Source organism: Streptomyces sp. 351MFTsu5.1 (assembly GCF_000383655.1).
Classification (GTDB): Bacteria; Actinomycetota; Actinomycetes; order Streptomycetales; family Streptomycetaceae; genus Streptomyces; species Streptomyces griseorubiginosus.
In genome coordinates this window covers 1-57671 of record NZ_KB911801.1, presented here as the reverse complement: position 1 = coordinate 57671, position 57671 = coordinate 1, and the positions used below count along the sequence as shown (strand labels likewise).

45 protein-coding genes are annotated in these 57671 nt (G+C 71.6%); 24 read left to right on the top strand and 21 right to left on the bottom strand.

Annotated features, from left to right (window positions below; translation table 11 throughout):
* Nucleotides 1-201: 201 nt before the first annotated feature.
* The 3 genes from H295_RS0139380 to H295_RS46260 form a co-directional block, all read right to left on the bottom strand.
* On the bottom strand, nucleotides 202-1137 hold the full coding sequence (locus H295_RS0139380) for a bifunctional helix-turn-helix transcriptional regulator/GNAT family N-acetyltransferase (protein WP_020140862.1): 936 nt from the start codon (nucleotides 1135-1137) through the stop codon (nucleotides 202-204).
* A 77-nt stretch (nucleotides 1138-1214) separates the two neighbouring features.
* Nucleotides 1215-1811 carry a dihydrofolate reductase family protein gene (locus tag H295_RS0139375; protein WP_020140861.1) on the bottom strand — a complete coding sequence of 199 codons (597 nt, stop codon included), beginning with the start codon at nucleotides 1809-1811 and terminating at the stop codon, nucleotides 1215-1217.
* A gap of 846 nt (nucleotides 1812-2657) precedes the next feature.
* A complete protein-coding gene (locus tag H295_RS46260; protein ID WP_020140860.1) occupies nucleotides 2658-3449 on the bottom strand; it encodes a DUF4253 domain-containing protein in 792 nt (263 codons plus the stop codon).
* 355 nt (nucleotides 3450-3804) lie between these two features.
* Between H295_RS46260 and H295_RS0139365 the strand changes: the two genes are divergently transcribed.
* Together H295_RS0139365 and H295_RS0139360 are read left to right on the top strand one after the other, a co-directional pair.
* On the top strand, nucleotides 3805-4986 hold the full coding sequence (locus H295_RS0139365; RefSeq protein ID WP_020140859.1) for a 4-hydroxybenzoate 3-monooxygenase: 1182 nt from the start codon (nucleotides 3805-3807) through the stop codon (nucleotides 4984-4986).
* A gap of 174 nt (nucleotides 4987-5160) precedes the next feature.
* On the top strand, nucleotides 5161-6876 hold the full coding sequence (locus H295_RS0139360; protein ID WP_020140858.1) for a methyltransferase: 1716 nt from the start codon (nucleotides 5161-5163) through the stop codon (nucleotides 6874-6876).
* A gap of 115 nt (nucleotides 6877-6991) precedes the next feature.
* On the opposite strand, the gene H295_RS0139355 is transcribed toward H295_RS0139360, so the two are convergent.
* The gene (locus tag H295_RS0139355) at nucleotides 6992-8038 is read right to left on the bottom strand and encodes a LacI family DNA-binding transcriptional regulator (RefSeq protein ID WP_020140857.1); all 1047 of its coding nucleotides are present in this window, start codon (nucleotides 8036-8038) and stop codon (nucleotides 6992-6994) included.
* A gap of 298 nt (nucleotides 8039-8336) precedes the next feature.
* Between H295_RS0139355 and H295_RS0139350 the strand changes: the two genes are divergently transcribed.
* From H295_RS0139350 to H295_RS0139340, 3 genes are read left to right on the top strand one after another with little or no spacing between them, the layout of a single operon-like run.
* On the top strand, nucleotides 8337-9494 hold the full coding sequence (locus H295_RS0139350) for a Gfo/Idh/MocA family protein (protein WP_020140856.1): 1158 nt from the start codon (nucleotides 8337-8339) through the stop codon (nucleotides 9492-9494).
* Nucleotides 9491-10645 carry a dihydrodipicolinate synthase family protein gene (locus H295_RS0139345; protein ID WP_020140855.1) on the top strand — a complete coding sequence of 385 codons (1155 nt, stop codon included), beginning with the start codon at nucleotides 9491-9493 and terminating at the stop codon, nucleotides 10643-10645. Before H295_RS0139350 ends, H295_RS0139345 begins: the two co-directional genes overlap by 4 nt.
* Complete coding sequence (locus H295_RS0139340; protein WP_020140854.1) at nucleotides 10642-11472, top strand: sugar phosphate isomerase/epimerase family protein; 831 nt, start codon at nucleotides 10642-10644, stop codon at nucleotides 11470-11472. Before H295_RS0139345 ends, H295_RS0139340 begins: the two co-directional genes overlap by 4 nt.
* A gap of 190 nt (nucleotides 11473-11662) precedes the next feature.
* Here the strand turns inward: H295_RS0139340 and rbsD are convergent, their stop codons facing one another.
* From rbsD to H295_RS0139310, 6 genes are all read right to left on the bottom strand, one after another.
* The gene (gene rbsD, locus H295_RS0139335; protein ID WP_020140853.1) at nucleotides 11663-12052 is read right to left on the bottom strand and encodes a D-ribose pyranase; all 390 of its coding nucleotides are present in this window, start codon (nucleotides 12050-12052) and stop codon (nucleotides 11663-11665) included.
* A complete protein-coding gene (locus H295_RS0139330) occupies nucleotides 12049-12954 on the bottom strand; it encodes a ribokinase (protein ID WP_020140852.1) in 906 nt (301 codons plus the stop codon). Before H295_RS0139330 ends, rbsD begins: the two co-directional genes overlap by 4 nt.
* 65 nt (nucleotides 12955-13019) lie before the next feature.
* On the bottom strand, nucleotides 13020-14963 hold the full coding sequence (locus tag H295_RS0139325) for a substrate-binding domain-containing protein (RefSeq protein ID WP_020140851.1): 1944 nt from the start codon (nucleotides 14961-14963) through the stop codon (nucleotides 13020-13022).
* Nucleotides 14953-16479 carry a sugar ABC transporter ATP-binding protein gene (locus H295_RS0139320; protein ID WP_106961060.1) on the bottom strand — a complete coding sequence of 509 codons (1527 nt, stop codon included), beginning with the start codon at nucleotides 16477-16479 and terminating at the stop codon, nucleotides 14953-14955. The genes H295_RS0139325 and H295_RS0139320 overlap by 11 nt, the downstream gene beginning before the upstream one ends.
* Before the next feature lie 17 nt (nucleotides 16480-16496).
* Nucleotides 16497-17516 carry a LacI family DNA-binding transcriptional regulator gene (locus H295_RS0139315; RefSeq protein ID WP_020140849.1) on the bottom strand — a complete coding sequence of 340 codons (1020 nt, stop codon included), beginning with the start codon at nucleotides 17514-17516 and terminating at the stop codon, nucleotides 16497-16499.
* 152 nt (nucleotides 17517-17668) lie between these two features.
* Complete coding sequence (locus H295_RS0139310; protein ID WP_106961058.1) at nucleotides 17669-21274, bottom strand: BTAD domain-containing putative transcriptional regulator; 3606 nt, start codon at nucleotides 21272-21274, stop codon at nucleotides 17669-17671.
* A gap of 165 nt (nucleotides 21275-21439) precedes the next feature.
* Between H295_RS0139310 and H295_RS0139305 the strand changes: the two genes are divergently transcribed.
* The 4 genes from H295_RS0139305 to H295_RS0139290 all read left to right on the top strand — a co-directional run bounded on the left by H295_RS0139305 (nucleotide 21440) and on the right by H295_RS0139290 (nucleotide 26879).
* A complete protein-coding gene (locus tag H295_RS0139305) occupies nucleotides 21440-22141 on the top strand; it encodes a hemerythrin domain-containing protein (RefSeq protein ID WP_043218735.1) in 702 nt (233 codons plus the stop codon).
* Nucleotides 22138-23076, top strand: coding sequence for a pyridoxamine 5'-phosphate oxidase family protein (locus tag H295_RS0139300; RefSeq protein ID WP_020140846.1), 939 nt, complete (start codon nucleotides 22138-22140; stop codon nucleotides 23074-23076). Before H295_RS0139305 ends, H295_RS0139300 begins: the two co-directional genes overlap by 4 nt.
* A gap of 41 nt (nucleotides 23077-23117) precedes the next feature.
* On the top strand, nucleotides 23118-25337 hold the full coding sequence (locus H295_RS0139295) for an ATP-dependent RecD-like DNA helicase (RefSeq protein ID WP_020140845.1): 2220 nt from the start codon (nucleotides 23118-23120) through the stop codon (nucleotides 25335-25337).
* A 252-nt stretch (nucleotides 25338-25589) separates the two neighbouring features.
* Entirely contained in the window at nucleotides 25590-26879 is a 1290-nt protein-coding gene (locus H295_RS0139290; protein ID WP_028810168.1) for a citrate synthase, read from the top strand.
* Nucleotides 26880-27529: 650 nt separating this feature from the next.
* Here H295_RS0139290 and H295_RS0139285 read toward each other — a convergent pair.
* The 4 genes from H295_RS0139285 to H295_RS0139270 form a co-directional block, all read right to left on the bottom strand.
* The gene (locus H295_RS0139285; protein WP_020140843.1) at nucleotides 27530-29752 is read right to left on the bottom strand and encodes a heavy metal translocating P-type ATPase; all 2223 of its coding nucleotides are present in this window, start codon (nucleotides 29750-29752) and stop codon (nucleotides 27530-27532) included.
* 94 nt (nucleotides 29753-29846) lie between these two features.
* Nucleotides 29847-30086, bottom strand: coding sequence for a heavy-metal-associated domain-containing protein (locus H295_RS0139280; protein ID WP_020140842.1), 240 nt, complete (start codon nucleotides 30084-30086; stop codon nucleotides 29847-29849).
* 60 nt (nucleotides 30087-30146) lie between these two features.
* Complete coding sequence (locus tag H295_RS0139275) at nucleotides 30147-31097, bottom strand: PrsW family intramembrane metalloprotease (RefSeq protein ID WP_028810167.1); 951 nt, start codon at nucleotides 31095-31097, stop codon at nucleotides 30147-30149.
* Nucleotides 31098-31209: 112 nt separating this feature from the next.
* The gene (locus tag H295_RS0139270; protein WP_020140840.1) at nucleotides 31210-31875 is read right to left on the bottom strand and encodes a TetR/AcrR family transcriptional regulator; all 666 of its coding nucleotides are present in this window, start codon (nucleotides 31873-31875) and stop codon (nucleotides 31210-31212) included.
* 122 nt (nucleotides 31876-31997) lie between these two features.
* Between H295_RS0139270 and H295_RS0139265 the strand changes: the two genes are divergently transcribed.
* Nucleotides 31998-34253 carry an MMPL family transporter gene (locus tag H295_RS0139265; protein WP_020140839.1) on the top strand — a complete coding sequence of 752 codons (2256 nt, stop codon included), beginning with the start codon at nucleotides 31998-32000 and terminating at the stop codon, nucleotides 34251-34253.
* Entirely contained in the window at nucleotides 34222-35265 is a 1044-nt protein-coding gene (locus tag H295_RS0139260; RefSeq protein ID WP_020140838.1) for a zinc-dependent alcohol dehydrogenase family protein, read from the top strand. The genes H295_RS0139265 and H295_RS0139260 overlap by 32 nt, the downstream gene beginning before the upstream one ends.
* Here the strand turns inward: H295_RS0139260 and H295_RS0139255 are convergent.
* The 3 genes from H295_RS0139255 to H295_RS0139245 form a co-directional block, all read right to left on the bottom strand.
* Entirely contained in the window at nucleotides 35246-35812 is a 567-nt protein-coding gene (locus H295_RS0139255) for a GNAT family N-acetyltransferase (protein WP_020140837.1), read from the bottom strand. The two genes, H295_RS0139260 and H295_RS0139255, sit on opposite strands and share 20 nt — an antisense overlap.
* A gap of 440 nt (nucleotides 35813-36252) precedes the next feature.
* Nucleotides 36253-36453 (bottom strand): helix-turn-helix transcriptional regulator, encoded by a 201-nt coding sequence (locus tag H295_RS0139250; RefSeq protein ID WP_020140836.1) that lies wholly within the window; start codon nucleotides 36451-36453, stop codon nucleotides 36253-36255.
* Nucleotides 36454-36738: 285 nt separating this feature from the next.
* On the bottom strand, nucleotides 36739-37656 hold the full coding sequence (locus tag H295_RS0139245; protein ID WP_028810166.1) for a sugar phosphate isomerase/epimerase family protein: 918 nt from the start codon (nucleotides 37654-37656) through the stop codon (nucleotides 36739-36741).
* Between the two features lie 131 nt (nucleotides 37657-37787).
* Between H295_RS0139245 and iolC the strand changes: the two genes are divergently transcribed.
* Genes iolC through mmsA form a run of 5 tightly spaced genes read left to right on the top strand, consistent with a single transcriptional unit; the run spans nucleotide 37788 to nucleotide 43833 of the window.
* A complete protein-coding gene (gene iolC / locus H295_RS0139240) occupies nucleotides 37788-38738 on the top strand; it encodes a 5-dehydro-2-deoxygluconokinase (RefSeq protein WP_020140834.1) in 951 nt (316 codons plus the stop codon).
* On the top strand, nucleotides 38735-39616 hold the full coding sequence (locus H295_RS0139235) for a Cgl0159 family (beta/alpha)8-fold protein (protein WP_020140833.1): 882 nt from the start codon (nucleotides 38735-38737) through the stop codon (nucleotides 39614-39616). Before iolC ends, H295_RS0139235 begins: the two co-directional genes overlap by 4 nt.
* A 10-nt stretch (nucleotides 39617-39626) precedes the next feature.
* Nucleotides 39627-40442, top strand: a complete 816-nt coding sequence (iolB, locus tag H295_RS0139230; RefSeq protein WP_020140832.1) for a 5-deoxy-glucuronate isomerase — start codon at nucleotides 39627-39629, stop codon at nucleotides 40440-40442.
* A complete protein-coding gene (gene iolD, locus H295_RS0139225) occupies nucleotides 40439-42316 on the top strand; it encodes a 3D-(3,5/4)-trihydroxycyclohexane-1,2-dione acylhydrolase (decyclizing) (RefSeq protein ID WP_020140831.1) in 1878 nt (625 codons plus the stop codon). Before iolB ends, iolD begins: the two co-directional genes overlap by 4 nt.
* A gap of 14 nt (nucleotides 42317-42330) precedes the next feature.
* Complete coding sequence (mmsA, locus tag H295_RS0139220; protein WP_020140830.1) at nucleotides 42331-43833, top strand: CoA-acylating methylmalonate-semialdehyde dehydrogenase; 1503 nt, start codon at nucleotides 42331-42333, stop codon at nucleotides 43831-43833.
* Between the two features lie 51 nt (nucleotides 43834-43884).
* Here the strand turns inward: mmsA and H295_RS0139215 are convergent, their stop codons facing one another.
* Nucleotides 43885-44724: a hypothetical protein gene (locus H295_RS0139215; RefSeq protein ID WP_020140829.1), complete on the bottom strand. Its 840-nt coding sequence runs from the start codon at nucleotides 44722-44724 to the stop codon at nucleotides 43885-43887.
* 200 nt (nucleotides 44725-44924) lie between these two features.
* Between H295_RS0139215 and H295_RS0139210 the strand changes: the two genes are divergently transcribed.
* The 5 genes from H295_RS0139210 to H295_RS0139190 all read left to right on the top strand — a co-directional run bounded on the left by H295_RS0139210 (nucleotide 44925) and on the right by H295_RS0139190 (nucleotide 53616).
* Nucleotides 44925-46316: an APC family permease gene (locus H295_RS0139210; RefSeq protein ID WP_020140828.1), complete on the top strand. Its 1392-nt coding sequence runs from the start codon at nucleotides 44925-44927 to the stop codon at nucleotides 46314-46316.
* A gap of 143 nt (nucleotides 46317-46459) precedes the next feature.
* Entirely contained in the window at nucleotides 46460-49093 is a 2634-nt protein-coding gene (locus tag H295_RS0139205) for an alpha/beta fold hydrolase (protein ID WP_020140827.1), read from the top strand.
* Entirely contained in the window at nucleotides 49090-49956 is an 867-nt protein-coding gene (locus H295_RS0139200) for an ABC transporter permease (protein WP_020140826.1), read from the top strand. The genes H295_RS0139205 and H295_RS0139200 overlap by 4 nt, the downstream gene beginning before the upstream one ends.
* A 147-nt stretch (nucleotides 49957-50103) precedes the next feature.
* Nucleotides 50104-51633 (top strand): vWA domain-containing protein, encoded by a 1530-nt coding sequence (locus H295_RS0139195; protein ID WP_028810165.1) that lies wholly within the window; start codon nucleotides 50104-50106, stop codon nucleotides 51631-51633.
* Nucleotides 51634-51705: 72 nt separating this feature from the next.
* The gene (locus H295_RS0139190; RefSeq protein WP_020140824.1) at nucleotides 51706-53616 is read left to right on the top strand and encodes an AMP-dependent synthetase/ligase; all 1911 of its coding nucleotides are present in this window, start codon (nucleotides 51706-51708) and stop codon (nucleotides 53614-53616) included.
* Between the two features lie 102 nt (nucleotides 53617-53718).
* Here H295_RS0139190 and H295_RS0139185 read toward each other — a convergent pair whose 3' ends face one another.
* The 3 genes from H295_RS0139185 to H295_RS0139175 form a co-directional block, all read right to left on the bottom strand.
* A complete protein-coding gene (locus H295_RS0139185; RefSeq protein ID WP_028810164.1) occupies nucleotides 53719-54129 on the bottom strand; it encodes a rodlin in 411 nt (136 codons plus the stop codon).
* 125 nt (nucleotides 54130-54254) lie between these two features.
* The gene (locus H295_RS0139180; protein WP_043218733.1) at nucleotides 54255-55280 is read right to left on the bottom strand and encodes an LCP family protein; all 1026 of its coding nucleotides are present in this window, start codon (nucleotides 55278-55280) and stop codon (nucleotides 54255-54257) included.
* Nucleotides 55281-55387: 107 nt separating this feature from the next.
* Nucleotides 55388-55789 carry a rodlin gene (locus tag H295_RS0139175; RefSeq protein ID WP_020140821.1) on the bottom strand — a complete coding sequence of 134 codons (402 nt, stop codon included), beginning with the start codon at nucleotides 55787-55789 and terminating at the stop codon, nucleotides 55388-55390.
* 250 nt (nucleotides 55790-56039) lie between these two features.
* Here H295_RS0139175 and H295_RS0139170 point away from each other — a divergent pair, with 250 nt between their 5' ends.
* The 3 genes from H295_RS0139170 to H295_RS48650 form a co-directional block, all read left to right on the top strand.
* Nucleotides 56040-56456: a rodlin gene (locus tag H295_RS0139170; protein WP_020140820.1), complete on the top strand. Its 417-nt coding sequence runs from the start codon at nucleotides 56040-56042 to the stop codon at nucleotides 56454-56456.
* 235 nt (nucleotides 56457-56691) lie between these two features.
* A complete protein-coding gene (locus H295_RS0139165; RefSeq protein WP_199788677.1) occupies nucleotides 56692-56943 on the top strand; it encodes a chaplin in 252 nt (83 codons plus the stop codon).
* A 105-nt stretch (nucleotides 56944-57048) separates the two neighbouring features.
* On the top strand, nucleotides 57049-57671 hold a 623-nt coding region (locus H295_RS48650), incomplete at its 3' end, for a chaplin (RefSeq protein ID WP_158691116.1).

Here is a 57671-nt window from a genome sequence, read left to right as displayed (position 1 = left end):
ACCTACCGGTGCCCCACGCCGGTCAGGACCGACCCGAGGTCGCCGTGTGCCGCGGCGCGGGTCGGTGTCGTTCGCCTCGCCCGTCCATGTCGGCCGGGCTCCGCCCACGGCGCCACCGAGCCCGGCCGGCAGGCCCCCGCGCTGGTCCTCGCCGACATCCACACTCGTCCCCTCAACCCCGCCTGCTGCCGTCGCCACCCCTCACTCGCCCTCCCCCGTCAACCCCAGCCGCCAGTCCTGGCCGTTCAGGTCCTGGCCGAAGGAGCGGTGGGTTTTCTCGGCGGTCAGGACGAAGCCGTGGCGCTGGTAGAGGCGGCGGGCGGACGTGAGGACGTCGTTGGTCCACAGGACGAGGTCCCGGTATCCGGCGCCGCGGGCGAAGTCGACGACGGCCGACACCAGCCGGTCCCCGATGCCCAGTCCGCGCGCGTCGGGCTCGACAAGGAGCAGCCGCAGCCGCGCGGTCGCGGGCGTGTCGTCCCGCACGCACATCACGCACCCCACCGGCCGCCCGTCCAGCTCGGCGATCCACACCCGCTCAAGATGCGGATCGTGGTCCTCGGCGAAGTCGGCGACGATCCTGGCGACCAGCCCCTCGTAGGAGGCGTCGAAGCCGTACTCGGCGGCGTACACGGCCGCGTTCCGCGCCACGATCCAGCCGAGGTCACCCGGGCCGGGCTCACGCAGCAGGACGTCCTCGCTGCGACGGGGAGGGCGGCCGTCGGAGAGCAGGGTGCGGACAGTGCGCATCGCCTCGGACAGCCGGGGCCGGTCCGCGGCCGGCACGGTGGCGAGAAGCGCGCCCACGGATTCGTCGGCCCGTTCGGCGAGCAGCGCCGCCGTCTCCCGGCCGCGCGGGGTGAGCGTCACCCGCACCCGGCGCGGGTCCTGGCGGGAGGGCGTCCGCTCGATCAGCCCGTCCTGCTCGAACTTGTTCAGGATCCGGCTCAAGTACCCCGCGTCCAGCGAGAGTTCCCCGCGCAGATCGGCCGCGTCGGTGCGCGGCGAGTGCGCGAGCTCGTACAGGACGCGGGACTCGGTGAGTGTGTACGGGGCGTACAGATGGCGGCTGTAGTCGAGGGCGCCGATGACGTTCGTGTAGAAGCGGTTGAAGGCGCGGACGTCCTGGACGGTCATGGCCGGTCGACCCCCGGATCTTTGACTCAGTCAGAGATAGTGTCGGACCGAGCGTATGACGTCCGCGCCTCGCGCCGCTAGCCCTCGGTGGCGGGCCGGTACACGCACAGCTGGACGCCGGTCTTCCCGGTGACCGTGGACACCAGCTCGAAAGGCCGCTTCGCCCCGTCCTCCGGGAAGATCGACTTGCCGCCGCCGAGCAGCACCGGCATCACGATGAGCTGGAGCTCGTCGACGAGCCCCTCGCCGATGAGGGTCCGCACGAGCGTGGGGCTGCCCATCATCGCCAGCTCGCCCCCCTCGGTCTCCCGCAGTGCGCGGATCCGCGCCACGGCGTCCGAACCCGGGATGCGCTCGGTGTTGTTCCAGGTCAGCTCGTCATCGCCGAGGGTGTCCGTCACGACGTACTTCTTCAGGGAGTTCAGCCGGTCGGCGAACGGGTCCCCGGCCCGCTCGGGCCAGGCCCCCGCCATGGTCAGATACGTCCGCCGCCCGTACAGCAGCGCCTCCGCGCGCTCCATCCCCTCGCCGAACGCGGGACCGAGCACCTCCTCGTCGAAGTAGGGGTGCGACCAGCCCCCGTGCGCGAACCCGCCGTCGGTGTCCTCCTGGGGGCCACCGGGCGCCTGCACGACCCCGTCCAGACTGATGAACTCACTGACGACGACACGCATGCCACTCACTCCAGTTCCTTGCTGTTTCCCGCTCGGGTGACTACGGCAGTACAGACCGGGGCGGGACGAAAAAGTCATCGGCACGGCCGAGCCGATGCGGGCCGTGGCGAGCCGAGTCGGCCGGTGCCGGGCCCCTGAGACAGGGCGCGTCCCGGGCCGGGCGCCAGGGGTGGCGCGTTTCGTGCCGGGGCCTCTAAGGCAGGGCGCGTCCCGTGCCGGGTCCCTGAGGCGGCGAGCGCCCTGTGCCGGGGTCCCTGCGGCAGCGTGCCCCGTGTCGGGGCTGAGAGGTGGCGCGTTGCGTGCCAGGGCCCCTGAGGCAGGGCGTGTTCCGTGCCAGGGCTGAGGTGGTGCGCGCCCTGTGCCGGGGCTCCTGCGGCAGCGTGCCCCGTGTCGGGGCCGAGAGGTGGCGCGTTTCGTGCCGGGGCCTCTAAGGCAGGGCGCGTCCCGTGCCGGGTCCCTGAGGTGGTGCGCGCCCTGTGCCGGGGCCGAGAAGTGGCGCGTTCCGTGCCAGGGCCCCTGAGGCAGGGCGTGTTCCGTGCCAGGGCTGAGGTGGTGCGCGCCCTGTGCCGGGGCTCCTGCGGCAGCGTGCCCCGTGCCGGGGCCGAGAAGTGGCGCATTCCATGCCAGGGCCCCTAAGACGGAGCGCGCCCCGTGCCGGGCCCCAGCGGCGGCGCGTCCCGTGCTGGGCCCCTGAGGCAGGGCGCGTCCCGTGCCAGGCCCCTGAGGTGCCGCGCGCCCATACCGGCGCCCCTAGGGCGGCAGGGCGCGCCCCGTGCCGGAGCCCCGTGGTGGCGCGCCCCGTACCGCGCCCCCCCAGTCCGCTCGCACCCCCATGCCGCCCCCGCCTCAGTCCCACCAGAACCGCCACTCCCCCCGTCCCACGAGCCCGCGCGCGTACTCCGGGAAAGGTGTCGGCGGGTCGTCCACGATGTTGTCCGCGGTGGACAGCACATGCTCCAGCGCCAGCCGCTCCGCATCGGCCGCGTCGAGGGGCGGCCGGGCGACGGACACCAGGACCTCCCCGCCGTACGCGGCGACGACCCGAGCCCCGAACCGCTCCTCCCAGCTCCGCAGCAGGGCGGTCAGCAGTGGAACGTCCGCCTCGTGGTCCCAGCCGACCAGCGCCGGGACGTCGGCCGAGCGGCGGGCGGGGACCAGCGCGAGGGCGAGGCCGGGGGCGTACGGCTCGGCGCACAGGTCGGCGGCGGCTCGAGCCGCGGCCTCCTCGGGGCCCGGACCGGTGCTGCTCTCCGGCCCCGCGGGCGCGAGCCCGGGCCAGCTGTCGAACGGCGGCCCCGGATCGTGCGGCCAGGGAGCGATGCCCTCCGGAGTGCCCTCCGGCAGCTCCAGGGAGGGCGGGGCGGTCCAGAACGGCAGGCGCTTCTCCCGGTACGCGGCGAAGTCGGCCGCGAGGACCTCTTCAAGGCGTACGGCGTCGACGGCGGCCGGGGTCTCGGGCGTGCCGTGATCACCCGGCCAGCACAGGTGCGGTTGCAAGCCGGTTACCGGAGCCTGCCGGAGCAATTCGGCCCACAACTCCTCCAGTCCGTCGGGCAGTTCGTCGGAGATCCAGATCTCCGAGGATCCTCGCCGCTCGAACCGTCCCGAAGTCAGTCCGGCGGGCAGATGAAAGACCATGCGGGGACGATAGGGCCGGCCACTGACAACGGCCCGCGGCCCGTCGCCTCCGACGCCCCCACGGCGGACCGGAACCGCTCGATGAGCCGTCGTGAGCCGTCGTGCGCCGGTGGAACAAGCGGCCGGAACATCTTCGGTACGCGCGCGCCCGTATTCCTCGAACGAGTGAAACGGCGTCCCCGCGCCGCGACGGCGGCATCGGAACCGTCCCAGGTCATGAGCGGTCGGCCACGTCAACTCCGCGCCATGCCCGCTCATTTGGACCAATGCCTCGTATCCACCCGTTCTCCACAACTTGCTTGAATCCTCCTGGATCTTCAAAGAGGCGGGGAGCACGGTGGAAAAACGGTCCTCCATGGGTGGGGCGACAGTACTGATCGTCGGCGCCGGGCCCGCCGGGCTCGTGCTCGGAAACCTCCTGCTGGCAGCCGGCGTCGACTGCCTGATCGTGGAGCGGAGCAGCCGCGTGCACGTCGAGCGGCGCGCCCGGGCGGGGTTCCTGGCGGAGGCCACGGTCCGTGTCCTCGTCGACAACGGCCTCGGCACCGGCCTCCTGGCCCGCGGCACCCGGCACGACACCTGCGTCTTCCGCAGCGAGCAGGGAGAGTTCGCCCTCCGCTACGGCGCTCTCGGCCGGGAAGAGGCCCACACCGTCTACCCCCAGCAGCACCTCGTGGCCGATCTGGTCGCCGAGTTCCTGCGCCGCGGCGGCGACCTGCGGTTCGGGACCCCGGTGAGCGAGGTGGGCGGACTGGACGGCGAACGGCCCTGGCTCCTCGCGCACCGGGAGGACGGAACGCCGTACCGGCTGACGGGCCGGTACGTCGCGGGGTGCGACGGCCGTCACGGGGTCTGCCGCCGCCGGGTTCCGGCCGGCGCGGCCCGCCCGCACCGGCGACGGCACGGCGTCTCCTGGCTCGCCCTGCTCGTCGGGACACCCCCCGCGCTGCCCGCGGTCACCTACGCCGTCCACGACCGCGGTTTCGCCGGTCACATGGCCCGCACCCCCTCCGTCACCCGGTACTACCTCCAGTGCGAGCCCGGCACGGACCCGGCCTCCTGGAGCGAGGCGGCCATCTGGGAGGAACTCGACCTGCGCATGCGGGCGGAACGATTCGGCCCACTGCGCCGGGGACCCGTCCTGGAGCGGGCCGTGGTCGACCTGGAGTCCGACGTGCTGGACCCGATGCAGTACGGGCGGCTGTTCCTCGCCGGTGACGCGGCGGGCCTCATCAGCCCCTCGGCGGCCAAGGGCGCCAACCTCGCCGTCATGGCGGCCGAGACCCTGGCCCGGGCGTTCGCCGTCGCCGTCCACGCGGGCGACGAGGAGCCGCTGGCCGGCTACTCGGCCACCTGCCTGCCCAGGATCTGGCGGGCCCAGGAGTTCTCCCACTGGATGATCGGCCTCCTGCACGCCCCTGCCGGCGACGACGAGGAGTCCCGTTTCCTCCGCGCCCTGCGCGACTCCCGCCTGGAGAACCTGCGCACGTCCAGGGCCCAGCAGCACTCCTTCGCCGACAACTACGTCGGCGTGTGAGGCACTTGCTCGCGGGCGGGTGAGGCACTCCGCGACCGACCCGGCTCCTCGTCCCCGCAGAGCCCCCGGCACCCACCGCCCGAAACAGAAACAGCACCTCCCCTCACCCTCATCGACACCCACACCCACACCCACACCCACCCCGTCATCGACACCCACACCCAGAGGACACCCATGCCCTTCGTGTCGGCACCGGAGCGCTCGCTCCCCCCGGCGGACCTCGACCGCATCGAGCAGGCGGCCGCGTTCGTGCGCAGCAACGACACGGCGAGCGCCCTCGACGTCCTGCTGCCGGACCTGACCGCCGAGGAGCGGCAGGCGCTCGGCGGGACGCTGCGGCTGGCCCACACCGCCCTGCTCGTCTTTCCCCGGACCCTCGCCGGCCTGCGCGCGGAACTCGCCGAACGGGGCCTGCGCGCCGGAGAGATGACCCCGAGCGTGGTCGTCCGCGGCCGGCTCGCCCGGCGTCACGGCCGACCCGCGGGCACCCTGCCGGTCGGCATCCTCAGGGCGTCGGTGCCCGACACCCCCGGCGGGCGCGGCGAGATCGAGGTCTTCGCCCTGGAGGTGCCGGACGGCTCGGACCTCGTGCCCCTCGCGGCGGCCGAACGCGCGACCGGCGACGAGGCCCACATCGCGTTCGAGGTCGTGGCGCCCACGCCGGTGGTCCTGCACGGTCTGACGGCCCTGCTGCTCGACCGGGCCGGCGCCCACGCCGACAGCGGCGGTCACAACCCGCACGAGAACGCCACCGTGCTCTACTTCCGCGCGGGCGGGCACCGCATCGAGCTCTACGTCCCCGGCCGGCACCCGGAACTCCTCGCCGCGCACCTGCGCCGCTCGGCGGACCGGCGGTCACCCGGCGCCCTCGGGTACGCGCCCGCTGCCGGGGACCGCCCCCGGGACCGGCTGCTGCACCTGATGACGGGTGCCTGGACCACCCAGGCGATCGCCGTGGCCGCCGAACTCCGGCTCGCCGACCACCTGGACGCCCACCCCGGCGCCGGCCCGGCCCTCCTCGCCGAACTGACCGGCTGCCACGCCGACAGCCTCGGCCGGCTGCTGCGCCACCTCGCCGGTCTGGGCCTGGTGGCGGCGGACCCCGACGGTTCCCACCACCTCACGGAGCTCGGCGAGCCGCTGCGCACCGGCGCCGCCGACTCCTTCCAGCCCCTCGCCCTGCTCTACGGCGGCCCGTTCTACCGCTCCTTCGGTGAGCTCGCGCACTCGGTGCGGACCGGGGAGGAGGCGTTCGCGAAGGTCTTCGGCGAACACCACTTCCCCCACTTCGCGCGCCACCCCGAACTCGCCGACCTGTTCGACCGGGCCATGGCGGCGAGCGCGCCCATGTTCGCCCCCGTGGCCGGCCTCGTGGACCTCTCCGCCCACCGGGTCGTGGTGGACGTCGCCGGCGGCAACGGCGAGCTCCTCGGGCGGCTGCTGCGCGCGGCTCCCCACCTCCGCGGCGTCCTGCTGGAGCGGCCGCACGCCGTCGAGGCCGCGGAGAAGGCCTTCGCGGAGGCGGGCCTGGCCGACCGCTGCCGGTTCGTGGCGGGGGACTTCACGTCCGAGGTCCCCGGCGGCGGCGACCTGTACGTGCTGTCCCGGGTCCTCCACGACTGGGACGACGAGCGCTGCCTGACGATCCTGCGCCGCTGCGCGCGGGCCATGGCCCCGGGCAGCGAACTCCTGCTGGTCGAGCGCCTGTTGCCGGCGGACGCCCGGCTCTCCCTCGCCGTCGCCTGGGACCTGCACATGCTGTGCAACGTGGGAGGCCGCGAGCGCACGGAGGACCACTACCGCCGACTGCTCGACGAGGCGGGCTTCGACTTCGCGTCGTGCCACGAACTCCCTCTGCAGGCAGCGCTGTTGCGCTTCAGGAGGCGCTGACCGACCCCGACTCCCGCCCCCGGCCCGCCCGCCCCCGATCCGTGAACACCGTCAGCCCGTCAGCCCGTCAGCCCGTCAGCCCGTCAGCCCAGCAATCCATCAACCCGGCAGCCCCTCAACCCCGGGGAACCCCGGTGGACCCCCGCACCATCAACTCCCCCCGAACCGTCGCGATCCCCCCGGGCGGCGGCTCCTCGCGCCCCATCGCGATCCGGCCCGCCCGTGCCCCCGCCTCCGCGAGCGGCAACCGCACCGTCGTCAGAGCGGGCACCGCGTCGATGCTGAACGGCAGGTCGTCGAACCCGGCGACGGAGACGTCGTCCGGGATCCGCAGCCCGGAGTCCCGCAGCGCGGCGCACGCCCCCAGTGCGACGGAGTCGTTCGCCGCCACCACGGCCGTCAGCGACGGGTCCCGCCGCAGCAGCTCCAGCGTGGCCTCGTACCCGGACCGCCGGTCGTAGCGGCCGTGGACCGTCCAGCGGGGGTCCTCCTCGATCCCGTGCGCCGCGAGGGCCGCCCGGTGCCCCTCCAGCCGGTGCCGGGTGGTCGTCCGCTCCTCGGGCCCGGCGATGTAGCCGAGCCTGCGGTGCCCGAGCCCGATGAGGTGCTCGGTGAGTTCCTTGCCGCCGCCCCGGTTGTCGAAGGTGAGCGCGATCGCGCCCGTCTCCGGCGACGGCGGCCGCCCGCACAGCACGATCCGGGTGCCCGCGTCCGCCAGCTTCCGCAGCTTCGCGGCCATCGCGGCCTGGTGCGGGGCGTCCTCGACCGCACCGCCGGTGAGCACGACGGCCGCCGCCCGCTGCCGCTGGAGCAGGGTCAGATAGGTCAGCTCCCGTTCCGGGGACCCGCCTGTGTTGCAGACCACACCCAGCCGTTCACCGCCCGCGCGCCCGCCCGGGCCGCCGATCTCGGACTGGATGGCCCCGGCCATGATCCCGAAGAAGGGGTCGGCGATGTCGTTCACGAGGATTCCGACGAGGTCCGAGGTGGCGGCGGCGAGCGCGCTCGCCGGACCGTTCAGCACGTAGTCCAGCTCGTCCACGGCCCGCAGCACCCGCTCGCGGGTGGACGCGGCCACGGGATAGTTGCCGTTCAGTACGCGCGACACCGTCGCGGGGGAGACCTGGGCGCGGGCCGCCACGTCCGCCAGGGTCACCGTCATCTCGTCGTCCTCCGGTCGCGCGCCTCCGCGAGTCCTGGCGTGGTGCCCGGACCCGCCTCGGCGCATCTCAGTCGTACTCCGTCGTACACGCGGGCCCTCGGAGCCCGGTTCCGAGCCGACCTTAAGCCCCCTGACCCCTGTTGTTCGCCCCCTCGAACAACTCGCCCCTCCCGCGGTCTTGTCCGGACCACTGCCGAGAGGCTAGCTTCTTCTTGGATAGAAAGCGCTTGCTGTAACGCTCGTCAGAGGAGCGTGCGCGGCGCGGACAACCGCGTACGACTCCTACGAAGGGAATGACGTGACACGCAAGACGGTGCGTATCGCCATGAACGGTGTGACGGGGCGCATGGGCTACCGCCAGCACCTGGTCCGCTCCATCCTCGCCATCCGCGAGCAGGGCGGCCTGGACCTCGGCGACGGCACGGTGCTGTGGCCCGAGCCGGTCCTGGTCGGCCGCCGCGAGCACGCCCTGAAGGCCCTCGCCGAGCAGCACGGCCTGCGCCTGGACAACATCTCCACCGACGTGGACGCGGTCCTGGCCGACCCGACCGTCGACATCTACTTCGACGCCCAGGTCACCTCCGCGCGCGAGGAGTCGATCAAGAAGGCGATCGCCGCCGGCAAGCACATCTACACCGAGAAGCCCACCGCCACCGGCCTGGAGGGCGCCCTGGAGCTGGCCCGCCTCGCGAACGCGGCCGGCATCAAGCACGGCGTCGTCCAGGACAAGCTGTTCCTGCCGGGCCTGCTCAAGCTCAAGCGCCTCATCGACGGCGGCTTCTTCGGCCGGATCCTCTCCATCCGCGGCGAGTTCGGCTACTGGGTCTTCGAGGGCGACTGGCAGCAGGCCCAGCGCCCGAGCTGGAACTACCGGGCCGAGGACGGCGGCGGCATCGTCGTCGACATGTTCCCGCACTGGGAGTACGTGCTCCACGAGCTGTTCGGCCGGGTGAAGTCCGTCCAGGCTCTCACCGCCACCCACATCCCCGAGCGCTGGGACGAGAACGACAAGCCCTACGACGCCACCGCCGACGACGCCGCCTACGGCATCTTCGAGCTGGACGGCGGCGCGATCGCCCAGATCAACTCCTCCTGGGCCGTCCGCGTCAACCGCGACGAGCTCGTGGAGTTCCAGGTCGACGGCACCGAGGGCTCCGCCGTCGCCGGTCTGCGCAACTGCCGTGTCCAGCACCGCAGCGCCACCCCCAAGCCGGTCTGGAACCCCGACATCCCGGCCACCGAGGTCTTCCGCGACCAGTGGCAGGAGGTCCCGGACAACGCCGACTTCGACAACGGCTTCAAGGCCCAGTGGGAGCTCTTCCTCAAGCACGTCTACGCGGACGCCCCCTACCAGTGGGACCTCCTCGCCGGCGCCCGCGGTGTCCAGCTCGCCGAACTGGGCCTGAAGTCCTCGGCGGAGGGCCGCCGTCTCGACGTACCGGAGATCTCGCTGTGACGATCCAACTCCCCACCGGCAACGGGGAATTCAAGGCGTACGAGCCCCGCAAGGAGCCCTTCGCCGCCACCCCGGGCACCCCCTTCACCTCCCGTACGGTCTTCTCGGCGGCGCACGTCGTCGCCGACCCGTTCGCGGACGTGTCGCCGGACTCCCCGGCCGCCGTCGACTGGGACGCCACCCTCGCCTTCCGCCGCCACCTGTGGTCGCACGGGCTCGGGGTCGCCGAGGCGATGGACACCGCCCAGCGCGGGATGGGCCTGGACTGGGCGGGCGCGGCCGAGCTGATCCGCCGCAGCGCCGCCGAGGCCAAGTCGGTCGGCGGGCTCGTCGCCTGCGGTGTCGGCACCGACCAGCTCACTGGACCGGCGACCCTCGCGGAGGTCCGGGCCGCCTACGAGGAGCAGCTCGCCCTCGTCGAGGAGTCCGGCGCCCAGGCCATCCTGATGGCCTCCCGGGCCCTCGCGGCTGCGGCCCAGGGCCCCGAGGACTACCTGGAGGTCTACGGCCACCTGCTGCGCCAGGCCGCCGAGCCGGTGATCCTGCACTGGCTGGGCCCGATGTTCGACCCGGCGCTGGAGGGCTACTGGGGCTCGTCCGACCTGGACGCGGCGACCGACACCTTCCTGGAGGTCATCGCCGCGCACCCGGACAAGGTCGACGGCATCAAGGTCTCCCTCCTGGAGGCCCAGCGCGAGATCGACATCCGCCGCCGCCTCCCGCAGGGCGTCCGCTGCTACACCGGCGACGACTTCAACTACCCCGAGCTGATCGCGGGCGACGACCAGGGCTTCTCGCACGCGCTGCTCGGCATCTTCGACCCGCTGGGCCCGCTCGCGGCCGAGGCGGTCCGGGTCCTGGACACCGGGGACGCCAAGGGCTTCCGTGAACTCCTCGACCCCACCGTCGAGTTGTCCCGGCACCTCTTCCAGGCGCCGACCCGCTTCTACAAGACGGGCGTGGTCTTCCTCGCCTGGCTGGCCGGCCACCAGTCGCACTTCACGATGGTCGGCGGCCTCCAGTCGGCCCGCTCCCTGCCACACTTCGCGCGCGCCTACGAACTCGCCGACAGACTGGGCCTGTTCCCGGACCCGAAGCTCGCCGAGGAGCGCATGAAGAACCTGCTGTCCCTGTACGGGGTGAACCAGTGACCGACCTGTCCCGCTTCTCCATCAACCAGATGACGGTCAAGCAGCTGTCGATCCCGGAACTGGTCGAGGGCTGCCTGGAGTTGGGCATCCCCGGCGTGGGCCTGTGGCGCGAGCCCGTCCAGTCGTACGGCGTCGAGGAGACGGCCAAGCTGGTCCGCGACGCGGGCCTCACGGTCACCACCCTCTGCCGGGGCGGCTTCTTCACGGCGATCGACCCGGACGAGCGGGCCGCCGCCCTGGACGACAACCGGCGCGCGGTCGACGAGGCCGCCACCCTCGGCACCGACACCCTGGTCCTGGTCTCCGGCGGTCTCCCGGCCGGCTCCAAGGACCTGCACGGCGCCCGTGAGCGCATCGCGGACGCCCTGGCGGTCCTCGGCCCCTACGCCGAGGAGCACGGGGTGAAGCTGGCCATCGAGCCCCTGCACCCCATGTACGCATCCGACCGCTGCGTGGTCTCCACGCTCACCCAGGCCCTCGACCTCGCGGAGCGCTTCCCCGCCCACCAGGTCGGCGTCACGGTGGACACGTACCACATCTGGTGGGACGACAACGCGCCCGCGCAGATCGCCCGCGCCGGCGCCGGCGGCCGTATCCACACCTTCCAGCTCGCCGACTGGACGACCCCGCTGCCGGAGGGCGTCCTCAACGGCCGCGGGCAGATCGGCGACGGCGCGATCGACATGCGCGAGTGGCAGCGGTACGTCGAGGCGGCCGGTTACACGGGCGCCATCGAGGTCGAACTGTTCAACGACACCCTGTGGGCCCGGGACGGCCGCGAGGTCCTCGCGGAGACCGCCGAGAGGTTCGTCTCCCACACCCTGTGAGGGCCGCGGGCCGCCACCGGAAAAAAATCCGGAATCCCGTACAACCCTTCTCCCACCTCGCCTGTCGTACTCGGTGTCAGGACACCCGGGGGGAGATCTGGGGGGATCGCGGGGTTCTGACATGGGAGGGGAAAACCCGAAGGGGCCCGGTCTGTGACCGGGCCCCTTCGAAGTGCGACCAGAAAAACAGTCAGAAGAACACCCCGCACCGCAGCAGCACGTTCGCGTACGGCCGTGCCTCGCCCGTGCGGACGATCAGACGGGCGCCCGCCGACAGCTCCTTCAGCTTCTCGTGCGAGACCAGGACGAGGTCGGGGAACTCCGTCTGGAGCAGCGCGGCCGCCGCCGGGTTCGCCTCGCGCACCTCCTCCGCCGCCGTCGCGCCCTCCACGACCAGCTCGGCGAGGAGCCCGTCCAGGACCACGGCGAAGGACGGCACCCCGGCCCGGAAGGCCAGGTCCACCACCCGCGGCCCGTCCGGGATCGGCATCCCGGCGTCACACACCAGCACCCCGTCCCCGTGGCCCAGCTCGGCCAGCGCGCCGGAGAGATGGCGGTTCAGTATCCCGGCCCTCTTCACAGCGCCTCGACCTCCTGCGCGGTCGGGAAGGAGTCCTGCGCACCCTGCCGGGTCACCGCGACCGCTCCGACCCGGGAGGCGTAGGAGGCCGCGTCCGCCAGGGACGCCCCGGCACCGAGCCGGAACGCCAGCGCCGCCGTGAAGGCGTCCCCCGCTCCGGTCGTGTCCACCGCGTCCACCTTCACCGACGCCACCCGGGTCACGTCCTTCGGCGAGGAGGCCACCAGCGAGCCCTCCGCGCCCAGGGTCACCACCACCGAGCGCGGTCCCTTGGCGAGCAGCAGCCCCGCCCAGTCCTCCGGCCGGTCGCTCACGCACGCCTCGCCCAGGATCACCTGCGCCTCGTGCTCGTTGACGATCAGCGGATCGCAGGCGGCCAGCACCTCCGTGGGCAGCGGCCGCGGCGGCGAGGGGTTCAGCACGAACCGGCTGCCCGGCGCCAGATTCCGTACGACCTCCACGACCGTCTCCAGCGGGATCTCCAGCTGGGTCGACACCACCCGGGAGGCGTGGAACAGACTGGTCGCCGCCCGCACGTCACCCGGCGTGAGACGGCCGTTGGCGCCCGGCGACACCACGATGCTGTTGTCCCCGGACGGGTCGACGGTGATCAGCGCGACCCCCGTCGGCGCCCCGCCGACCAGCACCCCCACGGTGTCGACCCCGGCCGCCCGCTGCGACTCCAGCAGCAGCCGGCCGTGCCCGTCGTCGCCGACCCGGGCCAGCAACGCCGTACGCGCCCCCAACCGGGCGGCCGCGACCGCCTGGTTGGCGCCCTTGCCCCCCGGGTGCACGGCCAGGTCCGAGCCGAGCACCGTCTCGCCGGCCCCCGGCCGCCGCTCTACGCCGATTACCAGGTCGGCGTTGGCCGACCCTACGACCAGTAGGTCGTAGTCGTACATGAAGTGACTCCCCTAGTCGTGACGCGGGGCGGGCGGTCGCTCGACCGCCCGCCGGTACGCCGTCGTCAGCCCGTGAAACCGGCCACGTTCTCCTTGGTGACCACCTTCACCGGCACCTTGATCATCTCCTCGACCTTCTTGCCGTCGATGGCCTTCAGCGCGTTGTCCACCGCGATTTTGCCGAGTTGCGAGGGCTGTTGTGCCACGGACGCGTACAACGTGCCGTCCTTGACCGCGTTCAGGCCGTCCGGAGTGCCGTCGAAGCCGACCACCGAGACCGACTTCCCGGCCTTGGAGCCGAGCGCCTTGATCGCGCCGAGCGCCATCTCGTCGTTGGCGGCGATGACGCCCTGGACGTCCGGGTGCGCCTGGAGCAGGTTCGACATCACGTCGAGGCCCTTGGTGCGGTCGAAGTCGGCCGGCTGCTGGGCGACGACCTGGATGCCCGGGTAGGCCTTGAGGCCGTTGGCGAAGCCCTCCGCGCGCTCCCGGGCGGCCGACGTGCCCGCCTGGCCCTGGAGGATGACGATCTTGCCCTTGCCGCCGAGCTTCTCGCCGATGGTCTTGGCGGCGAGTTCACCGCCGGCCACGTTGTCGGAGGCCACGAGAGCGTCCGTCCTGGCGTTGTTGACACCGCGGTCCACCGTGATGACCGGGATCTTCGCCTTGTCGGCGGCCTTCACCGAGTTGCTCGCCGCGTCCGAGTCCACCGGGTTGACGATGATCGCGCCCAGGCTTGAACTGGTGAAGTTCTGGAGCTGGTTGGCTTGCTGGGAGGCGTCGTTCTGGGCGTCCGTGACGGTCAGGTCCACGCCCAGCTTCTTCGCCTCGGCCTCGGCACCCGAGCGGATCTGCACGAAGAAGGGGTTGTTGAGGGTCGACAGCGACAGGCCCACCTTCGGGTTCGCCGTCGAGGACGAGTCGTTGTGCAGGAAGGAGGTCGCGCCGACGATCGCCACGGTCACCACGGCCGCGAGACCGTACGTCGCCGCCTGGCGCCCCTTGCCGCCCGGCCCACCGGCACCCGCGGCCACCGGGGTCGCCCCGGCCTTGCGGCGGACGGTGTCCAGGAGCACCGCCAGCGCGATGACGACACCGATCACGACCTGCTGCCAGAACGCGGAGACGTTCAGCAGGTTGAGGCCGTTCCTGAGCACCGCGAGGATCAGGGCGCCGATCAGCGTCCCGGACGCCTTGCCGGTGCCGCCCGCGAGCGAGGCACCGCCGATGACGACCGCGGCGATCGCGTCCAGCTCGTAGCCGTCGGCGGCCTGCGGCTGTGCCGAGGAGAGCCGGGCGGCCAGCACGACACCCGCGACGGCGGCGAAGACACCGGACAGCGCGTAGATGGCGAGCTTCTGCTTCTGCACCCGCAGCCCGGACAGGCGGGCCGCCTCCTCGTTGCCGCCGATCGCGTACATGGAGCGGCCGATGTACGTCCGGCCCAGCACGAAGGCCGCGATCAGCCCCATGACGACCATGACGAGCACGGGCACCGGCAGCCAGCCGCCGAGCGTGTCACCGAGGTGCGAGACCGAGTCGGGGAACGCGATCGGGGAGCCCTCGGAGATCACCAGCGACAGACCGCGCGCCACCGACAGCATCGCCAGCGTGGCGATGAACGGCGGCAGTTTGCCGTACGCGATGAGGAAACCGTTGACGAGCCCGGCCGCGATGCCGGTGACGACGGCGAGCACCACCGCTATGAAGACCGGCACGCCGTGCGACGTGGCGCTCCAGGCAAGGACGGTGGCCGACAGGGCCGCCACCGAGCCGACCGACAGGTCGATGCCCGCCGAGACGATCACGAAGGTGACACCGAAGGCGAGGATGGCGGTCACGGCCGCCTGCACGCCGACGTTGAGCAGGTTGTCGGTGGTCAGGAAGTCGCCCGACAGCGCCGACATGGCGATGACCAGGACGATCAGCGCGGTGAGCGCGCCGTTGTCGAGCAGGAGACGGCGCAGGCCACCCGCGCTCGCTCCGCTCCTGAGCGTGTCAGTGGCCACGAGGGGCCTCCTTCTCGGTGTTGACGGTGTTCGTGCTGACGGCGAGTGCCATCACGGAGTCCTGCGTGGCCTCGTCGGCGTCGAGTTCGCCGGCGATCCGGCCCTGGGCCATCACCAGCACCCGGTCGCTCATGCCGAGCACCTCGGGCAGATCGCTGGAGATCATGAGGACGGCGGCCCCTTGCGCCGTCAGCTCGTTGACGAGCTGGTAGATCTCGACCTTGGCGCCGACGTCGATGCCGCGCGTGGGCTCGTCGAGGATCAGCACCCTGGTGTCGGCGAGCAGCCACTTGCCGATGACGACCTTCTGCTGGTTGCCGCCGGAGAGCGTGCGCACCTGCTGGTGCAGGCCCGCCATCCGCACCCCGAGCTGCTCGGCGATCCGGGCGGCGGCCGCCCGCTGCCCCTTGAGGTCGACGAGGCCGCCGCGGGTCGCGGACCGCATGGTCACCAGGCCCAGGTTCTCCTCGACCGACTGGTCCAGGACCAGCCCCTGTCCCTTGCGGTCCTCGGGGACGAGCCCGATCCCGGCCGCCATCGCCGCGCCCACGTCATGGCCCCTGAGGGCGGCCCCGGCGACCTGCACGGTCCCCTTGTCGTAGGGGTCCGCGCCGAACACGGCCCGCACCACCTCGGTACGGCCCGCTCCGACCAGTCCGGCGATGCCGACGACCTCGCCCGCGTGCACCTCGAAGCTGACGTCGTGGAAGACGCCGTCGCGGGTGAGGCCCTCGACCTTCAGCAGGGCAGGCCCGGTGTCGCCGCGCTCCCGCGGGTACTGCTGCTCGATCGACCGCCCCACCATCAGGCGGACCAGCTCGTCCTCGGGGGTGGTGGCGGGCACCTGCCCGACCGACTTCCCGTCCCGGATGACGGTGACGCGGTCGCCGAGGGCCGCGATCTCCTCCAGGTGATGGGTGATGAAGACGATCCCCACGCCGTCCTCGCGCAGGCTGCGCACGATCGCGAAGAGCTTGTCGACCTCCTCGGAGGTGAGCACGGCGGTCGGCTCGTCCATGATCAGCACGCGCGCGTTCAGGCTCAGCGCCTTGGCGATCTCGACCATCTGGAGCCGGGCGATGCCCAGTTCACGCACCCGCGCGCGGGGCGACACACTGACCCCGACGCGCTTGAGCAGCACCTCGGCGTCCGCCTCCATGGTCTTCCGGTCGATCATCCCGAGGCGGCGGGGCTGCCGGCCCAGGAAGATGTTCTCGGCGACCGTCAGGTCGGGGACGAGGTTGAACTCCTGGTAGATGGTGGCGATGCCCAGCCGCTCGGCGTCCTGCGCCCCGCGGATGTGCACCTCCTCGCCGTCCACCAGGACCCGGCCCCCGTCGGGGTGGTAGGCGCCCGAGAGCATCTTGATCAGCGTGCTCTTGCCGGCGCCGTTCTCGCCGAGCAGCACATGCACCTCACCCCGGCGCAGGTTGAAGTCGACGCCGTCGAGCGCGACCACGCCGGGGAAGGTCTTGCGGATGCCCTCGATGCGCAGCAACTCGTCCTCGGCGGGCAGCAACTCGTCCTCGTTGCTCACGACGTGCTCCTTTGCACAGGGTTGGGGTTCTCGCCGCAGGAGCGGCGGACGACCAGACGGGCGGAGAGGGTGACCGACTCGGGCGGCCGCCCCTCGATGCGGTCGACGAGCGCGCGCACCGCGGCCCGTCCCAGCTCGCCCGTGGGCTGGGCGATCGCGGTGATCGGCGGATCGGTGTGCACGAACCACGGGATGTCGTCGAACGCGGCCAGGGCGAGGTCCTCGGGAACCCGCAGCCCCCGCGCGCGTACGGCGTCCAGGGCGCCCAGCGCCATCAGGTTGTCGGCCGCGAAGACGACCTCGGGCGGTTCGGGCAGGTCGAGGAAGCCCTCGGTGACCCGGCGCCCGCTCTCGGCCTGGAAGTCGCCCTGCCCTATGTAGGCCTCGGGCAGTTCGAGGCCGTACGCCTCGAGGGCCTCCCGGAAGGCCACCACGCGCTCCTGGCCGGTCGTGGTCGCGGCGGGCCCGGCGATGATGGCGAGCCTGCGGTGCCCCAGCGCGTGCAGATGCGCGACCAGCTCGCGCACCGCGGCCCGCCCGTCGGCCCGGACCACCGGCACGGCCACGCCCGGGATCCACCGGTCCACGAACACCATCGGCGTGCCCGCCCGCACGGCGTCCAGCATCAGCGGGGAGCCGCCGTCGGTGGGGGAGACCAGGAGCCCGTCGATACGGCGGTCGATGAGGGACCGTACGTGGTGGTCCTGGAGGTCGGGCCGCTCGTCGGCGTTCCCGATGATCACGCTGTAGCCGAGTGTCCGGGCCTCTTCCTCGACGGAGCGGGCCAGCTCGCCGAAGTACGGGTTCAGCACGTCGCTGATGACCAGGCCGAGGGTGTGGGTCTGGTCGGTGCGCAGGGAGCGGGCGACGGCGTTCGGGCGGTAGCCCAGCGTCTTGACGGCGGCCAGCACACGCGTGCGTGCGTCCGCGCTGACCGACGGATGGTCGTTCAGGACCCGGGACACCGTGGCGACGGAGACCCCCGCCTCGGCAGCGACGTCCTTGATGCTCGCCATCGCCGCTCCACCTCCTTGTGGAATCGATTACACGACCTCGTGTACCGAGGATTGGAATCGATTACACGGGGGGTTGGCAAGCCCCTGAGACGGGATCGTGATGTTCGGTCACGATGGGCTCCCGCCGCTCGGCCTCCGGTGACCGCTGCCGATCAGCTCCGGCCGAGATCCGCGAGCGCCCGGCCGGCGGCGGTCGTGTGGTGCGGTGAGCCCCAGGCCCGGGCGACCCGCTCGGCCAGCGCGTAGGCCTCGGCCGCGAGCCCCCGCTCCCCGCCCAGCCGGTACAGATCCCCGAGGGCGTGCGCGAGCGGCCGGGTGGCGTAGGCCCCGCCCGCGACACCTGCGAACTGCTCCTTCAGCGGCAGCAGCGCCCCGATCAGCGACTCCGCCGTGTCCCGGTCGTCCAGCAGCACCGCGAGCTCGGCGCGGTAGTCGAGCTCCATGCCGTACAGGTGGTCGGTCACCGGCCGGGCGGGGAACGGCACGGCCGCGGCCTCGTCCAGGCGCCCCAGCCGGGCCAGGACGAGGGCGTGCGCCACCGCGACCGGGGTGCCGACCGACTCGTACACCTCGCGGACCGCCGGTTCCAGCTCGGCCTCCCGGCGCTGGGCGAGCCGGACGGTCCACAGGCCGAGCGTCCGCGGGGCGGTGGCATGGTGCGCCCCGACCCGCTGGAACAGCCCGTCCGCCTCGGTGTAGCGGGCCTCCGCCTCCGCGAAGCGCCCGGCGACCGCCGCCAGCATGGCCGACGTGACGGTGTTGATGCCCCGCGCCCACCGCATCCGGTAGCGGTGCGCCAGCTCCAGGCCCGCGGCGGTGTGCCGGCGCACCCCGTCCGGATCGTTGCGGGTGGCGGCGGTCAGGGCATCGAGGTGCTCGCACACCCAGAGGTGCGCGGGCAGGTCGTGGTCCCGGGCCAGGACGCGCAGTTCGTCGACGAGCGGGGTGCGGACGGCACCCTGCGTCTCGTGCGGCAGCAGTCCGGCCGACGTCATCAACGCCGAGGCCAGCAGCCGCGGTTCGCCGTCGGAGCGCGCCAGCTCCAGCTGGGTGCGGGACGCGTCCAGGGCCCGCCGGGCGTCCTCGCCCGCCACCGCGTCCGCCAGCACCTGGAGCACGCGCGCGCGGGTCGGACCGTCCAGCGTGCGGTCCTCGGCGAGCCGCTCCAGGTGGGCCAGCGAGGTCCGGTCCAGGAAGCCCTCCAGACGGCTGCGCCAGGGCGAGGGCTCGGTCCAGGCGCCGTAGACGGCCGCGGCCAGGTCGTCCCGGCCGGCCCGCACGGCCAGGTCCACCGCCTGCCGCCGGGTGAGCCGGGCGGCTCCGGTGGCACCGGCCCGCACCTGCGCGCCCAGCAGCCGCACCAGCAGGGCGACCGTGCCGTCGGGCCGGTCCTCGGGGCCGGCGGTCACCGCGGTGTGCGCCTCCAGCGCCTGCCGGACGAGCCCTACGGCCACGTCGTGGGCGTACCGCCGCTCGGCGAGCTCGGCCGCCCGCAGCGCGTAGTCGACGGCCAGCGGGGCGTTCGCCGTCCGGCCCGAGCGGGCGAAGTGGTGGGCCAGGGCCGCCAGATCGTCGGGGCGGTGCGTGCGCAGCCGCTGCGCGATGCGGTCGTGCAGCCGGGCCCGGCGGATCCCCGACAGGTCGGTGTAGACGGTGTCACGGACCAGCGCGTGCACGAAACGGACCCGTCCCGGCGCCGGGTCGGTCAGCAGATCCGCGGCCACGGCTTGGTCCAGGCCCGCCAGCACGGTCTCCTCGTCCGCCTCGGCCGCGTCCACCAGCAGCGCCACGTCGGACTCGGGGCCGGCGACCGCCGCGAGCTGTACGGCGGCACGCGCGTCGGCGGACAGCAGGGCGAGGCGCCTGCGCAGCACGTCCCGGACACCCTGGGGGACCTCCGACACGGCCACCAGGGCGCCCTCGTCGGCCAGCAGGCGCGCGCTCTCGCGGACGTAGAACGGATTGCCGCCGGTGCGTTCGGCGAGCGTCGCCACCGTGGCCTCGTCGACGGGGCCACCGCAGACCGCGTCGACGACGGTGGCCACGTCCCGTGGCGACAGACCGGCCAGGGCGATGCGGTGCGGCAGCCGGGGAGCGAGCTGGGCGAGTGTCTTGGCCAGCGGTTCGCCGACCTCGGCCGGGCGGTAGCAGGCGACGGTCAGCAAAGGCACACCGGTGACCGCGGCCGCGGCCTCCAGCAGGGCGAGGGTCTGCCCGTCGGCCCGGTGCAGATCCTCCAGGAACACAGCGACGGGCCCACTCGCGGCGGCCTCACGCAGCCAGGCGGCGAAGCCCCGGTGCAGCCGGAACCGTCCCGCGGTCGCCTCGTCCCGGGTTGTGGCGGTGGTGCGGTCGGGCTCGTGCGGCAGGGCTGACACGGTTGCCGTGTTCTGAGGTGCGGAGGTGGTGCCGTCGGGTTGGTGCGGCAGCGCCGAGACCGTCGCCGTGTTCCGGGTGGTGCCGTCGGGTTCGTGCAGCCGCGCTGCTACAGCCACCTCGTCCCGGGCCGTGCTGGTGGTGTTGGCGGGTTCGTGCAGCCCCGCTGCCACCCCCTCCCCGTCCCGGGCCGTGCCGGTCGTGCCCTCCGGTTCGTGGAGCAGTGCCGCCACCTCGGTGGGTCGGGCCGGGGGGACCTGTCGGGCGAGGGCACCGAGCGCCTCCGCCCAGGCCCAGGCCGGCGGGGCCCCCTCGTGCTCCGGGCACCGACCGACGACGACCGTCCACCCTTCCTCCCGCAGCCGCCCGGCGAACCGACCGAGCAGAGCGGACTTGCCGGCCCCGGCCTCCCCGGTGACCAGCACGAGCCCTCCACCCCAACGGGCGGCCCGGGCGGCGGAGCCCAGCGCACGGAGTTCGTCGGCACGGCCCACGAAAAGGTCCTGGCTGACAGGCCGTTGCAACGCCCCCGGAACCAACTCGTCCGACACACCGCAGTCTTCGGACACGGCAGAGGTCGACTCACCCGCACCCCAGACCCGTTCCGTTCCGGCAGGTACCGCCGCCCGCAGCACCTCCACCCGCTGGGTCAGGATCGCCCGCTCCAACTCGGCCAGCGCCGGGGACAGATCGCAGCCGAGCTCGTCGAGGAGGGTCCTGCGGGCCTGGCGCAGTGCCGTGAGGGCGTCGCTGCGGCGGTCGGCGGCCCAGTGGGCCAGAGCCAGGAGCCGCCAGCCCTCCTCCCGCAGTGGCCGTTCCCGCACCATGGCCTCGGCGGCCTGCGCGACCTCGGCGACGTGCCCGGTGAACAGACCGGCGGCGACGGCCAGTTCCCGGGCCTCGGCGCGCAACGAGTTCAGCCGGGCCACCTCGGGCACCGCCCAGACCTCGTCCGCGTGCTCCTGGAACGCGGGCCCGTGCCACCACCCCAGCGCCTCCGTCAGCGACTCCCTGACCTGCGCCGCCGGTGCGCGCCGGGCACGCTCGACCCGGGCCCCGAACCGCCAGGCGTCCACCGCGTCCTCGGGCAGCCGCAGGGCGTACCCCGGAGGCGAGGAGACCAGGACGGCGGCCGGGGCCCGCGGCGGCCGCTCCGGTTCGAGCAGCCGCCGCAGGTTCGAGACATACGTCTGGAGGGACACCGTCGCGCGGGCCGGAGGCATGCCGCGCCACAGCTGGTCCGCCATCCGGTCCACGGAGACCACCGCGCCACGAGCCGCGACCAGCAACGCGAGAACGGCACGCTGTCGCGGGGTGCCCAGTTCCACCGGTGCACCCGCGACCTCGGCGCCCAACGGCCCCAGCACTCTGATACGCAACACGCCGCCGGAATCTATCCGAGCAGTGCCCGCATCCCCTCAACGGGCGGTAAACGACCTGGTCATCGCGGTCCAAGGGTCGTCGCTAAGCGCACGCCAAGTCATCGCCAAGCGGACACCGGCAGCGTGGGCGCCCAGTCCGTCCACCCGAACATCGAAGGACACCGCGTGCCCCGCAGCAGTACCTCGTCCGGTCTCCCCACCGCCGGGCGCCCCTACACACACGAAATGGTCGTCGTCCACCGCGTCTTCCGCCGCGAGTCGGCACTGCTGCCCCGTCTCGTCCGGGCCGTACCCGACGGAGCCTCGGCGCGGTCCGCGCAGGTCGCCGCCCACCTCACCGACTACGTCTCGGGACTGCACCACCACCACGCCCTGGAGGACGAGTTGATATGGCCGCTGCTGCGGGCCCGGGCCGGTGACGCCGAGGAGCTGGTCGCCCGCATGGAGGAGCAGCACGGCCGTATCGACAGCACCCTGGAGGCCGTGGCGCAGTGGGCGCCCCAGTGGCAGGGCTCGGCCGACAGCGTGGCCGGACAGGAACTCGTCCTGGCCCTCGAAGCACACCGCCTCGCCCTCCTCGACCACCTCGACGACGAGGAACGGCTGGTCCTCCCCCTGGTCGCCGAGCATCTGACGGTCGACGAGTGGGACCTGGTCGGTCGCCGCGGGCTGGAGAACCTCCCCAAGGACAAGGTCATGATCGCCATCGGCGCGATCCTGGAGGACGCCACCGAGGACGAACGGGCCTACTTCCTCAACAAGGCCCCGCTGCTCGGACGGATCGCCTGGAAGCTGGTGGGGCGGCGGCAGTACGCCACGGCCTGCAACGCCCTGCGAGCCCCGCTGGCCGGGGAGCCGGGCCGATGACCCTGCTCGACTCCGCGCCGACGGCCGTCCTCGACGCCTACCGGACCTGCGAGTTCGTGACACTGGGCCGGGACGGCACACCCCTGGCCTGGCCGACGGCGGTGCTCCGGCGCGAGGACGGCACGCTCGTGCTGACCACCTCCCTCGCCTTCGCGCAGAAGGCGCTGAACGTCCGCCGGGACGACCGGGTCGCCCTGCTCTTCTCCGACCCCACCGGCAGCGGCCTCGCCGACGCCCCGCACCTCTTCGTCGGCGGCCGGGCCGAGTGCCCCGACGACATCAGGACCGGCCCGCAGGACCTGGAGGACTACTGGCGGACACTCTTCGAACGCCAGCCCCACAGCCGCGCGTATCTGGCCTGGCCCATGCGGCGGTTGATGGACTGGTACTACCTGCGGCTCGTCATCACCGTCACCCCGGAGCAGTTGATCGTGCGGTCCGCCGCGCCACCCCCGCTCCCCGAGGCGCCCGCCCTGCCCGCGCCGCTCCCCAAGGCCCCCGCCCTGTCCGCGCCGCTGCTCGGAGCCGTCCAGTTGGCTCCTTACGACACCGCGGTCCTGGCCGCCCGCGACGCCTCGGGCGCTCCCGTCCTGGCCCGGACCCGCCCGGTGCCGACGGCCGGTGGCTTCGTGGTGCGGCCGCCCGACGACTGCGCCGCGACCGCGGGCCCCGCCTCGCTGCTGGTGCACCGGCACGACGAGCGGCTCAACGCCATGCGCAACGCGGTGGTCCGGGGCCACCTGACCCGGACGGCCGGCGGCTGGCTGCTGGCCCCCGAGAAGGTCCTGGAGCCGATGGGTTCGGGACGGCCCACGGACGCGATACGGGTCCTCCGCCGCACCCAGCGCGCCACCGACCGCTATCTGGAGCGCCGGGGCCTGACCCGGCCCCCGGTGCAGTGGGACCGCTTCCGCGCAGTGGCCGCACGCACCTGACCGGACTCCCGGCTGTCGTACCCCGCCTGTAGCGTCGGATCATGTCCAACCTGTCGGTCGTCGAAGGGGTCCTCGAGCGGATCACGTACGCCAACGAGGAGAACGGCTACACCGTCGCCCGGGTCGACACCGGCCGGGGCGGCGGTGACCTGCTCACCGTCGTCGGCGCGCTGCTCGGCGCCCAGGTCGGGGAGTCGCTGCGGATGGAGGGCCGTTGGGGCTCCCATCCGCAGTACGGCAAGCAGTTCACCGTCGAGAACTACACGACCGTGCTGCCGGCCACCGTCCAGGGCATCCGCCGCTACCTCGGCTCGGGCCTGGTCAAGGGCATCGGCCCGGTCTTCGCCGACCGCATCACCCAGCACTTCGGCATGGACACCCTGAAGATCATCGAGGAGGAGCCGAAGCGGCTGATCGAGGTTCCCGGACTCGGCCCCAAGCGCACCAGGAAGATCGCCGATGCCTGGGAGGAGCAGAAGGCGATCAAGGAGGTCATGCTCTTCCTCCAGACCGTCGAGGTGTCCACGTCGATCGCCGTGCGCATCTACAAGAAGTACGGCGACGCCTCGATCTCCGTCGTGAAGAACCAGCCCTACCGGCTCGCCGCCGACGTCTGGGGCATCGGCTTCCTCACCGCCGACAAGATCGCCCAGTCGGTCGGGATCCCGCACGACAGCCCGGAGCGCGTCAAGGCGGGCCTCCAGTACGCCCTGTCGCAGTCCGCCGACCAGGGGCACTGCTATCTCCCCGAGGAACAGCTGATCGCCGACGCCGTGAAGCTGCTCCAGGTCGACACCGGCCTGGTCATCGAGTGCCTGGCCGAACTCGCCGAGCCGGACGAGGAGTCGGGCGAGCCCGGGGTCGTACGCGAGAAGGTCCCCGGCTCCGACGGCCATGAGGTCACCGCCGTGTACCTGGTCCCCTTCCATCGCGCCGAACTCTCCCTCGCCGCGCAGCTGTTGCGCCTCCTGCGCACCGACCAGGACCGCATGCCGGCCTTCCACGAGGTGGCCTGGGACAAGGCGCTGGGCTGGCTGAAGGGCCGTACCGGCGTGGAGCTGGCGCCGGAGCAGGAGGCCGCGGTGAAGCTGGCGCTCACCAAGAAGGTCGCCGTGCTCACCGGCGGCCCCGGCTGCGGCAAGTCCTTCACCGTGCGCTCGATCGTGGAGCTGGCCCGCGCCAAGAAGGCGAAGATCGTCCTCGCCGCGCCGACCGGCCGTGCCGCCAAGCGCCTCGCCGAACTCACCGGCGCGGAGGCCTCCACCGTCCACCGCCTCCTGGAGCTGAAGCCCGGCGGCGACGCGGCCTACGACAAGGACCGCCCGCTCGACGCCGACCTGGTGGTCGTCGACGAGGCGTCCATGCTGGACCTGCTGCTCGCCAACAAGCTGGTCAAGGCCGTGGCTCCGGGCGCACACCTGCTGTTCGTCGGGGACGTCGACCAACTGCCCAGCGTGGGCGCCGGGGAGGTGCTCAGGGACCTGCTCGCCGAGGGCGGCCCGGTCCCCGCGGTGCGCCTCACGCGCGTGTTCCGCCAGGCCCAGCAGTCCGGTGTGGTCACCAACGCGCACCGGATCAACGCCGGTCAGCACCCCGTCACCGACGGCATGAAGGACTTCTTCCTCTTCGTCGAGGACGACACCGAGGAGGTCGGCCGGCTCACCGTGGACGTGGCGGCCCGTCGGATTCCGGCCAAATTCGGTCTCGACCCGCGCCGGGACGTCCAGGTGCTCGCGCCCATGCACCGCGGCCCCGCGGGCGCCGGTACCCTCAACGGCCTGCTCCAGCAGGCCATCACCCCTGGCCGCCCCGACCTCGCCGAGAAGCGGTTCGGCGGCCGGGTCTTCCGGGTCGGCGACAAGGTCACACAGATTCGCAACAATTACGAGAAGGGCACCAACGGTGTCTTCAACGGCACCGTGGGCGTGGTCACCTCGCTCGACCCGGTCGACCAGCGCCTCACCGTGCTGACGGACGAGGACGAGGAGGTGCCGTACGAGTTCGACGAGCTGGACGAACTGGCCCACGCCTATGCGGTGACCATCCACCGGTCCCAGGGGAGCGAGTATCCGGCGGTGGTGATCCCGGTCACCACCAGCGCCTGGATGATGCTCCAGCGCAATTTGCTGTACACGGCGGTCACCCGGGCGAAGAGACTGGTCGTCCTCGTCGGCTCCCGCAAGGCGATCGGCCAGGCGGTCCGCACCGTCTCGGCGGGACGCCGCTGCACCGCGCTCGACTTCCGGCTCTCGGGTCGATGAGGGTTGACGAAGGCCGATGAGAGCGGTCAATCGTGAGCCATCACAAAAAATGATCGATCAAATGAGTCATGTGGGTCACAGAGCTCTTCCGGAAGGGGGTAGGGGAGGGGCAGGATGGGCAAGTTGGCGGCACTCAGTGCCGCCGATACGCCCAACGGCCGACCCCGAGTGCACTCTCCTGCGCCAAATGGGGGATGGTAGAGACAGTCAGGGCAACCTCGAAGAAGAGGCACAACGTCGGTGAGGGATGACGTGAGCGACAACTCTGTAGTAGTGCGGTACGGCGATGGCGAGTACACCTACCCGGTGATCGACAGCACCGTCGGCGACAAGGGCTTCGACATCGGAAAGCTCCGCGCCCAGACCGGTCTGGTCACCCTGGACAGCGGCTACGGCAACACCGCCGCCTATAAATCCGCCATCACCTACCTCGACGGTGAGGCCGGCATCCTCCGGTACCGCGGCTACCCGATCGAGCAGCTGGCCGAGCGCTCCACGTTCCTGGAGGTCGCCTACCTGCTGATCAACGGCGAGCTCCCCACGGTCGACGAGCTCTCCACGTTCAAGAACGAGATCACGCAGCACACCCTGCTGCACGAGGACGTCAAGAACTTCTACCGCGGCTTCCCGCGCGACGCCCACCCGATGGCCATGCTGTCCTCGGTCGTCTCCGCGCTGTCCACGTTCTACCAGGACAGCCACAACCCCTTCGACGAGAAGCAGCGCAACCTCTCGACGATCCGCCTGCTCGCCAAGCTTCCGACGATCGCGGCGTACGCGTACAAGAAGTCGATCGGCCACCCGTTCGTCTACCCGCGCAACGACCTCGGCTACGTCGAGAACTTCCTGCGGATGACCTTCTCCGTCCCCGCGCAGGAGTACGACCTCGACCCGGTCGTCGTCTCCGCCCTGGACAAGCTCCTCATCCTGCACGCCGACCACGAGCAGAACTGTTCGACCTCCACGGTCCGCCTCGTCGGCTCGTCGCAGGCGAACATGTTCGCGTCGATCTCGGCCGGCATCAACGCCCTGTGGGGCCCGCTGCACGGCGGCGCCAACCAGTCCGTCCTGGAGATGCTGGAGGGCATCCAGGCCTCCGGCGGTGACGTCGACTCCTTCATCCGCAAGGTGAAGAACAAGGAGGACGGCGTCCGTCTGATGGGCTTCGGCCACCGGGTCTACAAGAACTTCGACCCGCGCGCGAAGATCATCAAGGCCGCCGCGCACGACGTCCTCTCGGCCCTCGGCAAGTCCGACGAGCTGCTGGACATCGCGCTCAAGCTGGAGGAGCACGCGCTCTCCGACGACTACTTCGTCTCGCGCAGCCTCTACCCGAACGTGGACTTCTACACCGGCCTGATCTACCGCGCCATGGGCTTCCCGACCGAGATGTTCACGGTCCTTTTCGCCCTCGGCCGCCTCCCGGGCTGGATCGCCCAGTGGCACGAGATGATCAAGGAGCCGGGCTCCCGCATCGGCCGCCCGCGCCAGATCTACACGGGCGTGGTGGAGCGGGACTTCGTCCCGGTCGAGCAGCGCTGAGGGTACTTTCCGGTGCCGGGGCTGGTTCGGCTTTCAGGGGCGCGGGGAACTGCGCGACCAGCCCCCGCCGGCCGTAAGCCGGGAAACGACAGGAAGCTCCACGAACCCCCCGGCTGAATCCGCGAAGCGAAAGGCGCCCTGGCGCCGGTCCCCCCACGGGCCGGCGTCCAGGGCGCCTTCCCATGTCCCGGTGCGGATTCCCCCCACGGGATCCGGCCGGGCGCCTGAGAGACCAGCGCCTGAATCGCTGTCTTTCCGGTACTGCTGGTACTGCCGTTGAGCAGAACGAGCGCAATTGCTCGTACTACTCCAGTGTGCGATCTGCCGGGACAACGCACGGTCGGGAGGGCCGCTCAAAGCTTCCCTATGCGCGTGCCCCGGCAACGCATCTCCGAGGAAGTCCCCCAAGACATCCTCAGATGTCAGTCAGCGCCCCCCAAGACGCTGCCTGACATCGCCAACTTAGACCTTCGAACCCCTTCGATGGTTACGTTCGCGTCACTGTGATCTGCGTCTCTTGCAAATGTCCGTTAGATACGCAAGAGCCCGGATACTGCGAACGGGACCCAGCGTAAGGACGTTGCGCGAGTCTTGTGAAGAGCTTATGTGAGCCTGGCCCGGGACTCCAGAGGGGTCCGTCAAAGGAATCCTCAACGAAACGCACGGAGCCGCAGGCTGTTGGTCACCACGAAGACCGAGGAGAACGCCATCGCCGCCCCCGCGATCATCGGGTTCAGCAGGCCCGCCGCGGCCAGCGGCAGCGCGGCCACGTTGTAGCCGAAGGCCCACACGAGGTTTCCCTTGATCGTGGACAGGGTGCGCCGGGAGAGCCGGATCGCGTCCGCGGCCGCCCGCAGGTCCCCGCGCACCAGCGTCAGATCCCCTGCCTCGATCGCCGCGTCGGTCCCGGTGCCCATCGCGAGCCCCAGGTCGGCGGCGGCGAGTGCGGCCGCGTCGTTGACGCCGTCACCGACCATCGCGACGACCCGGCCCTCGCGCTGGAGCCGTCGTACGGCATCGACCTTGTCCTCGGGCAGCACCTCGGCGACCACCTCGCCGATCCCGACGGCCCGGGCCACCGCCTCGGCCACCGTCTTGTTGTCCCCGGTCAGCAGCACCGGCGTGAGCCCGAGCCCCCGCAGTGACCGCACCGCCTCCGCGCTGGTCTCCTTGACGGTGTCCGCGACGGCCAGCACGCCGCGCGCCACGCCGTCCCACCCGACGACGACAGCCGTACGGCCGTCCCGCTCGGCCTCCTCCTTGGCGCGGGCCAGCCCGGCGGGCAGCACGTCGAACAGCCGCCCCACGGCGACCTCGCAGCCCTCCACGCGCCCGCGTACGCCCTTGCCGGGGACGTTCTCGAAGCTTTCGGCCGCCGGCAGCGGCCCGACCCGCTCCTCGGCGCCCAGGGCCACGGCGCGCGCCACGGGATGCTCGGAGGCGTGCTCCAGGGCCCCCGCGAGCCGCAGCACCTGCTTCTCGTCGGCGCCCTCGGCGACGTGGACCTCCTGGAGGCTCATCCGTCCTGAGGTGACCGTGCCGGTCTTGTCCAGCACGACGGTGTCGACGCGACGCGTGGACTCCAGGACCTCGGGCCCCTTGATGAGGATGCCCAGCTGCGCGCCGCGCCCGGTGCCGACCATGAGCGCGGTCGGCGTGGCCAGGCCCAGCGCGCACGGACACGCGATGATCAGCACGGCGACGGCCGCGGTGAACGCGGCGGCACTGTCCCCGGTGGCGCCGAGCCACCCGCCGAAGGTCGCCACGGCGATGCCGATGACGACCGGCACGAAGACCGCGGCGACCCGGTCGGCCAGCCGCTGCACCTGCGCCTTGCCGTTCTGCGCGTCCTCCACCAGCCGCGCCATCCGCGCGAGCCGCGTCTCCTCCCCGACCCGCGTCGCCATGACGACGATCCGCCCGCCGGCGTTGACGGTCGCGCCGGTGACCGCGTCCCCGACGCCCACGTCCACCGGCACGGACTCGCCGGTCAGCATCGAGGCGTCCACCGCGGAGGCGCCCTCGACGACGGTGCCGTCGGTCGCGATCTTCTCCCCGGGCCGTACGACGAAACGGTCGCCGACGCCCAGCCGGTCCGCCGGAATCCGCACCTCGCGGCCGTCCCGCAGCACACAGACGTCCTTGGCGCCCAGCTCCATCAGCGCCCTGAGCGCGGCTCCCGCACGGCGCTTGGCGCGGGCCTCCAGATACCTGCCGAGCAGGATGAGTGCGGTGACCCCGGCCGCCACCTCGAGATAGATCGTCGAGGCGCCGTCCATGCCGCCCACGGTGAGCGTGAACCGCTCGCGCATGCCCGGCATCCCCGCGTCGCCGAGGAACAGCGCCCACAGTGACCATCCGAAGGCGGCGAGCGTCCCGACCGAGACGAGGGTGTCCATGGTGGCGGCGGCATGCCGCAGGTTCGTCCAGGCGGCCTTGTGGAAGGGCCACCCGCCCCACACCACGACGGGCGAGGCGAGGGTGAGCGCGAGCCACTGCCAGTAGTCGAACTGGAGCGCGGGAACCATGGAGAGCGCGACGACGGGGAGGGCGAGCGCGAGGGAGACGAGAAGGCGCTGCCGCAGCCCGTCGAGCTCGGGGTCTTCCTGTGCTTCTTCCGGGGCGGGTGGCGCAGGCTCCTCGGCCGTGTACCCGGTCTTCACGACGGTCGCGATGAGATCGGCCACCTCGACCCCGGCGGGGTAACTGACCCGGGCCTTCTCGGTCGCGTAGTTGACGGTGGCGCTGACCCCGTCCATCCGGTTGAGCTTCTTCTCGACCCGAGCAGCACAGGAGGCACAGGTCATCCCACCGATGACCAACTCGACGTGGGAGATCGGTGCTATCGGCGCAGGGTTGGTGGTGGCGGACATCTGCTGCAACTCCATAGGGGCGCGGGGAACTGCGCGACCAGCCACAACGGGCCGTCGGTCGCCCAACGACCCATCGCGGCACTTCCGAAGGCGCTCAGGCCCTACCTACGAGCTCGAATCCGGCCTCGTCCACAGCAGCCCGAACGGCTTCCTCATCGAGCGGCGCAGTGGACACCACCGTCACCTCCCCGCTGGAAGCGACCGCCTTCACCGAGCTGACCCCGGCGATCTCGGAGATCTCCCCGGAGACGGCGCCCTCGCAGTGTCCGCAGCTCATCCCGCTCACCTTGTAGACGGCGGTCACGGAGTCAGCGGTGTCGGTCTGAGTGGTCATGTCGTTCTCCTGATGACTCATGAGAGGTGGTGCACTGTCTGAGGTGACCACCCTATACCCCTAGGGGGTATTTCTCCAAGAGGGGTCCCGCCAGGCCAGGGACCGCACCCACGTCACCCCGAGCAGCGACACGAACGCCAGCAGCCCCACCGAGACCAACGTGAACAGGTGTTGCTGCTGGTCGGTCGGGTTCGGCAGATACCCCTGCGCGAACAGCCGCCCGTCCAGCCCCGTGCTGTCCAGCCGGGCCACCAGCCACAGTGCGATCCCGTGTGTGGAGTCCCACAGTGCGTGCAGCAGGGCCACACCGAGGTACGTGCCGACCACGGCCCCGGTGAACCGGAAGCGCCCGTTCGGCAGGCGGCGGGCGAGCAGTGCCCCGCCGGTGATCGCCGTCCACAGTCCGTGCCCGAACGGGGCGAGTACCCCGCGCAGCATCTCCGTCTCCATGAGGGCGCGCAGATCGATGCCCCGGGCGGTGACCGCGGCGTTGAAGGCGTACCCGGCGCTCTCCAGGGCCGCGAAGCCGAAGCCGACGGCGGCGCCGAGCACGAGGCCGGCCCGGATCCCGCGCAGCCGCGGCTGCCGGCGCAGTACGAACATCAACGCGCCCAGCTTCACGGCCTCCTCGATGAGGCCGACGCCGACGAACATCCACAGGGACGGGTGCAGCAGGTAGTACTCCATGACCGACGCGCCGAGCACCCCCAGCGTGCCGCCGGTCAGGAAGCAGCCGAGGATCACGCTGACGCCGAGATCGCGGCCGTGCCGTTCGTATGCCCACAGCACGAACGTCACCGGCGCCACGAAACTGCCGAGCAGGATCAGGGTCGGAAGCAGTGTGCTGCTCCGCGTCGCGTACGTCACGACCGCGGTCCACGCCCACAACGCGAGCCCGCCCCACAGACAGTGCCGCCACAGCCCCGCCCGGATCGGGGGATGCGTCGGCGGCGGCTTCTGCGGCCCGGGGATACGGGCCCGCGGTGCGCCCGGCGGCGGCGAATGGGTCACGGCGAATCCCCTCGAAACGGTGCAGGGCGGATGTACCGCACCTTAAGTCCCGAAGGGGGCCCTGGATGCCCGCGCTGGGCCTGTCGGGCTACGGGGTCGCGGGCCGGTCTGGCTAGGGAGTCGCCGTGTCGCTCGATCGGCCGAGCCGGTCGCCGACCAGCGGGTCCAGGTAGCGCACCAGCACGTTCTTCACCTCGCGGACGTACGCCTCGCGCTCCGCGCCCTCGTGGGCGAGGACCAGCTCCAGGCCCGCCTTGTACAGGCCGAGGACCATGTGGGCGGTGCGGGTGACGTCGGCCCGGGGGGCCTCCGGCAGGAGGGAGGTCATCAGCGTCTCCAGCCGGTTGATGAGGCCCGTGTGCAGCGCGTCGTGCTCCTCGGCCATCCGGCCGGGGATGTCGGGGCCGTGCATCAGCGCGAAGAACACCGGGTGGTCGCAGTTGAAGGCCATGAAGCGGTCCACGGCCGCGCCGACCACCTCCTCCAGCGGGGTCGCCGGGTCGACCGGGGCGAGCGCCTCGCCGTACGCCGTCTGCATCTCGTGCACGAGCCGCCCGCCCAGCTCGATCGCGATCGCTTCCTTGTTCGGGAAGAACTGGTAGAGCGTGCCGGGGGAGACGCCGGCCTCGCGGGCGATGGCATTGGTGCTGGTCGCGGTGTAGCCCGTGGTCGTGAAGACGGTGGCCGCCGCCTCCAGGAGCTGGGCGATCCGGCGTTCACCGCGGGCCTGGCGGCGGCGCGGCTGTTCCTTCGCCTCGTTCTCGGCGTTCTCGGGCACGCGTTATCCCCAGCTCTCCGCACACGGTTGACAAACACGAGCGGTCGCTCGCATTCTGGAAACGCGAGCGATCTCTCGTGTTTTCCATTTTACGGTTTCCACGGTGAAGGGGACACCGCACCATGACCGAAGTCAACAGCCCACCCCAGGTGGGCCGCTGGACCCGCCTCGTCACCGCCCGCCCCAGGTTGTCCCTGCTCGCGGCCCTGGTGCTCACCGTCCTCGCCGTGCTGGCCGGCAGTGGGGTCGCCGACCGGCTGGGCGCCGGCGGCTGGGAGGACCCGGCGGCGGAGTCCACGTACGCCACGAAGGCGCTGGAGCGCGAGTTCCCGGACTCCCAGCCCAACCTCCTGCTGCTCGTCGACGCGGGCAGTGCCTCGGTGGACGACCCGGCGGTGACCGCGGAGGCCGACCGCCTCACCGCCCGCCTGGCCGCCGAGCGGGGCATCACCGGCGTCGGCTCCTACTGGTCCGCCAAGTCACCGGCCCTGCGCGCCGAGGACGGCCACGAGGCGCTGATCGCCGCCCGCATCACCGGTGACGAGAAGCAGATGGGCCGGACCCTCGACCGCATCGCCCCCTCCCTGCGGGGGACGCACGGGCCGGTGAAGGTCGAGATCGGCGGCATCGTCGCGGTGCGGCACGAAATGCAGACGATCATCCAGGAGGACCTCACCCGGGCCGAGATGATCGCCCTGCCGATCACGCTCCTGCTGCTGGTGATGGTCTTCGGCAGCGCGATCGCCGCGCTGCTGCCGCTCGGCATCGGCATCGTCGCGATCCTCGGGACCAACGCCGTGCTGCGCGGCCTGACCGAGTTCACCGACGTCTCCGTCTTCGCGATGAACCTCACCACGGCCCTCGGACTGGGCCTGGCCATCGACTACGCCCTGTTCATCGTCCGCCGCTTCCGCGAGGAACTGGCCGCGGGCGCGGACCCGTTGACGGCGGTCGCCACCACCCTGCGCACAGCGGGCCGCACCGTCCTGTTCTCCTCCCTGACCGTCGCGGTCTCCCTGGCGGCGATGCTCCTCTTCCCGCAGTACTTCCTGCGCTCGTTCGCCTACGCCGGCATGGCCGTGGTCCTCCTTGCCGCGGCCGCCGCCCTGATCCTCCTCCCGGCCGCCCTGATCCTGCTGGGCCCCCGGGTCAACTCCCTGGACCTGCGCAAACTGCTCCGGCGCGGGCGGTCGTCCGCGAAGCCCCCGGGCACTGCCTGGGCCCGCGGGGCGGCCCTCGTGATGCGCCGCGCCCCGTTCTTCGCCCTCGCCACCACCGCCGTCCTGGTCCTGCTCGGGCTCCCCTTCCTGGGGGTGAAGTTCGGCACCGCCGACGACCGTCAGCTGCCCGCTTCCGCCGAGTCCCATGTCGTCCAGCAGCACCTGCGCGACGGCTTCCCGGGGAGCCCGGGCGGCGGCCTCGAAGTCCTCGCGGAAGGCAAGGCCGGCCCCGCGCAGTACACCGCCTACAAGAACCGCGTCGCGGCCCTGCCGGAAGTCCTCCGGGTCGACGGCCCGCTCGTCAAGGGCGACTCGGCCTACTTCACGGTCCAGCCCAGAGGTGAGGCCGTGGACGCCGGCGCCCAGCACCTGGTCCGTGAGCTGCGCGCCACCAAGGCACCGTTCGACACCAAGGTCACCGGCACCGCGGCCGTCCTGGTCGACTCCAAGCACGCGATAGGCGAGCGACTGCCCTGGGCAGCGGCCTTCATCGTGATCGTCACCCTGCTCCTGGTCTTCCTGCTGACCGGCAGCGTCCTGATCCCGATCCAGGCGGTCCTCCTCAACGCCCTCAGTCTGACGGCGATGTTCGGCGCGGTGGTCTGGGTCTTCCAGGACGGCCACCTCTCCGGCCTCCTCGGCTTCACCAGCCCCGGCTCGATAGAGACCACCCTCCCGGTCCTGATGTTCTGCGTCGCCTTCGGCCTCTCCATGGACTACGGCGTCTTCCTCCTCTCCCGCATCAAGGAGGAGCACGACCGGACCGGCAACCACGAGGAGGCGATCCGTCACGGCCTCCAGCGCACGGGAGGCCTGATCACAGCGGCGGCGGTCATCCTGGCGGTGGTCATGGTCGCGATAGGCACCTCCAGGGTCACCAACACCAAGATGCTGGGCCTGGGCATAGCCTTGGCGGTCCTGATGGACGCGATGATCGTCCGCAGCCTGCTGGTCCCGGCGGTGATGAAGCTGACGGGAAAGGCAACATGGTGGGCTCCAAGGGCTCTGCGTCGCTTCCATGAACGGTTCGGTCTGAGCGAAGGCGAAGTCGAACTCGTCAGGGGCGCGGGGAACTGCGCGACCAGCCACAACGAACCCGCAGACGAAAACGGCGAGGAGACGGCAGATGCGAGCGGTGGTCTTCGATCACTACGGTGAACCCGCAGAGGTGCGTGACGTGACCGACCCTCACCTGCCCCCGCACGGAGTCGTCGTCCGCGTAGAAGCCACCGGCCTCTGCCGAAGCGACTGGCACGGCTGGCAGGGCCACGACCCCGACATCACCCTCCCGCACGTCCCCGGCCACGAACTCGCCGGCACAGTCGAGACGGTCGGCCCCGGCGTGAGCAACTGGCACCCCGGCGACCGCGTCACCGTCCCCTTCGTCTGCGCCTGCGGCACCTGCCCGTCCTGCCAGGCCGGCGACCACCAGATCTGTGAGCGGCAGACCCAGCCCGGCTTCACCCACTGGGGTTCGTTCGCCCAGTACGTGGCGCTGGACCACGCGGACGTGAACCTGGTGGCCGTGCCGAAGGACATGGCCTTCACCACGGCCGCGTCCCTCGGCTGCCGTTTCGCCACGGCGTTCCGGGCGGTGGTGCAGCAGGGCCGGCTCGCCGCGGGGGAGTGGGTGGCGGTGCACGGCTGCGGCGGAGTGGGCCTGTCCGCGGTGATGATTGCGGCGGCGTCGGGAGCCCGGGTGGTCGCCGTGGACGTGTCTCCCGGGGCCCTCGCGCTGGCAAGGAAGTTCGGCGCGGCGGAGTGCGTGGACGCGAGCGGTGCGAAGGACACCGCGGCGGCGGTCCGGGAGCTGACCGGCGGCGGCGCGCATCTGTCGCTCGACGCCCTCGGCTCCCCGGTCACGTGCGCCGCGTCCGTCAACTCTCTGCGCCGCCGCGGCCGACACGTCCAGGTCGGACTGCTGCCCTCGCCGGACGGCACGACCCCGGTCCCCATGGCCCGTGCGATCGCCCTGGAGCTGGAACTCCTCGGCAGCCACGGCATGGCCGCCCACACCTACCCGGCGATGCTGGAACTGGTCCGGGCGGGGGTGCTGCGACCCGACCTGCTGGTCACCTCCACGATCACCCTGGACGCCACCCCGGGGGCCCTCGCGGCGATGGGCACGGCCCCGGGAGCGGGGGTGACGGTCATCGAGCCGTGGAGCTGAGGACGGCCCAGTCGCGGTCGAGGAGGCCCATGACGACCCAGTCCACCCACTGGCCGTCCCGCAGATCGGCCTCCCGGCGCACCCCCTCGACCACGAACCCGACCTTCTCGTAGACCCGCAGGGCACGGGCGTTGTGGCCGTAGGCCTCCAACTCGATGCGGTGCAGGCCCAGATACCCGAAGCCGTGGCCGACGACGAGCCGGGTGGCCTCGGTGCCGAGACCCCGGCCGCGTCCCCGGGGGCCGACGAGGGTGCGGAAGGTGCAGCTGCGGGCGTGGGCGTCCCACTCGAACAGGACGACCTCGCCGACGAGTTCACCGGTCGCCCTGTCGGTGACGGCGAGGTCGAGGCGGTCGGTCTGCTCGGACCGGGAGCCGTACCAGGACCGGAGCCGTTCCAGGGTGAGGTCGCCGGAGGGGGTCCCGGTGAAGCGGAGGACCTCGGGGTCCTCGATGATCTCCGCCATGCCCTCGGCGTCCGCCGCCGTGAAGGGCCGCAGCACGGTCCGCTCGCCGGTCAGCACGGGTTTGAGGGAGAAGTCGCTCATGGCCCGACTGTGCCAGACCCCCGACTCCCCGAGCTCGAAATTTTCCGCCACGCACCCCGACCGCCCGACGACTCGCGCGCACGGGTGCCGGCAGGGTCGCGGGGGCCGCCCGTAGTCACCGGCCGGGTGCCGCAAGTTCGCGGGGCCCGCCCGTAGTCACCCGGGTGGCGGCAGAGTCGCGGGGCCGCCCGAAGTCGCCGGCCAGGTGCCGCAAGTTCGCGGGGCCCACCCGAAGTCACCGGCCGGGTGCCGGCAGGGTCGCCGGGCCGCCCGTAGTCACCAGCCAGGTGCCGCAAGTTCGCGGAGCCCACCCGTAGTCACCGGCCGAGCGACGGCAAGGCCGCAAGGGCCACCCGAACTCCCAGGCAGGTACCCGCAGATGCCCTCAGATGCCCGCAGGGTCGCGGCGGGCACCCGAAGTCGCCGGGCAGGTCCGGCCGTCAGTTCTCTCTCCGCGCCCGGTTGCCGGGCCTGGACGCGACCCACGCGCGCACGGTGTCCGCGTACCAGAAGGGCTTGCCGCCCTCGACGTGGTCGGGCGGCGGCAGCAGCCCGTGCTTGCGGTACGAGCGCACGGTGTCCGGCTGCACCCGGATGTGCGCCGCGATCTCCTTGTACGACCAGAGCCTTCGGTCGGTCATGTGGGGGCACCTCCTCGCGCGCACCGCGGCGGCGGCCGGGAACGGCCGTCGGGGGTACCGGGCGCTGCGCTGGCGATCACAGAAGCCTGTGCCCCGTGAACGACATGCGGTGACCGTGGGTCAGTGCCTGTGTACCGGGTGTGACACGGAACCCGCGTACACGCGACATGTGTGACACGGAAGGGGTGTTTGTGACAGAGGTGACGCAAAGGCGCGCGCGGGCGCGAGGGCGCGGCGCGTTGACTCGGGGGGCCGAGTTCCCTACGGCCCCCCACGGACGAACGGCTACGCCCCGCAGGACCGCAGAAACGCCCGGGTCCGCTGGGCGATCGGCAGCGGCTTGTCCGGCTCGCACGGGTACATGTCCTGCTCGACGATCGCGAACAGGTCCACGTCCAGCTTCTGCGCCGCCTCCAGGACGGGTCCGAGCGCCGGCACACCCGAGGGCGGCTCGCACATCACGCCCTGGGCCACGGCCGGCCCGAACGGCGTCCCCTTGGCCCGCACGTCCGCCAGGATCTCCGGGTCCACCTGCTTGAGGTGCAGGTACCCGATCCGCGACCCGTACGTCTCGATCAGCTTGACGCTGTCGCCGCCGCAGTAGGCGTAGTGCCCGGTGTCCAGGCACAGCGACACCAGGTCGGAGTCCGTCGCGTCCAGGAACCGGACCACGTTCTCCTCGCTGTCGACGTGGGTGTCGGCATGCGGGTGGACGACGATCTGCAGCCCGTACTCGTCCCGCACCCGCTGTCCCAGCCGCTCGGTCAGGGAGCTCAGGTTCTTCCACTGCTCGGCCGTCAGCGACGAAGGCTCCAGCACCTCACCCGTCTTGTCGTCCCGCCAGAACGACGGGATCACGACGAGGTGCTTCGCCCCCATCGCCTGCGCCAGCACCGCGTTGTCCGCGACATGCGCCCAGGTCTTCTCCCACACGGCCTCACCGTGGTGCAGGCCGGTGAAGACGGTGCCGGCGGACACTTTCAGGCCACGCCGGGAGACCTCCTCGGTGAGGACGGCGGGATCGGTCGGCAGGTACCCGTACGGCCCCAGCTCGATCCACTCGTAACCGGAGTCGGCGACCTCGTCGAGGAAGCGCTGCCAGGGGACCTGCTGGGGGTCGTCGGGGAACCACACACCCCACGAGTCGGGAGCCGACCCGATCCGGATGCGGGACAGTGAGGGCTGCGGTGCGGGCGCTGTCATGCCGGTCAGCTTCCGATCGGACAGCAAGCGCTGTCAAGGTCTCGTCCGAATGTCTGGACAAAACATTGACAGGGCTCGGCGTACGGGGCTACAAACGCCGGGAGAGCCGACGCAGGTACGAAGGGAAGCCGATGGGGTACGACCTGATCACCATGGGGCGGATCGGTGTGGACCTGTATCCACTCCAGACCGGTGTCCCGCTGCCGCAGGTGACGTCCTTCGGCAAGTTCCTGGGAGGCTCGGCGTCCAACGTCGCGGTCGCCGCCGCCCGGCTTGGCCGGCGCACCGCGGTGATCACCCGCACCGGCGACGACCCCTTCGGCACCTATCTGCACGAGGCCCTCCAGGGCTTCGGCGTGGACGACCGCTGGGTCACCCCGGTCCCCGGGCTGCCGACCCCGGTCACCTTCTGCGAGGTCTTCCCGCCGGACGACTTCCCGCTGTACTTCTATCGGCAGCCCAAGGCCCCGGACCTGGAGATCGACGCCCACGAGCTGGACCTCGACGCGATCCGCGAGGCCCGCGTCTTCTGGGTCACCGGCACCGGCCTGAGCGAGGAACCCAGTCGTACGGCGACCCTGGCGGCCCTCGCCCACCGCGCCAAGGCCGGCATCACCGTCTTCGACCTCGACTGGCGCCCGATGTTCTGGACGCACCCGGACGAGGCCCGCCCCTTCTACGAAGAGGCCCTGCGCCACACCACCGTCGCCGTCGGCAACCTCGACGAGGTCGAGGTCGCCACCGGAGTGCGCAAGCCCCGCGAGGCGGCCCAGGCCCTCCTGGACGCCGGTGTCGAGCTCGCCGTCGTCAAGCAGGGCCCCAAGGGCGTCCTGGCCGTGGACAGCAAGGGCAACGAGGCCGAGGTCCCGCCCCTGCCCGTGAACGTCCTCAACGGTCTCGGTGCCGGTGACGCCTTCGGCGGCTCCCTCGTCCACGGCCTCCTCGAAGGCTGGGACCTGGAGAAGGTCATGCGGCACGCCAACGCGGCCGGCGCCATCGTCGCCTCCCGCCTCGAGTGCAGCTCGGCGATGCCGACGGTCACCGAGGTCGAGGACGCGGTCGCGGCGGGAGCGGTCAAGTGAGCGTCGACATCACCGAACTCGTGCGCCTGCGCGCCGAACGCCCCGAGGCGATCGCCGAGGCGGCCGCCTGCCGTCCCCGCAGGCCGCTGCTGAACGACAGCGGCCGCCTGATGATCGTCGCCGCCGACCACCCGGCCCGCGGCGCGCTCGGCGTCGGCGGCAACCGCATGGCCATGGCCAACCGCGCCGACCTGCTGGAGCGCCTCGTCCTGGCGCTCGGCCGCCCCGGCGTCGACGGGGTGCTCGCGACCGCCGACATACTCGACGACCTGCTGCTGCTCGGCGCCCTGGACGGCAAGGTCGTCATGGGCTCCATGAACCGCGGCGGCCTCCAGGGCGCCAGCTTCGAGCTCGACGACCGCTTCACCGGCCACCGTGCCGAGGACATCGAGCGCCTGGGCTTCGACGCCGGCAAGCTGCTCCTGCGCATCGACTACGACGACCCGGGCTCCCTCACCACGATGGAGTCCACCGCCCGCGCCATCGACGACATGGCCGCGCGCCGACTCCCGCTCTTCGTCGAGCCGTTCATCAGCTCCCGCACCACCGAGGGCAGGGTCAGGAACGACCTGTCCGCCGAGGCCGTCACCAAGTCGATCGCCATCGCCTCGGGCCTGGGCGGCAGTTCGGCCTACACCTGGCTCAAGGTCCCGGTGTGCGACAACCCCGACGACATGGGCGAGGTCATGGCCGCCTCGACCCTGCCCGCCGTCCTGCTGGGCGGCGAGGTTGGCGACGACCAGGACGGCGCGTACGAGAAGTGGCGCGGCGCCCTCCAACTGCCCACCGTGCGCGGCCTCGTGGTCGGCCGCTCCCTGCTGTACCCGGCGGACGGCGACGTGGCCGCCGCCGTGGACACCGCCGTAGGACTGCTGTGAGGGCCGCCGCATGACACACAACGAGCTGTACGTCCCCAAGGGCGCCTCCATCAACGCCCAGTACGCGGTGGACATCGACCCCAAGCGGGCCGGCTGGACGCATTGCAGCCTGCGGATCGTCGAGCTGGCACCGGGTGGCACGCACACCTTCACCTCCGGTGACAGCGAGTGGATCGTCCTCCCGCTGGAAGGCGGCTGTACCGTCCACGTGGGTACCGAAGAGTTCCAACTCCTGGGCCGGGAGAGCGTGTTCGCCGGAGTCTCGGACTTCGCGTACGTGCCCCGGGACACCCAGGCATCGATCGCCTCCGGCGCGGGAGGCCGCTTCGCCCTGGCAGGAGCGAAGTGCGAGCGACGACTCCCCGCCCGCTACGGCCCCGCGCCGGAGGTCCCCGTCGAAGAGCGCGGCAGCGGCACGCAGTTGCGGCACGTGCGCAACTTCGCCTCGGCCGACGCCTTCGACTGCGACAAGCTCATCGCCGTCGAGGTGGTCACCCCCGGCGGCAACTGGTCCTCGTACCCGCCGCACAAGCACGACGAGAACCGGCCCGGCGTGGAAGCCGAGTTGGAGGAGATCTACTACTTCGAGATCGACGGCCCGAACGGGTTCGGCTACCAGCGCGTGTCCCCCTCCCGTGAGGGCGGGGCCGACATCCTCGCCGAGGTCCGCTCCGGCGACGCCGTCCTCGTCCCCGACGGATGGCACGGCCCGTCCGTCGCCCAGCCCGGCCACGACATGTACTACCTCAACGTCATGGCGGGCCCGGGTGAGACGCGGGAGTGGCGGATCTGCTTCCACCCGGACCACACGGAGGGCTACCGATGACCACCCGCCTGACCGTCGCACAAGCGCTGGTCCGCTTCCTGGCCGCCCAGTACACCGAACGCGACGGCGTACGGCAGCGGCTGATATCCGCCACCTGGGGCATCTTCGGCCACGGGAACGTGGCCGGGCTCGGCCAGGCCCTCGTCGAGTACGGCGACGACATGCCCTTCCACCAGGGCCGCAACGAGCAGTCCATGGTGCACGCGGCCGTCGGCTACGCCCGCCAGTCGAACCGCCTCTCCACCCACGCGGTCACCACGTCCATCGGCCCCGGCGCGACCAACCTGGTGACGGGCGCGGCCCTCGCGACCATCAACCACCTCCCGGTCCTGCTCCTGCCCGGCGACATCTTCGCCACCCGCGTCGCCGACCCGGTCCTCCAGCAGCTCGAAGTGCCGTACGCGGGCGACATCAGCGTCAACGACAGCCTGCGCCCCGTCTCGAAGTACTTCGACCGCGTCACCCGCCCCGAAGCCCTGATCCCGGCCGCCCTCCAGGCGATGCGGGTCCTCACCGACCCCGTCGAGACCGGCGCGGTCACCCTCGCCCTCCCGCAGGACGTCCAGGCCGAGGCGTACGACTGGCCGGACGAGTTCTTCGCCGAGCGCACCTGGACCGTACGGCGCCCGGGTGCCGACCCCACCGAACTCGCCGAGGCGGTGAGCGCGATCAGGGTGGCCCAGCGCCCCCTGGTCATCGCCGGCGGCGGGGTCCACCACAGCCGCGCCGAGGAGGCCTTGGCCGAGTTCGCGGCCGCCACCGGCATCCCGGTCGCCTCCACCCAGGCCGGCAAGGGCTCGCTGCGCCACGACCACCCCCAGGACGTCGGCGCCGTCGGCCACACCGGCACCGCCACCGCCAACGAACTGGCCCGCCAGGCCGACCTGGTGATCGGCGTCGGCACCCGGTACACCGACTTCACCACGGCCTCCGGGACCCTCTTCGAACAGCAGGGCGTCCGCTTCCTCAACCTCAACATCGCGCCCTACGACGGCCACAAGCTCGCGGGTCAGCCCCTGGTCGCGGATGCCCGCAGCGGCCTGACGGAACTCACCGAGGCTCTTCAGCTGCACACCCACCGCGTCAGCGGCACGTACATCGACGAGTACAGCCTCGACAAGGAGCGCTGGGAGCAGCGCGTCGACGCCTGCTTCGAGGCCGAGGAACCCGACATCCGGCCGACCCAGGCGCAGGTCCTCGGCGCCCTGGACGCCCTCGCCGACGAGTCCGACGTGATCGTCAACGCGGCCGGCTCCCTCCCCGGCGACCTGCACAAGCTGTGGCGCGCCCGGTCGAGGGACCAGTACCACCTGGAGTACGGCTACTCCTGCATGGGCTACGAGATCCCGGCCGCGATCGGTGTGAAGATGGCCGCTCCCGAGCGGAACGTCTGGGCGCTGGTCGGCGACGGCACGTACCTGATGATGCCGACGGAGATCGTCACGGCCGTACAGGAGGGCATCGCGATCAAGCTGCTGCTCATCCAGAACCACGGCTACGCCTCCATCGGCGGCCTGTCCGAGACGGTCGGCGGCGAGCGCTTCGGCACGGCCTACCGCTACCAGTCGGACGACGGCACCTACACGGGCGCCCCGCTGCCCGTGGACCTGGCCGCCAACGCGGCCAGCCTCGGTATGCGCGTGCTGCGTGCGAAGACCGTACGAGACCTCCGCGCAGCCCTCGCCGAGGCGCGGGCCGCGGATACTCCCACATGTGTCTACGTCGAGACGGAAACGGCAGACACAGTGTCGGGCCCGCCGCCGGCGCAGGCCTGGTGGGATGTACCTGTGGCCGAGACCGCGACCAGAGCGTCCGCGGTGAAGGCCCGTGAGCTGTACGAACGGCACGTCTCTACCCGACGCCGCCATCTGTGAAGGAGTACTCGGTCATGACGAAGATCGTCAACCACTGGATCGGCGGCAAGACCGTCGAGGGCGCGTCGGGGAACTACGGGCCGGTCACCGACCCGGCGACCGGCGCGGTCACCACGAAGGTCGCGTTCGCCTCGGTCGACGAGGTCGACGCCGCCGTGGCCGCCGCGAAGGACGCGTTCCAGACCTGGGGCACCTCGTCCCTCGCCAAGCGCACCACCATCCTCTTCAAGTTCCGCGCCCTTCTCGAGGCGAACCGGGACGCGATCGCCGAGCTGATCACCGCCGAGCACGGCAAGGTGCACTCCGACGCGCTCGGCGAGGTCGCGCGCGGCCTGGAGATCGTGGACCTGGCGTGCGGGATCACCGTGCAGCTGAAGGGCGAGCTGTCCACCGAGGTCGCCAGCCGCGTGGACGTGGCGTCCATCCGCCAGCCGCTCGGTGTCGTCGCCGGCATCACGCCGTTCAACTTCCCGGCGATGGTCCCGATGTGGATGTTCCCGATCGCCATCGCGACCGGCAACACCTTCGTCCTCAAGCCGTCCGAGAAGGACCCGTCGGCCTCCGTCAAGATCGCCGAGCTGCTCGCCGAGGCCGGTCTGCCCGACGGCGTCTTCAACGTCGTGCACGGCGACAAGGTGGCCGTCGACCGCCTCCTGGAGCACCCGGACGTCAAGGCCGTCTCCTTCGTCGGCTCGACCCCGATCGCCCGCTACATCCACACCACCGCCTCCGCCAACGGCAAGCGGGTGCAGGCCCTGGGCGGTGCCAAGAACCACATGCTGGTCCTGCCGGACGCCGACCTGGACGCGGCGGCCGACGCGGCCGTCTCCGCGGCCTACGGCTCCGCGGGCGAGCGCTGCATGGCGATCTCCGCGGTCGTGGCCGTCGGCTCCATCGGCGACACGCTGGTCGAGAAGATCCGCGAGCGCGCCGAGAAGATCAAGATCGGCCCCGGCAACGACCCGGCCTCCGAGATGGGCCCGCTCATCACGAAGGTGCACCGCGACAAGGTGGCGTCCTACGTCGAGGGCGCGGCCGCCGAGGGCTGCGAGGTCGTGCTCGACGGCACCGGCTTCACGGTCGAGGGTCACGAGGACGGCCACTGGATCGGCATCTCGCTGCTCGACAAGGTCCCGACCACGGCGAAGGCCTACCAGGACGAGATCTTCGGCCCGGTCCTGACCGTGCTGCGCGTCGACAGCTACGACGACGGCATCGCGCTCATCAACGCCTCGCCGTTCGGCAACGGCACCGCGATCTTCACCCGGGACGGCGGCGCCGCCCGCCGCTTCCAGCTGGAGGTCGAGGCCGGCATGGTCGGCGTGAACGTCCCGATCCCGGTCCCGGTCGGCTACCACTCCTTCGGCGGCTGGAAGGACAGCCTCTTCGGCGACCACCACATCTACGGCAACGACGGCACGCACTTCTACACCCGCGGCAAGGTCGTCACCACCCGCTGGCCCGACCCGGCCGACGCCCCCACGGGCGTGGACCTGGGCTTCCCGCGCAACCACTGAGGCACGTCCGGGCGCCGGACACGCGCGTGCCTGTCCGGCGCCCGGCTCCGCTCACTGCTTGCCGGCGGCGTCCTTGACGACCTTGCTCACGTCACCGGTCTCGGCGGCCGGCGGGGCCTTCACGACGGCCGTCCTGCCGAACTTCTCGAAGTCCATGGTCACGGTCATCGCGCCGATCTTCTGCTTCAGCCGCACCGGCAGGTCGTCGCCCCCGACCCAGACGTCCATGGTCATCGATGAGGCTCCACCGGTGACCGCGCCGGAGAGGGTGTCCTGGTCGCCGTAGGCGTCCTTGAACTTGCCCAGCTGGGCCTGGTCGAGCCGCGCCCGGTAGTGCGTCGCGCTCCGCCCGTCGACGGTCTCCTTGCCGAGATCCTCGACGTTCTTCGCGTACTTGAGGCCCTTCATGGAGGCCGCCGGGCTCCCGCCGCCGGCCCCGTTGAACGCCTGCGCGCCCTTCTCGCCGAAGACGGCCGATGCGTCGACCTTCATCCACTCCTTGCCCTTGAGCGGGCCGGAGGGCTGCGGGTCGATGTCGTAGTAGTAGGCGCCGTCCACGAACAGCATGCGCGTGGTCGGGGCGTGCTGGAGCTGCTGCATCTGGGCGGCCTTCGTGTCCATGTCGACGTCGAAGGCGTAGCCGCCGCCCCAGGAGTAGGTGCCCTCCATGGTGATCGGAGCCGCACCCGTGGCCGTCGCGGTGGATATCCTCACCTCCGCGGAGCCCAGGTTCTCCGTCCGGTCGGTGGCCCGCGCGAGCGCCGCCATGATCGCGTCCGTCCTGTCGGCGACGTCGACCGCCCTCTTCACGCCCTCCGAGCCGCAGGCCGAGACCGCGACCATCGCCGCCGCCGTGAACCCCACCCAGGCAGCGGTGTACTTGAGCTTCATGTGCCCCCCTGAATGATCAGTGAGCTGCGACTTTAGCGGTACGTTTTTTCACGCCGCCACTGCGATTCCCGTACCCCGGAAAACGCAGACGCCATTAAGCGAAACTGTCGTATTCACCAATCCGACGCCTCTCGATCTACGGATTTCGCAGCAAGTCACCTATTGACGCGCCGGTTTTCGTCGGGGTTCCATGCAGCACCATGACCGACACCCTCCGCCCCGCCGACACCGTCGGCGCCCAGGCGCCGGAGCACGGCCACGCCACGCTCAACCGCTCCATCGGCGTGGTCGGCGGCACCCTCCTCACCCTGTCGTGCGTCACCCCGGCGTCCACCCTCTTCGTGGTGGTCCCGGACCTCTTCGGCACGCTCGGGACCGCCACCGCCCTGACGATCGCCATCGGCTCCCTCCTCTGCATCGCCGTGGCGTTCTGCTACTCGGAGCTCGGCACCCTCATCCCGAGCGCCGGCGGCGAGTACGCCATGGTCTCCACGCTGGCCGGACGCCTCGCGGGCTGGCTCGTCTTCGTGCTGTCCCTCCTGGTCGTCATGATCGTCCCGCCGGTGATCGCGATGGGCACGGCCGACTACCTGGCCCCGGTGATCCACCTGGACCCGTCCGTCGCGGGCGCCGGCGTCATGCTCCTGGCCACCCTCGCCGGCCTCCTCGACCTGCGCGCCAACGCGTGGATCACCGGCGTCTTCCTGGTCCTCGAGGTGATCGCGGCGGCCGTGGTGGCCCTCCTGGGCTTCACCCACGCGGAACGCGGCCCGAGCAGCCTCCTGTCCATGCAGGTGGCGGGCGCGCACGGCCAAGTGGACACGGTGACGGCCATGCTGGTGGTCTCGGGCCTTGCCATCGCCCTCTTCGTCACCCAGGGCTTCTCGACGGCCGTCTACCTCTCCGAGGAACTGGAGAACCCCCGCCGCAATGTGGCCCGCACGGTCCTGGCCACCCTCGCCATCTCCACCGTGATCATCCTGGTCCCGGTGGTCGCGATCACCCTGGGCGCCTCCGACCTCACCGAACTGACCGGCGGCGACATCGGCACCATGGTCTCGGCCTGGTCCAACTCCGCGGTCGGCACCTTCGTCAGCCTGTGCGTCGCCCTCGCGATCATCAACGCAGGCATCGTCATGGTCATCCAGAACTCCAGGGTCCTGTTCGCCTCGGCGAGGGACAAGGCCTGGCCCTCCCCGGTCAACACCGTCTTCGCGAAGCTCGGCCGCTTCGGCTCCCCGTGGGTGGCCACCCTCGCGGTGGGCATCCCGGGAGCGGCCCTGTGCTTCGTGAACCTGGACACGCTCTACGGCGTCACGGGCGTCTCGGTGACGGGCATGTACCTCCTGGTGGCAGTGGCGGCCCTCCTCTCCCGCCGCAACCACCACAAGCACACCCCGGCCTGGCGCATGCCGCTCTGGCCCGCCGTGCCGATCCTCCTGATCGCGGTCCTCGCGTACATCCTGACCCAGCAGGAACCGGAGTACCTGCTGTGGACGGGCGGAATCACAGCAGCGGCGACCCTGTACTGGGTGCTGTACCTGCGCCCCCGAGCCGCAACAAGGTGGCTCGTCTCGATTCCGGATGCGTGAACTGACCCAGGGGCGGACGCCCACGGGCCCAGAGCCGTACCGCACCTGCTGTACGGGACGAGACCGACTCCACCCCCAGGATGGCCCGGAGTTCAGCCCCCGGTAGATAAGTTCCCGACAGCTTCACCCCGTACCGTTGAATCATGGATCTTCGACGCCTCCGGAGGCCGCGGTGGATCGCCGCCGCGGCCTCCGTCGTCGTCCTCGCCGCAGCCGGGACATGGACGGCCGCCGCTTCCGACGACCCACCCCCGGTGCACCGCGCGGACCAGATCATGTCGATCGACGGCGTCCGCATAGACACCTCGTACTTCACGACGAACGGCACCGAGAGGCGCCCCGCGGTCCTCATAGGCCACGGCTTCGGCGGCAGCAAGAACGACGTACGCCCACAGGCGGAAGCCCTCGCGAGAGACGGCTACGCGGTCCTCACCTGGTCGGCGAGAGGCTTCGGCAGGTCCACCGGCAAGGTCGGCCTCAACGACCCCGACGCCGAGGTCAAGGACGTCAGCAAGCTGATCGACTGGCTGGCGAGGCAGCCCCAGGTCCAGCTCGACAAGCCCGGTGACCCCCGGGTCGGTGTGACCGGCGCGAGCTACAGCGGCGCGATCTCCCTGCTGGCCGCCGGCCACGACGACCGCGTGGACGCCATCGCGCCCGAGATCACCTACTGGAACCTCTCGGACGCCCTCTTCCCGAACGGCGTGTTCAAGAAGCTCTGGGCCGGAATCTTCGTCAACTCCGCAGGCGGCTGCGCCAAGTTCGAGCCGCAGATCTGCGCGATGTACCAGCGCGTCGCCCAGTCCGGCACCCCGGACGCGAGCGCCGAGAAGATGCTGGAGGAACGCTCCCCGTCGGCCGTGGCCAAGGACATCAAGGTCCCCACCCTGCTGTTCCAGGGCCAGACGGACTCCCTGTTCCCGCTGGACCAGTCCGACGCCGCCGCGAAGGCGATCCGGGCCAACGGCGCCCCCGTCGACGTCGACTGGATCGCGGGCGGCCACGACGGCGGCGACCTGGAGACGAGCCGCGTCCAGGCGCGGACCGCGTCCTGGTTCGACCGCTACCTCAAGGACGACAAGTCCGCCGACACCGGCCCCGCCTTCCGCGTCACCCGCACCCTCGGCACCGGCACCGGCGACGGCGAACCCCGCCTCACCGGCGTCACCGCCGACACCTACCCCGGTCTGGAGAGCGACGAGCACAAGGTCCGACTCGCAGGCCGCGAGCAGGACTTCGTCAACCCGGCCGGCGCCAGCCCGCCCGCCGTCTCGGCCCTCCCCGGCCTCGGCAGCGCCGGCGGCCTCGCCCAGCTCTCCTCCCTGGGCGTCGGCGTCTCCCTCGACTTCCCGGGCCAGTACGCCGCGTTCGAGTCGGCCCCGGTGAAGGACGACCTCCAGATCACCGGCTCGCCCACCGTCACCGTCCACGTGAAGTCGACCAGCGACGACGCGGTCCTCTTCGCCAAGCTGTACGACGTCTCCCCGGGCCGCGGCGGACAGCAGACCCTGCCCTCCCAGCTCGTCGAGCCCCTCAAGGTCGAGGGCGCGAAGGCCGGCAAGGACGTCACGATCACCCTCCCGGCGATCGACCACGAGATCGACGACGGCCACCGCCTCAGGCTGGTCCTCGCCTCCACGGACCTCGGCTACGCCTCCCCGGTGACCCCGGCGACGTACACCGTCTCCCTGAAGAGCGACCTCCAGGTCCCCACCGCCCTCGGCGAGAAGAACACCCAGGCCCCGCTGCCCGCCTGGGTGTGGTGGCTGCCCCTGGCCGGCGCGGTGCTCGCGCTGGTCCTCGTGGTGACCGGCCGTCGCCGTACGACGGCCCCGGCGCCCCCCGAGCCGGAGCTGGCGGAAGTCCCCCTCCAGATAAGCGACTTGAGCAAGCGGTACGCCAAGTCCGCCGACCGGTACGCGGTCCGCGACCTCTCCTTCCGCGTCGAGAAGGGCCAGGTCCTCGGCCTCCTCGGCCCGAACGGCGCGGGCAAGACCACCACCCTGCGCATGCTGATGGGCCTGATCAAGCCCGACGGCGGCGAGATCCGCGTCTTCGGTCACGCCATCGCCCCCGGTGCCCCCGTCCTCTCCCGCGTCGGCGCCTTCGTCGAGGGCGCCGGCTTCCTCCCGCACCTGTCGGGCCGGGAGAACCTGGAGCTGTACTGGCGGGCCACCGGCCGCCCGCCCGAGGACGCCCACATGGAGGAGGCCCTGGAGATCGCCGGCCTCGGCGACGCCCTGGCCCGCGCGGTGCGCACCTACTCCCAGGGCATGCGCCAGCGGCTGGCCATCGCCCAGGCCATGCTGGGCATGCCGGACCTGCTCATCCTCGACGAACCCACCAACGGCCTCGACCCGCCGCAGATCCGCGAGATGCGCGAGGTGATGATCCGCTACGCGGCGGCCGGCCGCACGGTCATCGTCTCCAGCCACCTCCTCTCGGAGGTCGAGCAGTCCTGCACCCACCTGGTCGTCATGGACCATGGCCGGCTCGTCCAGGCGGGCCCGGTCCGCGAGATCGTCGGCTCCGGCGACACCCTGCTGGTCGGCACCGCCGTACCGGTCGAGGAGCCCGTGGCCGAGAAGGTCGCGGCCCTGCCGGGCGTGGCGTCGGCGGTCACCACCGACGACGGCCTTCTGGTACGACTCGACGCCGACGGTTCCGCGCAGCACCTGGTCGCCGAACTGGTCCGGCTGGAGGTCCCCGTGACGTCGGTGGGCCCGCACCGCCGCCTCGAGGACGCCTTCCTCACCCTGATCGGAGACTCCGCATGAGCAGCACGCTCACCGAGCGCGCGGAGGTCGCCGACGGCTACCGCGCGGGCCGCACCCTGCCCCTGCGCGTCGAGCTGGCACGGCAGTTGAAGCGCCGCCGCACCCTCGTCATGTACGGCATCCTGGTCGCCCTGCCCTTCGTCCTGCTGATCGCGTTCCAGCTGGGCGGCGGGCCGGGCTCGGGCAACAACCGGGTCAACCTGATGGACACGGCGACCCTGTCGGGGCCGAACTTCGCGGCGGTCAACCTCTTCGCCTCCGCGGGCTTCCTGCTGATCATCCCCGTGGCGCTGTTCTGCGGGGACACGGTCGCCTCTGAGGCCGGCTGGTCCTCGCTGCGCTATCTCCTCGCGGCCCCGGTGCCGAGGGCCCGGCTGCTCTGGTCGAAGCTCGTCGTCGGCCTCACCCTCAGCCTGGTCGCGATGATCATGCTCCCGCTGGTCGCCCTCGCGGTCGGTACGGTCGCCTACGGCTGGGGCCCGCTGGAACTCCCCACCGGCGGCTCGCTGTCGGCGGGCACGGCGGCCGGACGCCTGCTGATCACGGTGGCGTACCTCTTCGTCTCCCAACTGGTCACCGCAGCCCTCGCGTTCTGGCTCTCCACCCGCACCGACGCCCCCCTCGGCGCGGTCGGCGGCGCGGTCGGCCTCACCATCGTCGGCAATGTGCTGGACCAGGTGACCGCCCTCGGCGACTGGCGCGACTTCCTGCCCGCGCACTGGCAGTACGCCTGGCTGGACGCCGTACAGCCGAAGCTGGAGTGGTCCGACATGATCCAGGGCACCTCCCTGTCAATAACGCTGGCTCTGGTGCTGTTCGCCCTGGCCTTCCGGGGTTTCGCCCGCAAGGACGTGGTCTCCTAGGTCAACGGAGGGTCACCCACCGGTCTCGACGGGCCGTCTCCGTGCCCCCTTCGATACCCATCCGCAACGCTCCGTGGCGCACGTTCCGGCCCCCTGACCCGTCACAGTCGCAGAAGCCGACGTCAACAGGCCCAGGGGGTAGGGACGATGGAGCGACAGCGGACACGACAGGTGATGCTCGCCCTCACGGTGGCGGGCGGCCTGCTGCTCACCGGCTGCGGCGGGGGAGAGGACGGCAGCAACAGCAGCACCGACGGATCGAAGGGCGGCTCGTACGGCTCGGCCTTCCCGGCCCCGGACCAGCCCGAGGGCGATCAGAACTCCGGGGAGTCCCGCGACCTCGACTCCCCGGAGCCGCAGGCACCCGACTACCTCTCCACCTTCGCCCTCGACGTCGACACCGCTTCCTACGGCTACGCCCGCCGCACCCTCGCCGAGGGCCGCCGCCCCGACCCCGCGACGATCCGCCCCGAGGAGTTCGTCAACAGCTTCCGTCAGGACTACGACCGCCCCGACGGCAACGGCTTCTCGGTCACCGTCGACGGCGCCCGCACCGACCAGGACCACTGGTCCCTGGTCCGGGTGGGCCTGGCCACCAGGAACGCCGAGGACGACGCGGACGAACGCCCGCCGGCCGCCCTGACCTTCGTCATCGACATCTCCGGCTCCATGGCCGAACCCGGCCGCCTCGATCTCGCCCAGCAGTCCCTCGACACCATGACGGAACGCCTCCACGACGACGACTCGGTCGCGATCGTCACCTTCAGCGACGAGGCCGAGACGGTCCTGCCGATGACCCGCCTCGGCGGCCACCGCGGCAAGATCCACCACGCGATCGACGGCCTGGAGCCGACGTACTCCACCAACCTCGGTGCGGGCGTCGAGACCGGCTACCGCACGGCGGTCAGGGGCCTGCGCGAGGGCGCCACCAACCGGGTCGTCCTCATCTCCGACGCCCTCGCCAACGACGGCGACACCGACCCCGACTCCATCCTCGACCGCATCGACACCGCCCGCCGCGAACACGGCATCACCCTCTTCGGCGTGGGCGTCGGCAGCGACTACGGCGACGCCCTCATGGAACGCCTCGCCGACAAGGGCGACGGCCACACCGTCTACGTCTCCGGCGCCGACGACGCCGAGAAGGTCTTCTGCGAGCAGCTCCCGCAGAACATCGACCTCACCGCCCGCGACGCCAAGGCTCAGGTCGCCTTCGACCCACGGACCGTCGAGCGGTTCCGCCTGATCGGCTACGACGACCGCCGCGTCGCCGACGACGACTTCCGGGACGACCGCGTGGACGGCGGCGAGGTCGGCCCCGGCCACACCGTCACCGCCCTCTACGCGGTCCGCACCAGGCCCGGCGCCGAGGGGCACCTGGCCACCGCGACCGTCCGCTGGCAGGACCCCGAGACCCGCGCCCCGCACGAGCGGTCCGCCGAGCTGGAGACCTTCGACGACTCCCTGCACCACGCGAACCCCCGCTTCCAGGTCGACGCGGTCGCCGCCTACTTCGCCGACGCCCTGCGCGACACGTACACCGACCAGCGCCTGCCGGGCCGGCCGTCCATGAGGGAACTCGCGCACTGGGCGGACGAGTTGGGCGACCGCACCGACGACAGCGCGGTCCGCGAACTCGCCGCCACCATCGGCCGGGCCCGGCACCTCACGGACTGACGCCGGACCCATTGACCTTTTCTTACTTGAGGGTAAGTTAGCGGCCCAGTCGGAGCCGACCGGGGAGCCAGCATGGGCGTACGCAAGGACCTGAAGAGGGCGAGAAACCTGGCGGGCCGGAGCGCGGTCGAGGTCGTCAAGGACGAGAACGGTGTCGTACGGGAGGCCCGCACACCGCCCCTCGCCCCGCCCCCGACCACCGGCAGCATCGCCGACCTCCCCTTCACCAACGCGGCCGAGACCCCGGACACGGTGGTGCTGCACCGCCGTGACGGGACCGGCTGGCGTCCGGTCACCGCCCGGGAGTTCGCCGCCGAAGTCACCGCCGTGGCCAAGGGGTTGATCGCGGAGGGGCTGGAGCCCGGCGGCCGGGTCGCGGTGATGTCCCGCACCCGCTACGAGTGGACGGTCCTCGACTTCGCGATCTGGGCGGCGGGCGGGCAGACCGTCCCGGTCTACGCCACCTCCTCCGCCGAGCAGGTGGAGTGGATCGTCCGGGACTCCGGCGCCCGCCATGTCGTCACCGAGAACGCCGAGAACGCGGCGACCGTCACCACCGGCACCGCCGACCACCAGGTCAAGCCCCGTGTCTGGCAGGTGGAGTCAGCGGCCCTCGACGAACTCACCGCCCTCGGGCACGACATCCCCGACGACGAGGTCACCAAGCGCCGCGCCGCCCTCACCCCCGACACCATCGCCACGATCTGCTACACCTCCGGCACCACCGGCCGCCCCAAGGGCTGCGTCCTCACCCACGCCAACCTGCACGCCGAGGCCGCCAACACCGTCGAGCTGCTGCACCCCATCTTCAAGGAGGTCACCGACCAGACCGCCTCCACCCTGCTCTTCCTCCCGCTCGCCCACATCATGGGCCGCACCCTCCAGATCGCCTGTCTGATGGCCCGCATCGAGATCGGCCACTGCCCGAGCATCAAGCCCGACGAACTGCGCCCCGCGCTCAAGGAGTTCCGCCCGACCTTCCTCGTCGGCGTCCCGTACCTCTTCGAGAAGATCCACGCCACCGGCCGCGCCACCGCCGAGAAGATGGGCCGCGCCGCCTCCTTCGACCGCGCCCACCGCATCGCCGTCCGCTTCGGCCAGGCGTATCTGAACAGGTTCCTCGGCCGGGGCAAGGGCCCGGGCCCCGGCCTCTACGCCGCCTGGGGCCTGTACGACCTGCTCGTGTACCGCCGGATCCGCAAGGAACTCGGCGGCCGCATGAGCTACGCCATCAGCGGCGGCTCACCCCTCGACCGCGACCTCAACCTGTTCTTCGCCGCGGCCGGCATCATCATCTACGAGGGCTACGGCCTCACCGAGACCACCGCCGCCGCCACCATCGTCCCGCCGCTCAGCCCCCGCCCCGGCACGGTCGGCCAGCCGATCCCCGGCACCGCGATCCGCATCGCCGAGGACGGCGAGGTCCTCGTCAAGGGCGGAGTCGTCTTCGGTGCCTACTGGAACAACCCCGAGGCCACCGACGCCGTTCTCAAGGACGAGTGGTTCGCCACCGGCGACCTCGGCGCCCTCGACGAGGACGGCTACCTCACCATCACTGGCCGCAAGAAGGACCTCCTCGTCACCTCCGGCGGCAAGAACGTCTCCCCGGCGGTCCTGGAGGACCGGCTGCGCAGCCGGGCCCCCGTCGGCCAGTGCCTCGTCGTCGGCGACAACCGCCCCTTCGTCGCCGCCCTGATCACCCTGGACCCCGAGGCGATGACCCACTGGCTCTCCGTCCGGGGCCTGCCCGCCGACACCCCGCACGCCGAACTCGCCAAGGACGAACGGCTGCACGCCGACCTCCAGAAGGCCGTCGACCACGCCAACGCGGCCGTCTCCCGCGCCGAGTCGATCCGCGCCTTCCGCCTGGTCGAGGGGGAGTTCACCGAGGACAACGGCATGCTCACCCCGTCCCTGAAGGTCAAACGGCACGCGGTGACGGCGGCGTACGCGGAGGACATCGAGGCCATCTACCGGAAGTGAGGCCGCCTGCCGGCCGTGAGGCACCCGTTCGGCACCCGGGCGCACGAAAACGGCGGGCCACCGGAGAACCGGTGACCCGCCGTTCCGGCGGAGCGGGGAGCCTCAGCTGTGCGAGGCGCCGTTGCCGGACAGGGCCGAGATGTCGTCCAGGATGTGCGACAGCGGCTCGTCGCCCTTGGCCTGGGTGCTGTTCTCGACACACTGCTGGTTCTGCGGGGCCGACAGGATCGGCACGTCCTGCAGGACGCCGACGGCGGCGACGCCGACGAGGCCCTGGAGGTTCAGCTTGGCCGGCAGGCCGACACAGGGCTTGTTCAGCGAACCCTGGACCAGCGAGAGCTGCGGGCTCATGTCGCCGAACGTGGCCGAGTTGCCGAACTCCTGCGAGGCGCCGTTGCCACTGGCGGACGTGGTGCCGCTGTCGTTGCCGATGGCGAGCGCCTGGGGGGCGGCCGCGGCCGCGACACCGGCGACGGACGCGGCAACAGCCGCGGTTGCCCACAGCTTCTTCATGTTCATTCCCTTCGAAAAGCGGACTCCGGGGAGGAGCTGCATGATCGTCAACGCCCGACCCCCGGCCGGGGTTGCGCTCTTTGCCCCGATTGGCCCAGCGCGCGTCCGGAACCGGCGGGCGCCCCTCATGTGCAGGCGTAAGCACTCCCGCGCACGGTGACGGCATGCATCAGGCGGGGCGGGTCGTAGGGCTTCGGATTCGTACCCGCCTTGAGCAGCGACCGGTCCTCGCGCAGCGTCTTGAACATCGCGCCCGCCTTCGCCTTGTCCCAGGCCAGCGTGGAGCCGATGTCCGGCCGGGTCGGGTTGAACCCGGCGATCGGCACCGTCGCGAACTCCGTGTTCTTCGCCTGCACCTTGTGCAGCGCGGTCGCCAGCTCCACCAGGTCCCCGGCGGTGAAACCCTGCTCGTCGCGCCCGGACCCGAGCAGCGTGCGCACCAGGCCGGCCGTCTTCACCGGGTCGGTCAGCAGCCGCTTCGCCTGGAGCCCGCGCAGCGCCTGCACCAGGAACCGCTGCTGACGCTGGATGCGCCCGAGGTCCGCCGCCTGGTCCACCTTCCGCGACCGGACGTACTGGAGCGCCGGGCCGCCCTTCAGCCGGTGCTTGCCAGGCTTCAGATCCAGCTTGGTGGCCTTGTCCTGAAGGCGCCGGGCGGTGCACACCTCGACTCCGCCGACCTTGTCGACGCCGTCGATGAACCGCCGGAAGTCCAGCTGGAGGTAGTGGTCGATGTTCAGTCCGGTCATCGACTCGACGGTGGCGACGGTCAGCCGGGGGCCGCCCTCGGCGTACGCGCCGTTGATCTTCGAGGGGCGCGCCGGCAGCTGCTTGCCGGTGCCCTCGTCGCGGTGGGGCGGGATGTCGGCGTAGGAGTCGCGTGGCAGGGCCACCACGCTGACGCGGTCCTGGCGGGCCGAGACATGGACCACCATCAGGGCGTCCGTGCAGTCGCAGGCGAAGCCACCGGCGTGGAACTTCTGCTTCTCGGCGGCGGAGATGGTGTCCCGGCTGTCCGTTCCCATCACCAGGATGTTCGTGCCGTGCCCGGCGTGGGCCGTGCGGCCGGGGGCGGTCCGGCCAGGGAGGACGGCGCCCGCGAGCAGCAGGGCGGAGGTCGCCAGGACGACCGAGGAAAGGGTTCTCTTCATCGTCACGCGACGCAAAATAAGTCAGCGGACCGCCGGTGGTACGGCGGCCCGCTGACGAGGGCTCAGAAACCAGCCCCAGGGCTCATCGGCCCACGGTGCGTGACAGCTCAGCTGTGCGCGGCGCCGTTGCCGGACAGGGCCGAGATGTCGTCCAGGATGTGCGACAGCGGCTCGTCGCCCTTGGCCTGGGTGCTGTTCTCGACACACTGCTGGTTCTGCGGGGCCGACAGGACCGGCACGTCCTGCAGGACGCCGACGGCGGCGAGGCCGAGGATGCCCTGGAGGTTCGCCTTCGCGGGCAGGCCGATGCAGGGCTTGTTCAGCGAACCCTGGATGAGCGCCATCTGCGGGCTCATGTTGCCGTAGGTGGCCGAGTTGCCGAACGACTGCGAGGCACCGTTGCCGCTGGCGGACGTGGTGCCGTGGTCGTTGCCGATGGCCATGGCGGGGGAGGCGGCACCCACGATGGAAGCGGCGACCGCGGCGGAAGCCAGAACCTTCTTGATCACTTGCTGATTCCCTTCTGGAGAAACCCCGACCACCGGAGCGCTCTGCACAACTCGCCCCGGCGCGGCTTGGTTGCTGTCATTCACTCCGATGGCCCAAAGGGGCTCGGGGGAATTTCGCGCCGCGGCAGCGCCATTCGGGTGACGGGTCGAAACCAATCCGGGTGCCACGGGTTGATGCGGAGGCAGGAACAGTGCGTCTCGTCCCCGGGGACGTGTCCCAGGAGGCGTGTCCCAGGAAAGGAAAGCGAAAATGCTGAAGAAGGCAATGGCCGTGGCGGCGGTCGCCGCGTCCGTCGTCGGTGCCTCGGCGGCGGTGGCCCCCCAGGCGCTTGCCATCGGCAACGACCACGGCACCACGTCGGCCAGCGGCAACGGCGCCCACAGCGCGTTCGGCAACCAGGTGACCAAGGGCGACATGAGCCCGCAGGCCACGCTGGTCCAGAGCTCGCTCAACAAGCTCTGCGTCGGCCTGCCCGCGAAGGCGAACCTGCAGGGCCTCGTCGGCGTCATCGCCGCCGTCGGTGTCGCGCAGGACGTGCCAGTCCTGTCGGCCGCGCAGAACCAGCAGTGCGCCGAGAACTCCACGCAGGCCAAGGGCGACGAGCCCCTGTCGCACATCGTGGACGACGTCTCCGCCCTGTCCGGCAACGGCGCCGTCGGCAGCTGAATCTCCGCTTCGAAATCGCCCGGGCCACGGCCCGGGCGATTTTTTGTTGCTGATACACCGTCAATTGCTTTTCGTGTTGCTCGTATGAGGTGTTTCCTTGAAGGCGTTCGAGTGAATTACCCGGCGACACACGTTCCGTAGTTTCCTTCGCTGTCTATGCCTCGTTCTACAGCCTGCCGGTCATGGTGCGAGCCGTCCCGAATGCGCTCGCTCGGTTTCTACCGTCACCTCAGGCATGACCGCAGAGAAGGGAAACCTCATGAAGAAGACCGCCGCTGTCGTCGCGGGCGCGATCATGGCCCTCGGCATGGCCGCCCCGGCCTTCGCCGACGCGGGTGCCCAGGGTGCCGCCATCGGCTCCCCGGGTGTCCTCTCCGGCAACGTGGTCCAGATCCCGGTGCACGTGCCGATCAACGTGTGCGGCAACACCGTGAACGTCATCGGCCTGCTGAACCCGGCCATCGGCAACAGCTGCGTCAACGGCTGACGACGTACACCGCCAGCCGCCCGGCTGTGCCAGGGCCGGCCCCGGACGTCTTCCAGTCGTTCGGGGCCGGCTTTTCCCATTTCTTCGAGCAGGAAGACAACGAGATTGCGCCAGACACTGAGCAAGGGAATGGTCGCGGCCGCCGCCGCGACGAGCATTCTGTCCCTGTGCGGCGGTCCCGCGATCGCCGAATCGCACGCGGGCGGGGCAGCCAGGGACTCGGCGGGCGTGCTGTCCGGCAACACCGCGAAGGCGCCGCTGGAGGTGCCGCTCAACGCCTGCGGCGACTCCGTGGACGTGATCGCCGCGCTCGACCCCGCGTTCGGCAACTCCTGCGCGAACGCCCCGGCCCCGCACAAGGCCGGTTCCCACGGTCCCCACGGCCGGCACGCCTCCCGCGGGGACGACCACGGCTACGGCGGCGACGACTGCGACACCGACGGCGGCTACGGCAGCCACGGCGGCGACTGCGGGGAGACGCCACCCCCGACCAAGCCCCCGCACACACCCCCGACGAAGCCCCCGCACACACCTCCCCACACCCCACCCCATACGCCTCCGCATACGCCCCCGCACACCCCACCTCACACGCCCCCGCACACTCCGCCGACGACGAAGCCGCCGCACACGCCGCCCCACACCCCGCCGCACACCCCGCCCCACACTCCGCCGACGACGCCGGGGACTCCGCCCACGACGACGCCGCCGCACACGCCCCCGCACACCCC

Excerpts from the sequence above, each read along its gene's own strand:
- H295_RS0139380 (WP_020140862.1), bottom strand. The coding sequence starts at position 1,137 with ATGACCGTCCAGGACGTCCGCGCCTTCAACCGCTTCTACACGAACGTC.
- H295_RS0139375 (WP_020140861.1), bottom strand. The coding sequence starts at position 1,811 with ATGCGTGTCGTCGTCAGTGAGTTCATCAGTCTGGACGGGGTCGTGCAG.
- H295_RS46260 (WP_020140860.1), bottom strand. The coding sequence starts at position 3,449 with ATGGTCTTTCATCTGCCCGCCGGACTGACTTCGGGACGGTTCGAGCGG.
- H295_RS0139365 (WP_020140859.1), top strand. The coding sequence starts at position 3,805 with ATGGGTGGGGCGACAGTACTGATCGTCGGCGCCGGGCCCGCCGGGCTC.
- H295_RS0139360 (WP_020140858.1), top strand. The coding sequence starts at position 5,161 with ATGCCCTTCGTGTCGGCACCGGAGCGCTCGCTCCCCCCGGCGGACCTC.
- H295_RS0139355 (WP_020140857.1), bottom strand. The coding sequence starts at position 8,038 with ATGACGGTGACCCTGGCGGACGTGGCGGCCCGCGCCCAGGTCTCCCCC.
- H295_RS0139330 (WP_020140852.1), bottom strand. The coding sequence starts at position 12,954 with ATGTACGACTACGACCTACTGGTCGTAGGGTCGGCCAACGCCGACCTG.
- H295_RS0139315 (WP_020140849.1), bottom strand. The coding sequence starts at position 17,516 with ATGGCGAGCATCAAGGACGTCGCTGCCGAGGCGGGGGTCTCCGTCGCC.
- H295_RS0139300 (WP_020140846.1), top strand. The coding sequence starts at position 22,138 with ATGACCCTGCTCGACTCCGCGCCGACGGCCGTCCTCGACGCCTACCGG.
- H295_RS0139295 (WP_020140845.1), top strand. The coding sequence starts at position 23,118 with ATGTCCAACCTGTCGGTCGTCGAAGGGGTCCTCGAGCGGATCACGTAC.
- H295_RS0139285 (WP_020140843.1), bottom strand. The coding sequence starts at position 29,752 with ATGTCCGCCACCACCAACCCTGCGCCGATAGCACCGATCTCCCACGTC.
- H295_RS0139280 (WP_020140842.1), bottom strand. The coding sequence starts at position 30,086 with ATGACCACTCAGACCGACACCGCTGACTCCGTGACCGCCGTCTACAAG.
- H295_RS0139265 (WP_020140839.1), top strand. The coding sequence starts at position 31,998 with ATGACCGAAGTCAACAGCCCACCCCAGGTGGGCCGCTGGACCCGCCTC.
- H295_RS0139260 (WP_020140838.1), top strand. The coding sequence starts at position 34,222 with ATGCGAGCGGTGGTCTTCGATCACTACGGTGAACCCGCAGAGGTGCGT.
- H295_RS0139255 (WP_020140837.1), bottom strand. The coding sequence starts at position 35,812 with ATGAGCGACTTCTCCCTCAAACCCGTGCTGACCGGCGAGCGGACCGTG.
- H295_RS0139250 (WP_020140836.1), bottom strand. The coding sequence starts at position 36,453 with ATGACCGACCGAAGGCTCTGGTCGTACAAGGAGATCGCGGCGCACATC.
- H295_RS0139245 (WP_028810166.1), bottom strand. The coding sequence starts at position 37,656 with ATGACAGCGCCCGCACCGCAGCCCTCACTGTCCCGCATCCGGATCGGG.
- iolC (WP_020140834.1), top strand. The coding sequence starts at position 37,788 with ATGGGGTACGACCTGATCACCATGGGGCGGATCGGTGTGGACCTGTAT.
- iolB (WP_020140832.1), top strand. The coding sequence starts at position 39,627 with ATGACACACAACGAGCTGTACGTCCCCAAGGGCGCCTCCATCAACGCC.
- iolD (WP_020140831.1), top strand. The coding sequence starts at position 40,439 with ATGACCACCCGCCTGACCGTCGCACAAGCGCTGGTCCGCTTCCTGGCC.
- mmsA (WP_020140830.1), top strand. The coding sequence starts at position 42,331 with ATGACGAAGATCGTCAACCACTGGATCGGCGGCAAGACCGTCGAGGGC.
- H295_RS0139215 (WP_020140829.1), bottom strand. The coding sequence starts at position 44,724 with ATGAAGCTCAAGTACACCGCTGCCTGGGTGGGGTTCACGGCGGCGGCG.
- H295_RS0139210 (WP_020140828.1), top strand. The coding sequence starts at position 44,925 with ATGACCGACACCCTCCGCCCCGCCGACACCGTCGGCGCCCAGGCGCCG.
- H295_RS0139205 (WP_020140827.1), top strand. The coding sequence starts at position 46,460 with ATGGATCTTCGACGCCTCCGGAGGCCGCGGTGGATCGCCGCCGCGGCC.
- H295_RS0139200 (WP_020140826.1), top strand. The coding sequence starts at position 49,090 with ATGAGCAGCACGCTCACCGAGCGCGCGGAGGTCGCCGACGGCTACCGC.
- H295_RS0139195 (WP_028810165.1), top strand. The coding sequence starts at position 50,104 with ATGGAGCGACAGCGGACACGACAGGTGATGCTCGCCCTCACGGTGGCG.
- H295_RS0139190 (WP_020140824.1), top strand. The coding sequence starts at position 51,706 with ATGGGCGTACGCAAGGACCTGAAGAGGGCGAGAAACCTGGCGGGCCGG.
- H295_RS0139185 (WP_028810164.1), bottom strand. The coding sequence starts at position 54,129 with ATGAAGAAGCTGTGGGCAACCGCGGCTGTTGCCGCGTCCGTCGCCGGT.
- H295_RS0139180 (WP_043218733.1), bottom strand. The coding sequence starts at position 55,280 with ATGAAGAGAACCCTTTCCTCGGTCGTCCTGGCGACCTCCGCCCTGCTG.
- H295_RS0139170 (WP_020140820.1), top strand. The coding sequence starts at position 56,040 with ATGCTGAAGAAGGCAATGGCCGTGGCGGCGGTCGCCGCGTCCGTCGTC.
- H295_RS0139165 (WP_199788677.1), top strand. The coding sequence starts at position 56,692 with ATGACCGCAGAGAAGGGAAACCTCATGAAGAAGACCGCCGCTGTCGTC.